Genomic DNA, 44,310 nt, shown 5'->3' on the forward strand with positions numbered 1-44,310 from the left:
TGGCGGAGTGGACGGGACTCGAACCCGCGACCCCCGGCGTGACAGGCCGGTATTCTAACCAACTGAACTACCACTCCGCTGTGCCATCTCGTCTGATGCGGCGCAGATAATACGGTTCTGCCTAAAGTGAGTCAACAAAGTTTTTCAGATTTCTGTAAAATTTGGTTCAAGCGCCTGACTTTTAGGCAATTGGCTGTTTATTCAAGCGATTTGACTCTACATTCAGGCTAATTTCGCTGTTGTGCTACCCACTTGCTTGCGCAAATAGCAGTGCCAACTTAGCAAGGTCTAGGCTCAGCAACCTACCTCCCAAAGCGCGTTTGCTGCTTTATCAACCACATAAGCCCTTTGAGCCAGCAAGCCCTGCTTAAGAAGTGCGCACCGCCATTAAACGTGCAGTCAACTTAACCACTGTCGCCGGAACCAATACCGCGAAAGTAGCCTTGGCGAGCATGCTCACCAACATCGGCTGCAGCCCCTCATTGCCCATAACCCGCTCGAACGGCACGCTGAACAGCAGCCACCATAACATGGGAGTAAACAGGCACATGCTTAGCCTGAGCAATACGGGGGAATAAAGGGGGGAGAGCTCACGTAACACTTGGCGCGTAATCAACACACACAAGCACACCGCCACCACCGCAGAGAGCGACAGTGACAGATACATTAAGTATTCCATCTGATTTACCGTTTATATCTTTATTATTTGAATATATCCAAACAACCCCAAGATGCAGGATTAAGAGGTTGCTTGGATATAAAGATATTGCTTGCAGGGAAGAAAAGCTACTACTGACTACTAATAGCGATGCACATGAAAGGAGAGCCACTCCTTTTGACTTCCTCTATCGCCCTGTGGCATTGAACTCTGCTTAATCGCGCGCATAAGGAAGTTCAGCTATAGCGGCGTGCTTAACGTTGGTAAATAGCCAATAAAAAAGCCCTAAGGGTATGCTTAGGGCTTTAAAGTCAGTCAGCGAAGTTAGGCACTGGCGTTAATCAACTTCTTCAACTCACGCATCGGCGTAGGCTCATCATCAAAGAAGTTCTGCATCCGCAGCAAGGTGAGTCCATCGTAGCCAGGTGATTGGTTAAGCGCCCGAGCCATTTGCGCCCAGCCCTGCGGGTTATAGAGCTCGCCCGCCAAGGCATTCTCACCCATCAGTGACACTTGGCACTCACTGGCCGCTTGCGCCATCCAATCTACTAAGTCGGCGGCCCGCGAATAGCCTTCGTAGTCTTTGTTGATCATCTCAAGACAGGTGAAGTGCACCGCCATGCGGCTACTCTCCGCCTCCGGCAGCAATCCATTGAGTAGGTTTAGGTACTCGTTCTGGTTGCTGCTGTTCAAGCATGGATGCACCGCAATCAGTCCAGCTGTCACCTCGGCGGCCCGTGGTTGCTCGGGAGAGCTGACCACCCAATGGATCCCCGGGATCTTGACCCCAATCGCCACCGCGCTCATCGCTTCGTCGTTGAACACATCCAACGCAAGCTTATAGATGCGGCGGCCGTGGCCCACCAGCGCATGGTGATACCAGTTAAGGAACTCCCTCGCCCAGGCATTATGAATGTAACGCTTATGGGAGAAGATCCATTCGGCATCGGGCATCACCGCCTGCTCAAAGCGCTCGTGGGTGAAGCCGAAGTGGCCGTTAAGCTCACCGATGGTGTGAAAGCTGCGCTTAAGGTGATTCACCCAATCGCGCTTGGCCAGCTCGCTGTAGCACTGCAGGGTGCCGCGGTTGGGATAGTTACCCCAATCGTGGGCGTTGTAGCTCGGGTAGCGCAGCTCCCCAGCAGGCCCCAGGCTGACGTTGATTTCATCCATCATGCCCGCGTGGTTAGCGTAGTGCTGCTTAAAGGCTTCCATAAAGCGCTGGTAGTAGGGCAACACATAGTCATCGGCCCATAGCGATACGTACTCCATCGAGGCATCGCCGGTCTCCGATACATACTGCAGATCCTGTACCCGACTTAGCTCGTCGTGGCTCTCTAGCAAGCGCCCCCATAGCCATAGTGGGATCGCCTGCATGTAGTCGTCATTGACGTTGCCACCGGCCTGATGGAAGGAAAGGATAGGCACCCAGTGCATGCCTTGACGCGCCAGCACCTCAACCACCCGGTCGTAATAGCTCCAATCGAAGCGGCCCGGCTTTTCGCCTTCCACCAGTCCCCACCAGATATCGGTAGAGATGGCCGTCACCCCGGTGCGGCGTAGCTCTTTCAGCTCGGCCTCAAATTCAATCCAGTTCTCTTCTTCCAGCAGCTGCTTTTGGTTGGCAACCTTTAAGTGCAATGGCCCCATCACCCTAAACTGCTTACCGCCTAAAGACTTGCTCTGGCTTTGCTGGTACTTGAACTTGTTGAGCTGCTGTAGGCGACTTTTTACCACCGCCTGCTGACCCAACTGGGCTAAGTCATTAAACACCCAGCCGCTGAACTCCTGATGCTGAATCACCGCATGATAGAGCTGATCCCAAGCCGGATGGTTGGCCAGCGATTGCGGGCGACTGTTTTGCGCCAAACAATCCAACTTGAGCTGGCTCACCGCCGCTAACAGCAAGGGCTTGGCACGAAGCACCTGAGATGACTCCAGGCCATTAATGATCACCTGCATACGCTGGCTACTGGCTTGCTGCCAGCTTTCAAGCTGCTGGGCCTGATAGGCCACTTGCAGCTCATGGCCCTCGGCATAGTGGGGATTCAAGCCGCTCATCACGTTTTGCAGTGCCTGCCCGCCATGCATCTTCTCGATAGACGGCAGCAGCAGCGCCAACTTGCTCTCTTGCCACGGGCCGTTGAACACCTTGTTGGCGGTGGTTAGCATCTCAGCGATATAGGCCTGCCACTGCACGCAGTACCAGCTTGCCACATCGCTCAGCCAACGCGGCTGTTCACCATTAGCATCGAGCGTCATCACTCGGCGCTGTAGGCTTGCTTGCCAGTTCTCCTCGGGCTCTAATTGCCAGGCCGCGTGCCAGTCTTGGCGCTGTTGGTATTTTTCCAACATGGCAGCCTCAAGACTTGCCAGGGCCGCAGGCGCAAAGCAGAACAGGCGGAACTGCTCGGATTTATAGGGCAGGCAAGCCTCCCCTCTCTCGCCTAATCCCAACAGCATGGTCTGGCTGGCCGGAGCAAACTCTGCCAGTTGCTCGACGAAGGCCTGCATCCAGCCGCCAAATAGCTCAACCATCTGGCTGCGGCACCATACGCCCGGCACGGTGGAGGTATCTACACCCCGCTGGTCGATAAGCTTGCTACTGCCAAGGCCTGCCTCCGGCGGCGTCTTTTGCTTGATGTGGCCCCAAAACCAATCCGGCAAGGCCTGCTCATCGAAGGCCGCGCCAAACTGCAGTTGGAACTGCAACTTAAATCCGTGTTTTTGCAAGCGTTGGCAAAGCGCTTTTACGCCTTGCCAAGAAGCCTCTTGTTTGATTTGCTCTGGAGCCAGCGGCGCAATGCGACGCCAATGAATAGGGATGAGTACAGCATCTACGCCACTTTGGCGTAGCTTTCTTAAACTGGGTGCCAATGCATCCAATTGTTCCGTCAATGTAACAGGACAAGGGGTAGCGACAAGCTCAGCCATTGTTTGGCAACCCGTAACCCAAGCGGTACGTGCTTTCATTACCGTTCCTCTAGATGAAGTTGCTGCTAGTTAGCCGAATTAACCTAGGACTCGACAAGTTTGCAAAGCATTTCAGCTGGTAAAAACGTGAGGTAAATCACACTGATATTTAGCAAAGGTTAGTTCCTGCCCAATGGTTTCGCCATATTGTGGGTACGCGACACGCCCTCAACTGACAAACTCTTCATTACGATTCACGGAGTTATGCACACCTCAAGGGTTTAGCAAATATTAGCGAAACAGAATATGCAAAGATGGGGATTTATGACAACAGTGTTACGAATAATTAACCCGCCCTATTCACATACTCACACCACTTGGCTAACAGGCGATGCTAACTGACGTGATCAGCCTCCATAAATGAAAGAAAGTTACCTAAGTAAATGATCCATCAATAACGAAGGAAAAATTTCTTTCCCTTTCATTAGCTTAGCACGTAGTTTAATGACCAAAGGATCGCGGGATCCGCGCCAGTTGGGGCTCGCCACAGATCATCGCAGTGGGGGGATTGATGGCGCGAAGGGAACTAAGTTAGCAAGGGTAGGTGTCAATACAATTACAGGTAAAACCGATAAAAAAGAATTTTTTACTAATTTTTGGTGACTATATTGACGGCAAAACCACCATTTTCCCAAGCCGCACAGTTGCTCGTCTTCAGAGTTTTATCCACAGGTTTGTGCACTGTTTTTGTGGGAAACTTCCCCTACGGTGGATAGCCAATTGGCAGAGGATCCTTCGGCGGCATAATGGTTATCGCCGGGAATGCACTAAATGAGAGATTTAACACAAAACTTCATTGAGTTAGCCCCCGCTAACTTTCGAAATTGTAAGAAAAAAAACAGGAGGTTAATAAACTCTCCTGTTCTCTTAAATCATTTTACAGCCGGCTTTTAGCAACACTATCCCAACATCTTCTGGATGGTATTGGCCAAGGCCTCAAACTTGTGTCGGCGGCTATCACCCAATAGCTTGATACTGGCCTCTCGGGCGGCATCCACATCGCCTTCCACAATGGCATCACACACCTCGCGGTGAAAGGCGATATTAGCGTTCCCTAAATTGGAAGAGTGCTTGGGGAAGGTGGTAAACATGGTACGCAGTACGTTGGCGAAGGGGATGAAAAAGTGGTTGCCGGTGGCCAGGAAGATCTGACGGTGGAACTCCATATCGGTTTCCAGCCAATCAACGCTAGGGTCGCCATTAACCAATGCTTCCATGCGCTCCATGGTTTCGCATAGCTGCTGCTTTTGCTCCGGGGTGCCATTCTGCGCAGCCAAGATGGCCGCTTCAGGCTCGATACTGCGACGCAACGCTAAGAAGTCGTGATACACCTGGGTGGCATTACTCAGGCCGTTCATCCATTCGAGCAGTTGAACATCCAGAAAATTCCAATGCTCGCGCGCACGTACCCGGGTGCCAATTTTGGGGCGTGACTCCAACAAGCCCTTGGCATTGAGTAGCTTAATCGCTTCTCGAAGGGCGGTTCGGCTGACTTTATACCGCTCGCACAACTCCATCTCACCGGGGATAATCCGCCCCACCGACCACTTGCCGGAGAGGATCTTGCGTGCCACATCTTTGGCGACAAATAGGTGAACACTGCGTTTGCGAGAGGTGTTAGTCTTTGTTTCTTCTGCCATTACCATCAAAAAGCCAGCTAATACTAGTTCCGGATTTTACCCCTGAGAGCGACACTCAGGAAGTCTTTTATTTTACCGCGCTGCGATGCACCATAGAGTGATAGCAGATACAAACCTAAGTCCAGTATAAAACAGATGCTCAGCCTCCCCAGTCCAGTCAGCTCGTTCGAGTGGCAACACCGGCGCTTCTATATCAAACGCGATGAGCTGATCCATCCGCATTTCTCTGGCAACAAAGCCCGTAAGTTTATGCAGCTGCTAGCAGAGCCAGCATCCCGATATCAAGGCTTAGTCGGCTTTGGCTCGGCCCTGGCAAACTCGCTGTATAGCCTGGCCGCGTTGTGCCACCTCAAGGGCTGGCGATTGGACTACTACGTTGACCATATCGCCAGTTACCTCAAACAGCAACCAAGCGGTAACTATGCAGCAGCGCTGGAGCTGGGCGCGAACATCATTGAGTGTGGCGCAGCGCGCCGAGCCAATGGCCTAACCATGCAAGATTACCTGCAACAAACGCTCTCACTTGTCGAAGGCCAACTGCTAATTCCCGAAGGGGGTCGCTGTAGCCTAGCCAAGCCCGGCGTAGTGCAACTAGCCGAAGAAATAGACAACTGGCGTAACGATGAAGGCTTTGAACAGCTGATTGTGATGCTCCCCAGCGGCACCGGTACCACGGCGGTCTACCTGGCTCAGCACTTTGCCCTGCATTGCCCGGGGATTCAGGTGTGGACCTGTGCCTGTGTCGGTGGCAGCGACTATCTAAAACAGCAGTTCACAGAGCTGGTGAGCAATCCACAGCAGCACCCAAGGATGTTGCCGTTGGCCAAGCCCCATCATTTCGGCAAGCTATATCCCGAGCAATACCGCTTGTGGCAGTTGTTGCTGGCAGAGACTGGCATCGAGTTTGATTTGCTCTACGATCCGCTGGGTTGGCAATGCCTGCTGGCTGCGCTTGAGCAACAACCGGTAAGCACTCCGATACTGTATCTTCATCAAGGAGGATTGGCGGGTAACCCAAGCATGCAGGCGCGCTACCAGCGCAAGCTTGCTCGAATTAAGCACTAGCTCATAGGGGCCGCACACTAGTGCCAGTCTTCCCCGTACGGGTAGTGATGGTACTGGCTGCTGCTAAGAGCCTGCCGATACTGCTTAGTTGGCTGCGCCAGACACTGGGTGCCGGTAAACTCGGGCTCACTCCAGTCATCGCCCCCCAGATACTCCCGCACGTAGCCCCAGCTACCACAGCCGACGATGCTGTCGATATCGCCGCGGCGCTGGCAGACCACACAGGTTTCAAACTGCACCCAGATATCTTCACCGCTTACGCCGTAGGCATCGGTAACATAAGGCGTATCGTAAATCCCCACAGTGGAGATCCGCTCTACCCTACCTTGCCAAGGCTTATCGCGATCATCTTGTGGAGTGAGGTGGGTGCCCCGGCCATGTTCCAGGTTGGCGCTGTCGTAGAAGGGTTCACGGGCATTCGCGGGTGCATCGATTTGGCTGGCGGTTTCGCCCTTGCTCAGGGTGCGGTTGGTATTGCGGACTTGTAGCATTCGGTACTGGTCGCACTGGGCGATGTTATCCAGATCCAACTCCCCCGCCCGATTAGCAAACAGGTGAATCTCCAAGCCCACCCCTGTGGCATTATCCCGCGCGGTGTAGGAGGCTTCATAGCGGCTGCTGTGATACCAGGGCTGCGAGAACACCAGCACACCGATGGCCGTACGCTCATAGCTGACCGGGCATACCTTATTGACCAGCAGCTCCTCGGCATTGGCCACGTAGGCCAGACTCAAGCCACACGCAATTGCTCCAAACCAGTACTGCATGGGCAGCCCTCCTGTCGCACACTGTTCACTAAAGTGTAGTCAGAAGTTCGCTCTCGCCCGCTACTGCTGCTTACCGGCTGTATGGCTTTAGCAACACACCTTAGTGTATCGCCTTGAAGTCTCGGGATAAAAAAACACCGGCGAGTGCCGGTGTGTTCGATGTTGTAAGATTTACTTGCTGAGTAGCTCGCGCATCCGCTGCTGCACCACATCCACCAGCAGATCCGGCTGGAACTTGGAGATAAAGCGATCACAGCCCACCTTTTTCACCATCGCTTCGTTAAAGCTGCCGCTTAGCGAGGTATTAAGGGTAATAAACATCTTGGACAAGCGAGGGTCGTCGCGGATCTCTGCGGTCAGGCGATAGCCATCCATCTCTGGCATCTCAGCATCGGTGATCATCAGCAGCAGCTCTTGGTCGATATCCTTGCCCTCGTCCGCCACCTGCTTGAGGAAATCCAGGGCCTGTCGGCCGTTTTCCGCCTCGATAAACTCCATCCCCAGTTGGCCAAGGGTTGCTTTGACCTGCTGGCGGGCGGTGGATGAGTCGTCCACCACCAACACCTTTTTGCCGTTAAGGTGCGTGGCAACATCGTGATCGAGCACTTCTTCTGAGATGGTGGCATCGTAGTCGACGATCTCGGCAAGCACCTTCTCCACGTCGATGATCTCAACCAACTGCTCGCCATCGCCATCTGTAATCTTGGTGATCGCAGTGAGGTAGTTACCACGGCCAGCGGTATTCGGGGGCGGCAGCACGTCTTTCCAGGAGGTGTTCACGATATGCGCCACCTCGCCCACCCAGAACCCCTGCACGGTGCGGTTGTACTCGGTAATGATCAGATTGGCAGAGTCGACGTCTTGCTTACCGGGCATGCCAATCGCTGCGCGCAGGTCGATAACCGGGATCGACATGCCACGCAAAGTGGCCACACCGGTGATGCTGCTGTGGGAACCTGGCAGCCGATTAAGCTTGGGAAGCTTCACTACTTCCTTCACTTTGAACACGTTGATAGCAAACAGCTGACGAGAATTCAGCTTAAAAATCAACAACTCTAAGCGGTTCTCACCAACCAGGTTGGTACGCTGGTCAACCGAGTCCAACATCCCTGACATAATCGTTTCTCAGTGGCTAAAGCTAAAGGCTAAGTCTAACACTCATAAAGGAAAACCCGCAAAGCGCCGGAGCAATTGGAAGGCTAGATTTAGACCGACTTCTCGGTATAATCCCCGCGTTTTAGATATTTCGCGGAGAGTAAAGGGTGAGCAACGACAAAGGCTATGCCTGTATTGGCCTGATTAACCCCAAAAATGCCGACAATGTAGGCTCGGTGATGCGCGCAGCCGGCTGCTACGGCGCTAACTCGGTGTTCTACACTGGCCGCCGTTACGGCTATGCCCGCGAATTTGCCACCGATACCAAGAACGCCAGCCACAACCTGCCGTTAATCGGTGTCGAGGACCTCAAGCAGGTCATCCCCCTCGACTGCACCCCCGTAGCTGTGGAGCTGGTCGATGATGCCCAGCCTCTCACCGACTACAAACACCCGGAGCGTGCCTTTTATATCTTCGGCCCCGAAGATGGCTCGGTGCCGAAAGAGGTGCTGAAGTGGTGCCAAGAAGTGGTCTACATCCCCACCAAGGGCTGCATGAACCTCGCGGCCACCGCCAATGTGGTGTTGTACGATCGCATGCTAAAGGGCACTGTGCACGGCAAGCCTTGGGGGCTGAAGCAAGACCAGCAAGAGCAGCCCGACGCGGACAGCAAGCAGGACTAGTGGCGTTTCACCACGTGGATCGCACCTTCAGCTTTTAACGCGGTTATAAATTCACTATCGAAGTAAATGGGCTCCTCACTGTAGTAGCTATCGCTGAGCGCCTTTTTACTGTCGATGTCTTCCACCACCCCTTCCGCTTTGTTGTACACCATCTCACTAATCTGCAACGCCAGCTGATCACCTTCGATGGCCGTCACCCGCATCGCGCCGTATTGGTAGTCTGGGTCGACGTCATAGAACACCTTATCGAAGTCAACGACATAGATATCGTTAACCGCAGGCGCTGCGATATAGCTGTCGGTATTTCGATCTTCAATGGCGACACCCACCGTCGACACACCAATCACCGCAGCAATCAACAGCAGCCCCGTGAACATCGGTAAGACATTGCGCTTGGTAAAACAACCCGCACGCACCTTTTGCGCCAACTCCATGGGCAGCTCTTTGGCGCTCATGGTCCGTTTACAGTGGCTGCATTCAAGGAGTACATCCCGGCCAATCAGGAACATTGGGATCCAATAGATGTGAAAGTAGCGCAGCACACCGAAAGAAATAAACTGGCTGGTGTTGCAGTGCGGGCAGACCGGGCCTTGCACCATTTGCTCGTTGCAGGTTTTCGAGCGGGTTCCCCAAACAATCATCTCATCTCCCTATGAGTTTTTATTGATGTTTGAGCACTAGGTTTACATAGGTATCTGGGTGAAGAATATGTTTAAGATCAAAGCGATAAACGATGTAATGACTGGATAGTGAGTTTTGCAATCTGGTGAGCAGTTTGACGGCGGGCAAACGCCCACCGTCTTTGACAAAAGGCCTAGTCGACGCTTACCCCGCTGTAAGGGATCCCGGCAAGCTTAGCTAAGTCGCGATGCCAAGTGGCGATATCGGCCAACTCAAACTGGCTGAGTGAGTCATGGCCACAAGCCCGCGCCATTACCTGCATCAACTGCACCGACGATTGCAGGTAGCGCTGTAGGTTGGCCGCTGCCACATCCACATCCAGCAACTTGCGTAATTCGGGGTCTTGGGTGGCAATGCCCGAGGGGCACTGGTTGCTGTTACACATCCGCGCCGCCACACAGCCAATCGCCTGCATCGCCGAGTTCGCCAACGCCACACCATCAGCTCCCAGCGCTAAGGCTTTAACAAAGTCCATGGGCATACGCAGCCCACCGGTCACTATCAGCGTCACCTTACCGCTGGCGCCCTGCTGGTCCAAATAGCGGCGGGCCCGCGCTAAGGCTGGTATGGTGGGCACGCTGATATGGTCGCGGAAGATCTCCGGCGCAGCGCCGGTACCGCCGCCGCGACCATCGAGGATGATGTAATCGGCCCCGGCATCAAGGGCAAACTGTACATCGGCTTCAATGCGGTTGGCACTGAGCTTAAAGCCCACCGGAATGCCGCCGGTAATCTCTCTGACCCGCCCGGCAAAGCGCTCGAAGTCCTTCACGCTGTGCAAATCGGTAAAGGTGGCGGGGGAGATGGCGGCCTCACCGACATTCAGGCCCCGCGTCTTAGCGATCTTCTCGGTCACCTTGTTGCCCGGTAGATGGCCGCCGGTACCGGTTTTCGCCGCTTGCCCACCTTTAAAGTGAAAGGCTTGAACCTGTTTAAGTAGCGTTTCTTGATAACCAAACTGGGCACTGGCTAGCTCATAGAAGTAACGCGAATTGGCCGCCTGCTCTTCTGCCAACATGCCGCCCTCACCCGAGCAGATACCGGTCCCCGCCAGCTCCGCACCTTTTGCCATGGCGACCTTGGCCTCTTGGGACAGCGCGCCAAAGCTCATATCGGAGACAAACAGCGGGATGGCCAACTCCAGCGGCTTTTTCGCCTCGGGGCCGATGACCAAACGGGTGCCCACCTCGCTGCCATCTTGCAGCGGTTTGGTAGCGAGCTGGGCCACCATCACCTGGATATCGTTCCAATCGGGCAGCTGGCTGCGTGGCACCCCCATCGACACCATCGCACCATGCTTGGAGTTCAGTCCCTGCTTCGCCAACTGGTGAATCGCCGCCACAGTGGGCTCTTCTGGAGTGGCCTGCACCGCCGGGCCGGTCACGCTGGCTTTGTCAGGCTCATGCACAGAAGCGGGCTCTGGCTCAGGGGCCTTGCCCACCATATCTGCACTAAACTGCTTGTGGCTGCCATCGCAGTAGGGCTGGTTGCCACTTTGCTTACAGGCGCATAGATAGGCTTCACCATCGGCTTTTGCGGTAAAGGCCTGCGGCGTGATGCCCGAGCCGGCATGGGAGCCATCGCAAAATGGCTGTTTCTTGGAGAGGCCACAGCGACAGAAGTAGTACTCCTTGCCCGCTTCCAGTTCTACCCCTACCGGTTTGTTATCTGCAATAATCGGTGTAGCCATAGATCCCCCAAGTGTGGTTGGAAAGTTGGGTCGAGAACGACTCTGTATAAAGATGGAAGGCAATCGTCAAAACTACAATCCGTGTGGTTGATTAGATCAGTCAAAGGGAAGGGAAACCATGAAACGAGTCATCGCACTGCTAAGCCTTAGCCTGCTGGCACCCGCCAGCATGGCCCAGCAACAAGCTGACCAGCACGCACCGGAGCTGGCCAGTGCACTGCAAGACAAAACCACCGCGACCGCCAAACAATTTATGGTGTCTGCCGCCAACCCCTTAGCGGTGGAGGCGGGCTATCAGATCCTCAAACAAGGCGGTAACGCGGTCGATGCCATGGTGGCGGTGCAGGCCATGCTGGGGCTGGTTGAGCCCCAATCTTCAGGCATTGGAGGCGGCGCCTTTGTGCTCTATTTCGACGCCGAAAACAATCAGCTACTAAGCTTTGATGCCCGTGAAACCGCCCCACTGAAGGCCAGTGAGTCACTGTTTCTCGATGAGCAACAGCAGCCGCTAGCGTTCTTCGATGCAGTGGTCGGCGGCCGCTCGGTCGGCACGCCCGGCGTGGTCAAGCTGATGGAGGTGATGCACCAGCAATATGGCAGCTTACCCTGGCGGGCGCTGTTTAGCAGTGCCATCGAGCGCGCCGAGCAAGGCTTTGTAGTGAGCCCACGTCTGGCTACCTTGGTGGCAGGCGATCAGGCGCGCCTCTCCAGTCAACCCAGCAGCGCTGCCTACTTCTACCCTTCAGGGAAAGCCATCGCCGAAGGGGACCTACTCAAAAACCCAGACTACGCGACCAGCCTGAGTATGATTGCCGAGCAAGGCGCCAAGGTCTTTTATCAAGGCGCGATTGCCGAGCAGATCGTGGCAGCGGTGCAAGGTGCCGCTAAACCCGGCCAGCTAAGTCAGCAAGACCTGGCTGATTATCAGGTGAAGCAGCGGGAACCGGTCTGTGCGCCCTATCGCCAGTATCAGGTGTGTGGCATGGGCCCACCGAGTTCAGGTGGTATCACCAGCCTGCAGATCCTCGGGATCTTAAGTCACTTCCCACTGAACGAGCTGGGACCCGATGCCCTCGATAGCTGGCGCTTGTTCGCCGACGCCTCTCGGCTAGCCTTTGCCGACCGTGGCCGCTACATCGCCGACGAAGACTTTATCGAGGTGCCCACCAGCGCGCTATTAGACCCAAACTATCTAGCCGAACGCGCCAAGCTATTGGAGCAGCGCCAAGCCTTAGACAAGGCAGAGCCCGGCCAACTGGCGTTTAACTATCTATCGGCGGCTAGCCCCGAGCGCCCTTCCACCACCCATATCAGCATCGTCGATGTGCAGGGTAATGTGCTGAGCATGACCAGCAGTGTGGAGAGCGCCTTTGGCTCGCGCATTATGGCGGGCGGCTTTATCTTGAACAATCAGCTGACCGACTTCTCTTTCGTGCCAAGCAAAGGCGGCGAAGCGGTGGCCAACCGGGTTCAGCCGGGCAAGCGCCCTCGCTCCTCCATGGCCCCCACCATCGTGCTGGAGCAGCAGCAACCGATAATCGCCCTCGGATCCCCGGGTGGCTCGAGCATTATCGGCTACGTGACCCAAGCGCTGATTGCCCATCTCGATTGGGGGCTAAGCCTGCAACAAGCGGTGGATCTGCCACACTTTAACAATCGCTTTGGCACCTTTGAGTTGGAACAAGACACCGTGGCCGCCGAGCGAGTCGCTGAGCTGGAAACCCTCGGCTATGAGGTGAAAGTCAAGGCCATGACCTCCGGCCTGCAGGGGATCCGAATCTACAGCGATTACTTGGAAGGTGCGGCGGACCCTCGCCGGGAGGGGATTGCGTTGGGCGACTGAGCCCCTAGCCCCGAATCACTAGCCAGAAAAACAGGAAAAGCTTGGCACTGCCAAGCTTTCCGAAAATACCCGCTTATTCTGATTTAGCGGCTAGCGCCCTAGAAACGGTAGTCCAGATACAGACCTACTTGTTGGGTGTCTTCTAGTTTCACGCCGCGCTCATTGTAGTCCTGATCAAGGTAGCGATAGGCTAGCTCCACTGACACTTGCTCGGTAAAGCGATAGCCAGCACCTACCTGTCCGCCCCACACGAAATCGGTTGAGCTGTTACCGTATAGCTTTGAGTCGGATAGGCCCATCGTTGCACCACCGAAGACATAGATGTCTTGGTTTACTGGGTAGAGATAATCGTAAGAGGCCAAGAACATATGCTGCTCAAGCTTGGTGCCGTCGAACTTGTTCTCGGCATAACCGTAAGTACCGGTGAAACGGTGATTATCGTTGACAATCGCACCGCCGCGCAGTTGGTAGGTGGCATCTTCGCTGTCTTTCTTATAGTGGTCGCCTTTGATGGAGTCATTTTGGTAACCCACACCACCACCGACGAACCAATCTACCGATGCTGCTGCCGGGCCACTGATAAGCGCTGCCAGAGAAACAGCGATGAGCGATTTCTTAGTCACAGAATGCGTCTTCAACATAATAATTACCTCACTAAACACCTGAAATGAAAAGGGCATCCTGTGCCAATAGATGTCGTCCTGAACTCTCGGAAGGTTGTTGTTTACTCTCGCCTCCCGACTTGCTGTGCAGTGTATATAAGCTTGTTCGACTTGATTAGAGGGACAAAACAGATATCAAAGTCACGTTTTTTATGACAAACGTGCTAATGCTTAAGCAAAACGAACGGCGACGCTGGCGGAGTGTGTGCTCGGAAAAGCGAGGATAGGAAGGAAGGCTGGGGAAACGATACAAAAAAGGCGGCTCCCGCCGCCCTGGTGACCTCGTTTAGGCGTTGGCCTCATCGGCCTGATTAAACTCAATCACTTGTTGCTCCTGTTCTTCCGGCAGGGTTTGACCGAACAACTTACCACCCCGTTCGATACTCAGATCGTTGGTGTGGATAGTGCCGCTCACCTGGCCTTCGGCAAGGATGTCGATACGTTTTGCGAAGCAGTTACCCTCTAACTCGCCATTGACGATGATACGCTCAGCGCGAATATCGCCACTGACTCGACCATCTTTACTCACCACCAGAGAGCGTTCGCAGTGCAAGCGTCCTTCGATGATGCCGTCAATCTGGATATCGCAGCTTAGCTGGAACTCTCCGGAGATGTTGCAGCCTTTTGCGATGACAGTTGTAGATGAGGATGGAGCCTTTGCTCCAGTCTGTTTACCAAGAATTCCCATCGGATACCTTTTTCTTTTTCGAATATTGTTTCAAAGTTGTCTAAATCCCAATCCACAAAGGGACGAGGATCCAAGGCACGGCCTACAAAGCGCACCTCGTAATGTAAATGGGGCCCTGAGCTTAACCCGGTGTTACCCGAGCGCGCAATCAACTGGCCTTTTTTTACAAACTCACCTTGTTTCACATCAAAGCGATGCAGGTGGGAATACGATGAAGAAAACCCGAAGGCATGCTGGATCTTAAGGAAGTTGCCCGAGCCTTCCCGGCTTGGTCGCACCACCTCAACCACCCCATCAGCTGGGGCATAGACCTTGGTGCCGGTGTTGACTGCAAAATCCAGACCGCGATGCATGGTGCTGCGCCCGGTTACCGGGTGGACCCGGCGGCCGAAGCCCGACGAGATCCGTGCCCCTGTCACTGGTGCGCCACTGGGCAGTTCCTGGAGCATGGTGCGCCGCACCGCCGAGGTTAGCGTAGCCACATCCAGACGAGACTCCAGCTCTTGTGGCTCCTCGCTATCTACGTTGAGGATGCCTTCGATATCACGCAAGCGATCCGAAACGTTAGATAGGCGATTCTCACGCTCATCCAGATCAGACTCCAGGTCGAGCTTGAGCTGCTGCAGGGTCTTGAGCTCCTCACTCAAGGTCAGCGATTCGGTTTCCAGCTCCTGCTGGCGATGCTTGGCAAAGTCCACCTGACTGAGCAGGTAGTAGACACAAACGCCGGTGCTGAGGGCGACAAAGAAGACGGTCCACAACGCGCCGCGAATACTGCGCTGGGTTTTGGTGCCCAAATGGAAGTGATGAGAACCATGAACGGTTGATACTGAGACGGTAATTCGTTCTTTCATAATACTGCTTGAAGAAACCTGGCCCACCACTGCATGGCAGTGTAAGGCAAAAACGATAAAGCCAAGAACGTCACTTACCAGCGACTGAAGAGAGGAAAACTGACGCGAAGAAGGCACCAAGGGAGACTCATTATTGCGCGTAACATATTGTTTTAGTTTTACCTTTCCCTAAAAGGCAACGGCTATCTTGCAACAACTCGATGACAAGAGGAAGTCAGCCGACAGCAGAACACGCAAATTTGTGAGCTAATGAGAGTGTGAAGACCTAAGGCGTTCGAAATTCACTCACTTTTCATAGCATCTGCTGCAGTTAAGGTGTCGGCCAGTTGTTCACATTCTTGAATAAACCAACGCAGTGCCGGCTCAAAACGGTAGATAGGGTGACAAGCCAGGCAGTAACCCACCCGCAGTTGTGCATCCAGCTCTGTTACTGCCAAATGGGGTTGCTGGGCATATAAACGGCCAATACCCTCGGGGATGACCGCCAGCAGGTCATGTTGCTCCAGCAGCTTAGGCAAAGCCATAAACGAAGGCACCCGCAGCGCGATCTGGCGCTGCATCCCCTGCTGCGCTAGCCAGTCATCGGTGAGGGATTGGCTGTGCCCCCAGCTTGAGGTATAAACATGTGGCCGCGACAGCAGCGACCGTGCCGGGTTCTCTTGCAAGGCATGATCGGCGCGGTGTAGACATACCAGTGACTCGCTCAACCACGGGGCGATATCCAGTTGTGCGGAGAGGTGTTCGCCTTTGCCAATGCCCACCACCAAATCCAGCTCCCGGCGATTCAGGCTCTGCCAATAGTCTCCCTCACGCAGCTCAAACACCTCCAAACGCAGCCCCGGTCCCGCCTTCTGGAGGATGTCATAAAGCATTGGCACAAAGGCGTACTCCACCGACGAGCTCACCGCAATCTTAAACTGTCGCTCGCTGCTACCGGGGTCAAAGTCGGTGACTTGGGTTAGCCCCAATTCCAGTGTTTGCCAAGCTTGCTCGATAGTCGGCTGCAGCAACAAGGCCTTACTGGTGGGCTGCATCTCGCGCCCAACCTGCACGAACAAGGGGTCTTGGAACACCTCGCGTAGGCGCTTTAAGGAGTGGCTTAAGGCGGGTTGGCTCAGGTGCAAGCGCTGGGCAGCGCGCGACACTTGGCGCTCTTCAAGTAACAGCTTGAAGATCTTAATCAGGTTTAAATCCAGGCGTTGCAGGTCCATTCAGGTATCTCTTTAACGTTCGGGTATTTCCGTAGCAATCGGGCATCTTCATAGCATGCTGGTGGTTTCATAAACAAAACGAATGCATCTATGCGAATAATTCATTTAAATCATAGCTTACTTTTACCTATTCTCCGTCTACCAAGTAACTTGCTACAAACGCCGCGTTAAGCATGTCGAGGCTGAGTAAGCAAGATTGACCAAAACCTGTTCACACAACGACAGTACCTCAATGAATATCATTTAGGTCAATAACTTAACGATTCCTAGCGCGAGTGAGCCTGGGGGGCTTAGGCCCCTTGGGCTTATTCTGCTTTCCTCGAGAATGCTAGTTGCCAGCCGACAACCTAGGATTAAAGGAACCTTTCGCTAGCGTGTGAAAGTTTTATTTATATTTTACTCACCGCTTTTTGCGCTGCAGGATAGCCGACCCACTGATAACAAGGATGCTAAGTGGACTTCGCCAAATTCGATCTTAATTTGCTTCGAACCCTGTTGGTATTGCTACAGGAAAAGAACACGCACAAAGCGGCAGAAAAACTGCAAACCAGCCAACCGGCCGTTAGCCGTTCGCTGGCAAAGTTGCGTGAAGAATTGGACGACCCACTGTTCTTGCGACACAGCCGCGGCCTCAAGCTAACCGAACGCGCGGAAGAGCTGGCGCGCACCCTGCCCAAAGCCATTCATGAGCTGCAGCGCAGCCTGGAAGGCGAAGTGTTCAATCCGATTGGCTTTAAGGGCCACTGCCGGATTGCGCTCAACGCCTATCTGGCGGAAACCCATGGCTATGCCATCTATGCCTTTCTGCACGAACATTGCCCTGAACTGCAAGTAGAGCTGCATGCCTATTCGAGTAACACTCGTGAGCGCCTGTTAAGCGGTGAGCTGGATTTTGCACTGAGCTATTCACCGAAAAAAATCAGCAAGGATCTGTGCTACGCAACGGTAGCCACCCAGCCCCATGGCGCCATCTGCCGGGCCGATTTTAACCCCCAGGTCAGCAGCTTTAACTTAGAGCAGATGACAGTGCTGAATCTAGCAGCGTTGATTATCCCAGAATTTAACGATGAGCAGTTGTTTGTGCAGGCGATCAGTGGCATTCATTACCAGCCGCTATTTCGTGCCCAGCACCTCAACTTAGTGCTGCGCGCAGTGCAACAACAAAACCTGGTACTGACAGCGCCTGCTTGTTTACTTGATAAGCTCGACTCACAGCACTACCGCTTTGTGCCCATTTATCACAAACAAGCCCAGCTCACTGCCGAGCTCAGCTTGATGTTCGACACCTCCCACTATCGCTCACCTAAGTACCTATGGCTGGAGCAAAGCCTGCGCCAGTTACTCGCCGAGCAAGAGTAAGTCGTGGGGTGCTTAGTAAAGCGCCTCGCTCAAGAGCCAGTTCACCATGACCGGTTGGCGTGGCTCACGGTATTTAGTGCGCTTGTAGATGAGGGTTCCCAGCATCAACACGTTCGCAGTCAATACTAGAGAGCTTGTCACCATCAGCATGGGGTCACCGACTACCAGCACCGTGTAGCTCCAGCCGAGGATGGCGTTACATTGGAACATGCTCCAGCTGACCAAAGAGATATCGTTGGCCGCGCTCTTGGTGCGCATCAGGCGGATGATCTGCGGGGTGAATGAGGCTAAGGCCACCAACCAGCTAAAGGGATAGAGAAATAAGATCAGATTTTCCACGGAGACCTCCAAAGTACAAAGTACGCGGCCGTCCGGGGCAAGCGAATTGATAGAGTGAACAAAAAACGAGCGATAGATTATGCCCGCTCTGACGATTTGTAAATTGATCTAGATCACACATCGCCAGTTCATTTTTTAAACACAGCCAATGCTGACAAACGGTGCCCTGCAGGCGCTAACAGTTAACAGCAACAGTGACCAACAGCAGTTACCAACAATAGTTTCCAACAACAGTTACCAACAACAGGCAACAAGCCGGCCAAGGCTCAAGACCGGCCATTGGTATGTCAAACCCGGCGCTTTCGCCAACTAAGCGCCGCTAACAGCACGCTAAATAAGCCGATTGACGCAGGTTCTGGGGCCTCACCACTCGGTGGCGACTCATAGATATCGCGAACTAACGCCAAGCCGCGGGTGTTGAAGCTATCGAACGGGGTCTCCGCATTCGCCTGATAGCCAGCCGAGTGCGGTCCACCCAACACCACATTACTGTTAGGGAAGGTACCCTGCCAATCAGACATCACCGACACAAAGTCACCGTTGGCAAACACCGCAGCTGCACCTGCAAACGGGTCAAGATACTCATAGGAGTACTGACTGCCATCATCGGTGATCCCAAATAGTTCGATAAAGCTGTCGTGCACGCTACTCTCGCCTGCAGCAAACGGGGCTGTAAGCAGGGTCTGGCCGCCAGCGATATCCAATACGCCAAAGTCCAGCAGCAGCCCGCTGACCTCACTGAGGTTGGCCAGCCGCCAACCATCAAACTCGCCACCCGCATTGAGGGTGAAATCAACTAGCGAACGCCCAGTCGTCTCAGTCCACTGTAGCCATTCCAATCCACCACCAACAACGATGTTACTGCTTTCATCCCGCTCGTAGCCGAAGTAACTAATCACTGCGGCACTTGCCGACGTACTAACCAGCCCCCCGGCTAACAGCGCCGCACTCACCCATTTAACGCCTTTCATATACACCTCCTTGTCTTTTGGTAAAAAACCAGCAAGCGCCACGCAAAGCTTGCGCCAACTGCTGCAAGCCTCTGTTTAGTCATTACTTAATAGAAGGGCCTTGAAAGATGCTGATAAAAATGTAAAACAAAGTGACACTGATTATTGTTAGTGCCGATTTAGACGACAACTGCAGCTTTGCCAAATAGCGACAGTTTGCTGGTCGCTTCGCTAGTATTAAAAAAGGAGCCATCAGGCTCCTTTTCTCGAACAGCAACACAATCTCTGCCTAGTTGTCTTCGTCGTCTTCGTAAGGCCAGTAGTGGTGGCCGATGCGGATGATCATGGTCGAGGCAGCTAGCACAAACGCCGCCAGTGACAGCCAGATGATGTACACCCCATCGAGCTCTTTCATGCCCAAGGTGATGTAACGGGCAATCGCCATAATCGCGATATACAGCGGGTAACGTACTGGAATTTTCCCGTAGGCGACAAAGTGATGCACCATCGCTAAGACTTCCAGATAGATGAACATCAACAAGATGTCTGACAACAGGATGTCACGGTAGATGATGATGTTGTAGACCTCGTTCACCATCGCCACCAAGGTAGCAATGGTAATCGCGACACAAATCGCGGCTTCCATAATGTTAAACAAGCCGATGAACGGCTTTTTCAGGGTTTTAGGAAACTCGGATGGCATGATAAAGCAGCGCCCCTTTCAAGATTAAGTTATGACGGAGTGTTACAAATGAGGCGCGATTTTAACAAATGATTACAGAACACTCTATCGATTTTGCATATCCCTGCGGAATATCTAACTACCAATTCGGCATTTACTGCCATTTCACATTAATCTTAGCCCCTTGTTAGAAGATGGCTTTTTTTCTAGCAACTGTCTCAAGCTATGGTAGAATCCCGCTCCCGCTGCCCAAAGCGCGGCTACACTGCAAAATAAAGCTCACTGATTACCAACAAGCGATCGCTGCAATGAGATTTCCAGGTCAACGTAAGTCGAAACACTACTTCCCAGTAGAAGCCCGTCAGCCCATCAACCCGCAAAGCGCCCCTGTAAAGGCACCGGTTCGCACCCATATCTGTGGTGTCGAGCAAACCCTGGTTGATATTGAAGCCAAAGTCGATGAGCAATTTATTGCCCGGCATAATCTGGTGAAGGGTAACTCCCTACTTATCGACGATGAGGCCGCACACCGCCTCTACAGCGAGCTCAAAGAGCACAACCTGATCAGCGCTGAGCATGCCGGTGGCACCATCGGCAATACCCTGCACAACTACTCCACCCTGGCCGATGGTCGCTCGGTGATGTTTGGGGTGATGAGTGAAAATATTCAGGTGGGCGGCTATGCCTATCGCTACCTGTGCAACACCTCATCGCGGGTCGACCTTAACCAGCTACAAGCGGTAGACGGCCCAATTGGTCGCTGTTTTACCCTGATTAGCGGCTGTGGTGAACGCACCTTTGCCATCTCTAAGGGTGCGATGGACAAGCTCAAGCCCGAGGCCATCGATAAAGCATTGGTCCAAGAGGGCTCTGCACTGGTGGTATCGGCCTACCTGATGCGCTCTGGCGGTGACCCGATCTCCGAGGCGGCCATGCAGGCCATCGAATACGCCAACGCAGCTAACGTGCCGGTAGTGCTAACCCTTGGTACCCGCTTCTTGATTGAATCTGACCCGCAGTTCTGGCGTGACTTTATCGCCCAGCACGTAAGCGTGCTGGCGATGAACGAAGAAGAAGCCGAAGCGCTGACCGGTGAGAAGCATCCACTGAAAGCCTGTGAGCAAACCCTACAATGGTGTGACCTGATCCTGTGTACCGCAGGCCCAGAAGGGCTGTATATGGCAGGCTACACCGATCAGCAAAACGCCCGCGAGACCACCCACGACCTGCAAAGCAATGGCGTTGCCGACTATAACCGCTTCGAGTTCTCACGCCCGATGCGCCAAGCCGACTGCGAGCAGCCGCTCAAGGTCTACTCACACATCTCACCGTACATGGGTGGCCCGGAGAAGATCCACAACACCAATGGCGCGGGCGATGGCGCCCTCTCAGCGCTGCTGCATGATATTGCTGCCAACACCTTCCATGCAGAGAACCTGCCCGCATCGGTGAAGCACAACTTCCCTTGTCTGTGCTACTCCTCGTTCTCACAAATTTGTAAATACGCGAACCGGGTTAGCTACGAGGTGTTGAACCAACACAGCCCCCGCTTATCACGTGGCCTGCCCGAGCGTGAAGACAGCCTCGAAGAGGCCTATTGGGAACGTTAATCGGCAAAACACAGAATGCGCGAAATATAATCCCAAGCTATTGATTGAAATTGGTCATTACCACTAATCAACAAGTTATCACCGCTAACAGGGCCAAGATCTCATGCTTGGCCCTCATCTCCAAAGAGATGGGCTTTCAGAACAGAAAATTGATCCAGATCAAGCCAAAAAAAGCTCAAATGGAGAGAATATCGGCAGCATCATATTCTGCTATCGCGTTACCAAGATGGAATTTTGTTTGAAAGAAGGCGCTTTCTGACCGATTCAGATAAAAACAACCACCATCGAGAGTAACAATATGAGTAACTCCACTGACCGTAAGGTCTCCATCGGCGCCTATATCGCTCTGGCGGCCGCGATTATCTTCTTCTCTGGCTTGCTTCAGGGTAAAGGCGCACTTAGCGTATTCGATTTCAACACCCTGAACGGTAGCTTCGGTACCATGGCTAACGCTGTCACCGAATCTGCAGATGGCATCAACGTCACCACCACCACCATGCGTGGCGCAGGCGGTTTCGGTGCTCGTGACGGCTTCATGTTCGCCCTGACTCTGGTTCCTACCGTTATGTTCGCAATGGGCATGATCGCGGTATTCGAACACTACGGTGCTCTGGAAGCGGCTCGTAAGCTGCTGACTCCTCTGCTACGCCCTCTGGCCTCTATCCCAGGCTCGACCGGTATGGCGCTTATCGCATCTCTGCAAAGCACCGATGCAGGCTCTGCAATGACTCGCCAGCTCGCTGACGACGGTGAGTTGACTAAACGCGAAACTGACATCTTTGCGATGTTCCAGTTCACTGCAGGTGCCACCATCGTAAACGCCTTCTCTTCAGGCGCGGTACTGTACACCCTGACCAACTCTGCGGGTGAGTCTGTAGTACCTACCTCTATCGCATTCGCTGTAGGCATCATGTTCATCTTCAAATTTGTAGGTGCCAACCTGTTCAAGCTGTACCTGAACCTGACCGAAGGTAAAGCCGGTAAGAAAGCTGTTGAAACTGCTATCGAAGGGGAGAAAGCCTAATGTCTACCGCTAAAAAACCAATGATTACCGATATCTTCGTTGCTGGCGCTAAGAAAGGCTGGATCATCGCAAGTACCTCTACCGTACCAAACGTACTGATGGCCTTCGTGATCATCGCAGCACTTCAGCTGACCGGTGCACTGGACCTGATGGGTACTGTATTCGCTCCAATCATGGCTGTATTTGGCCTGCCGGGTGAAGCTGCCGCGGTTCTGATCGGTGCGTGGATGTCTATGGGCGGCGCTGTAGGTGTTGCTATCTCACTGTTTGACGCTGGCATCATGACCGGTGAGCACATCGCAATTATGGTTCCTGCCATCTACCTGATGGGCTCACAGGTTCAGTACCTGGGCCGTATCCTTGGTCCTATCGGTACCGAAGGTCGCTACATTCCAGTGATGATCGTTATCTCTGTGATTAACGCCTTCGCCTCTATGCTGCTGATGAACATCATCATCTAAGCGAATACTTCGCTTACAGCAATGATTACAGGGGGTAGTACTACGGTGCTGCCCTTTTTCTTCCAGACCTCACTGGAGTGTTAAGAATGAACTTCTCTTTGAATGAATACTTGGACGAACTGCGTCCACTGATTAACGTAGACTGCGGTACCTTCACCGTTGAAGGCATCGAGGTTATCGCTAACCTGATGGCAGGCAAATACCAAGACCTGGGCTGGGATGTAAAACGCATCGACTGTGGCCCTGCCGGTACCGGCCTTGAAGTACGCAACAAGCCTGAAGCTGACCACGTTGACATCATGTTCATCGGTCACATGGACACCGTATTCCCAGTGGGCACCGCCGCTGAGCGTCCAATGAGCGTTGAAGGCGATCGCGCCTTTGGCCCAGGTGTTGCCGACATGAAATCTGGCCTGCTGAACGTGGTTTACGCCCTGCGCAACCTCGACGCTAGCGTGCTGGACAAGCTGTCTATCGCCGTGTGCATGAACCCAGATGAAGAAACCGGTTCTGCCCACTCTGCTGAGTGGTTGGCTGGCGTTGCGAAAACTGCCAAGCAAGTACTAGTCGCAGAAGCGGCTCGCGCTGACGGCTCACTGGTTAAAGCCCGTAAAGGTATGGCGCGCTACCGCATTAGCTTCCACGGTAAAGCAGCTCACGCAGGTAACGATCCAACCGCAGGTCGCAGCGCAATCACTGAGATGGCGAACTGGGTACTGGCGATCAACGATATGACCGATCTGAGCACCGGTACCACCTTCAACACCGGCGTAGTAAAAGGCGGTGAAGGTGCCAACATCGTGGCTGATTTCTGTGAGATCTTTGTTGATGCCCGCTACTGGGACAACGAAGAGTTCAACGGCCGTGACGCCCTGCTGCGCGCGATGACCGAGAAGCCATTCGTAGACGGTGTGCGCATCGAGCTAGACCGCGAAGCCTACAAGCCGTCAATGGTTCCTTCTGAGCAAACTGAAGCGCTGATGGAAACCGTAGTAGCTGCTGGTAGCGAAATGGGTCTGGACATCACCTTCCAAGAAGTAGGCGGTGGCTCTGACGCTAACCTGACCGCTTCTATGGGTATCCCTACCCTTGACGGCCTTGGCCCAGCAGGCGGCGCTATGCACAGCGCAGACGAGTTCCTGGAGCTGAACACCATCGAAGAGCGTATCAACCTACTAATGCGCGTTGTGACCAAGCTGGCCGGCTAAGCGCTGCTAGTTATCGTGTCCTAATGCAAAAAGCGGCCCGTGGCCGCTTTTTTTACACCTTACGTTCAGCTAGTCCACATCTCCTGCAACGCCTTCATGGGAGAGATCGCCAGAGAGCTCTGCTTGCACCTCCGCCAAACTCTCTTGTTCCGCCGCAACGATCTTCCCGCTGGCCGCATCTACCTCAACCTCATAGGCGTTGTCGCCGAGTTTGATAAACACATCCCACTGGGTATCCGGTTCGTCAAAGCGAACGCCCAGCACCTCCACGCCTAGCTCAGCCAATGCCGCTTCCACCGCTTGCTGCTCGGTGACCAGTGCGTGGTCGGCCGCATAGGCAGGGCTGTTGAACACTCCAAGGGTCAATGCCGCTGCGGTGAGTAGTAAGGGTTTTCTCATGGGGTTCTCCTCTCCTGGGTTTGGCCTCTGGTTTTAGCCTCTGGCTTTAGTTGGGGCAATCGCGTGAACCAGAAAGTCTAGTTGAGGCTGCCAAATACGCTTAGCGCTTGCGGCCTCAACCCGCCATTGAGTGCTTACCATTGAGCTTTCACCATCAAGTGCTCAATAGTTAAATACCAAACGCGCCATCAGCTCCGGTGCCGACTCTTTAGAGGCAAACCACAGATGGCTTTGATCTGACCAAGCACTGCTGACCGACACACACAGCGACAACAGCGATGTGTCTGCTGCGTTTTGTGCCAGCGCAGTGATATCGAACTCCACCCATTGCTCACTGTGATCGGGCCTCACCTCGCTTACGCTGCGCCCAGCGCTGCTAACCCCAGGGCGAGTCAGGCTCTGTTCATCCCAATCCGTCGATGCCAGAGAGACCGAGACATCGCGGCTGGCATCTCGGCCCACTTGCACCACATACAAACGCAGCAACAGTTGGCGCACCGAGGCAAGCTTCTCATTGCTTACATCGAACTTGAGGTAGGCCTCGCGGTTGTAATCGATGGCGCCACTTTTCACCATCAGGCTCTCCCCGTCGTAGTTCAGCTCACTGTATTGACCGTTGCGGACAAAGCAGTCTTCCGCCACCAGCACGGTGGACGAGGGTAAGCCCTCACCGAGGAAGCCGAGATAACGACTCGGGAAGGGGTTATCGTTGTCCGGGTGCAGCGACGGAAACAGCAGGTCGATACTGGTCTCAGAGAGCCCCAACCAGCGACAAAGCGTGGCTGCCATCTGCTCGCTAGAATGCGCTGGGATAAACTTGTTATCACGGGCATCCACCCCATCGCGGACAAACTCGGGGTAGCGGCCAAAGGCCTTGCCGGGTCGATTGAGCGGCCCGCCCCACACCAGCTGGTTACCACCCCAGCCATGGTCGGTGCCGAGGTTGCCGTTGTTTTGGATGGTGCGGCCAAACTCGGACAGGGTAAAACTGACCACCTGCTGCTCTAAACCGGCTTGCGCCAGGCTATCGTAGAAAGCGGCCAGCGCGTCATCGATGCGCGCCAGTCGCTCCTCATGACCGGGGCGCTGGTCGCTATGGGTATCGAAGCCGCCCATCTTGACGCAAAATACTTGCCGCTGATGGCCCAGCGCGGTGGCCGCATCCACCATCCGCTTGACCGTGCGCATCTGCCGTCCAATATCAGTATCGGGAATCGATTCATCCTCGGGGAAGGCGGCAAACAGCGCATCCAGCTCAGACTGAAAATCGACAATCTCTTGGACCACCGACAAATACTCATGGTAGAACGCCGAGCCCCACGGCTTATCCAGCATCTGTTGGATATTGTCTTTGATGGTGTTCGACTGGCTGCTCGCCTCTATCGCGCCAACCTCGCCATCGCTTAGCTCTAATGGCGCCACTCGCTGGCCCTGCAAGATCACATCGTTGCGCACCGCTAAGCTGTTCGATAGCACTGGCTGATCTATGCCATTGAGCAGGTCCAAAGCCATCCCCAGCCAGCCAAAATCATGATAGCCGCTGCCATTCCAGCTTCGTTGCCAGACATCTTGCTGGCTGTTATGCGCCCCCAGGCCGGGCGGCCGGAGTACTGAATCAAAGTTGTCTTTATCGGTGGGCTCAATCAGTGTGCCCACGTTAAGTAGCGCGGTGGCCCGCCCCTGGGCAATCATTTGCGCCAGCTTAGGCATGGCTGAGGTCAGACGGACGAGTTGGCCCAGCTCATCGGTAAATCCGGGGATGTCGAGGATCTCAGAGGCGGTGAGATGCACATTGGGCCGCTCCATCACGTAGTTATCGTAGTTCGGCCCCTCAGCGGGTAGCAGCATATTGAACGAATCACTGCCGCCGGGGAGAAACACACACACCAAGGCCTTGTAATCATCGCCCTCTGCAGCCAACGCACCGGCAGGCAAGGTGAGTGCAAACGGCGCCATGGAGTAACCAGACAGGGCAGCGGCCCCTTTTAGAAAGCTGCGACGAGAAATATCCATAGCCATCACTCCATCACCATAAATTCGGGCGAGAAAACGGTAAAAAAGATGATCTTCCAGACCGCGTCTTGTCGCCGATTCACCGAGTGAGCCTCGCAGATTGCCTGCAGCCGCTCGGTGAGCTGGCTACTCATCTCTCCATTTAAAAAGGTTGCCGCTAGCAGCCGGAAGGCATCCGCTAAGCGCCACTCTTCAATGGCGTTTTCCAGTTCCAACGGCGCAATGTATAGCTCGGTTTTGCTGTTGCTCTTGTTGCGGTCTTGGCCATAGGTTCGGGCCAGTTTGTAGAACACATTGGACAGCTTGATGCTCTGCGACCAGTTAACAATCTTAAACTCTGGGGCCGCCAGGCCGTTATCCGCCAACTCCCCTTGCGGGCTGTCGTCGGGTTGGTAGAAGTTAAACACCGAGTCGGCACCCAGCGGGTACTGCTGGCAGCTCTCGGCGTAATTCATGCTGTTATAGACGATATCGCCACCGCCTTTGGGAAAGGCCGCTAAGGCACGATATACGTAGCACAGCGCCAGAATTGGCTCGCGCAGCTTGGCCACATGCAGATCATGCTCAAGCAAGGTCTCGGGATCGGTCAAAATCGCTCTGACGACTGCTTCCAAGTCCCCACGAGTGTTGGTGAACACCTCGGCAACCCGCTGCACATAGGCCGGGCGCGGATTGGAGCTAACCAAACGCTGGATCAGTAAGCGGCTAATGTTCGGCGCGGTATTGGGGTGGTCGAGCAGGATCTCCAACACAACATCCAGCTCCTCATCGGCCCCCAAGTTCGCCGATACCGTCTTGCCAAGCACCAGCTTCTCCCCCATATCGTGCCAGGCATCATGGGCAACCATCGGTGCGGTCATGCTGTCGCCATCGGCGAACCAGCCGGTAAAGGTGCGCGACAGCGCTTCTATGTCGTTGTCATCGTAGCTGGGGATGGGGTTACCATTGCCGTCCAACTGTTGGCTGCCATCGGGGTTGAGGCGATACAAGCCGATACTGAACAGCTGCATCACTTCCCGGGCTTTGGTCCGGGTCGACGCCACTGGCCTGCTTCGACAGGTTGCCAACAAAGGTAAGGTAGTGGCCCATCACCGGTGAGCGGCTCACATGGTAGAGCAAGCTTTTGTAATCGCTAAAGGCGTGCTCTGAGAGCAAATCGTAATAATGCGCCAAAGCTAAAGGGTGGGCCGCCAGGTTGGCATCTTTATCACTCACCACCAGAATCTGACTGAGCGCAAAGGCCACCCGCTGACGCAGCTGCGCACTGCCCCACAGGGCGATATCGAACCAGGCGCACACCCGCATATCTTGACTTGCCTGGGCCTCGCCACGCTGCTGCTGTTGGTATTGAGTGCGTTCGACATGGCGCTGGTAGTCAATATTGACCTGCTCAGAAATCCACGCCTGTCGGTCGTCCAGGCTGAGCAAGTCTTCCAGTTCTTGCGGCTTCACCCCCATGGTGGCCATATCGAGAAATCGGGCTGCCTGCCGAGTGGTTAGTCCTTCCATAAGATCCTCTCTAGTTATGACGGTTACATCCTTGAACGTCAGAGACCTTTAATACGCGGTTGTCGAACAAAATTCGACCCCGAAAGATAATCGACGCCTTGCTAACTATAGAAAGGGCATACCTGATAAAGATGATTTATCGGTTAAGAATTCGCTGGTATTGACAATATTATTGATACATTTCTCATTTCAGACCCCGTAACCGCATCAAACACTGCCGCTCAGTTGCTGTTTTAGCCACTCACTTAGACGGGCCAACGTCGAGTTACTGCGCCGATATTTAGGTACCAACAGGTAGTAGCCATAGCCACTGGCAAAGGACAGCTCCAGCGGATTGATCAGCTCGCCACTCTCCAAACACTCCTTCACCAAAAAGCGCGGTAGCAACCCCAAACCCTGCTGTTTGCGGATCGCTTCTAAGGAGAGAAAGAAATGCTCAAAGCCATTGCCATAGCGCGGCGGGTGCGGCAGGCTCTCGCCGCTAAAATAGGTGGCCCAGAACTGCATCCACAACTGCGGCCGGGTGATATGCCGCAGCAGCGGAAACTCGAAGATATCGCTGACCTGCTGCAAACGGTTGTGGCTGACTAACGCCGGGTGGGCCACCAGCACTAGCTCTTCCTCGCACAACAGCTCGGCGTTTTGGTAGTGCTTGGCCATGGGTAGGCAGCGGATCGCCGCATCGGCCTCGCTGTCTTCAAAGGAGAACGGGCCATCGCCCATCTTCAGGTTGATGTCCAAGGCAGGAAAGCTGGCCTTGAGCGCGTTCAAGCGCGGGATCAGCCACAGCGAACTTAACGAGGGGATGGCATCGATGTTCAGCAGTTGTCGGCTCCCCGCCTCTTGGATCAGCCCGGCGCTGGCATCCTCAATCAGCCGCATCGCCTGTGAGATATTGGGCAGGTAGCTGTGGCCGGCTTCGGTTAGCGCCAAGCCCTTACTCTTGCGCTCAAACAAGCGCTGCTCAAGAAAGCTCTCCAGTACGGCGATCTGCTTACTCACCGCGCCCTGAGTAACATGCAGCTCTTGCGCAGCCTTGGAAAAACTCTGGTGACGCGCCGCTGCTTCAAATACCCGGAGTGCATTTAGAGGAGGAACCTTGGACTTCATCGACTCTATCCATGAGCAAAAGGAATACCACTGAGAATAAATCACTTGTTCCCAGCGCTCAAGCAACGGTAAAACAAAGCCTTAACGCGTAACGGAGCTAATAGCGATGAGTCATGTATTCCAACGACACTGCCACCACGCCCTGCCGATTGCCAGCCAAGGCGATGGCATCTATCTGATTGACTCACAAGGTAAGCGCTACTTAGACGCCTGCGGCGGCGCAGCGGTATCCAGCCTCGGCCATAGCCATCCGGCGATCCGCGAAGCACTGCATAAGCAGATAGACCAACTGGCCTTTGCCCATACCGGCTTTTTCAGCAACCACCCCGCCGAAGCGCTGGCGGAGTTTCTGGCCGACAAAGCGCCTGGCCAACTTGAGTATTGCTACTTTGTCAGCGGCGGCTCTGAGGCGATGGAAAGCGCGCTAAAGCTGGCCCGACAATACTTTGTGGAACGTGGCGAGACCCAACGCAAACGCTTTATCGCCCGTCGCCAGAGCTACCACGGCAACACCTTGGGCGCTTTGGCCGTTGGTGGCAACCAGTGGCGACGCGCCCCGTTCTCACCGCTGCTGATGGAAGCTGAACATATCGCCCCCTGTTATGCCTATCGCGACAAGCTCCCCGATGAGAGCGATAGCCAGTACGGTAAACGGGTGGCCAATGAGCTAGAGCAACGCCTACTGGAAGTCGGCCCGGAGAGCGTGATTGCCTTTGTAGCCGAGCCCGTGGTGGGTGCGACCGCCGGTGCCCTGCCGGCGGTTGAGGGCTATTTTAAGCGGGTGCGCGAGATCTGCGATCACTACGGCATCTTGCTGATCCTCGATGAGGTGATGTGTGGCATGGGCCGCTGCGGTGAGTGGTTTACCCACGCCGCAGAGGGCATCGAAGCCGATATTGTCGCGGTAGCCAAAGGCTTAGGGGCGGGCTATCAGCCGGTGGGTGCAACCATTGTTAGCCGCGATATCTACCACACCGTAGCCAGTGGCACGGGCTACTTCCAGCACGGCCATACTTATCTGGCCCATGCCTGTGCCATGCAAGCCTCGCTGTCGGTGATGCAAACCATTGAGCAGCAGAACCTGCTGGGGGCGGTGAAACAGCAAGGTGAGTATCTGCAGCAGCAACTGCGCAAGACCTTTAGCGGCCACCCCCACGTGGGCGATATTCGCGGGCGCGGGCTGTTTTGGGGCCTAGAGCTGGTAGCTGATCGGGCCAGTAAAACCCCCTTCCCTGCAAGCAACGGATTGGACAAAAAGATCAAGGCAAGCGCCTTTGCCAAAGGGCTGATGTGTTACCCCAACGCTGGCACCATCGATGGTCAAAACGGCCACCATATCCTGCTGGCACCACCGTTTATTATCGAGCAGGCACAAATCGACACGGTAGTGGCCACCTTAAGCGAGTGCATTGACCAGCAAACCCGTATGGCAGCCGCCGAGAAGGTGGCCTGATGAACCAGCCAATTGCGATTATCGTCGCCCCCAATGGCGCGCGGCTCGACAAACAGACTCAACCCGCGGTACCCATCAGCCCACAGGAAATCGCCAATGAGGTGCAAGCTTGTACAGCAGCAGGCGCTGCAATGGTGCATCTACATGCCCGCGACAGCGTCGGACTACACAGTCTGGAGGTTGTCGACAATCAGCACGTGATTGAGGCGGTCAGGCAGCAAGATGGTGAGGTTATCATCCAACTGACCACTGAAGCGGTCGGCCGTTATCAGCCTGAGCAGCAGCGCCATCTTATTGAGACCCTCAAACCCGAGGCCGCCTCAGTGGCGCTGCGCGAGCTGATGCCCGATGCTAGCTATCAAGATAGCTTCGGCCAGTTCTGCACGTGGGCCTTGCAGCAGCGGATCTTCTTGCAGTTCATCCTCTACAGCGAGCAGGATATCCAGCACTATCTGGCCTTGCGTAGCGATGGCACCATTCCTGCAAACGGTCATCACCTTTTATTGGTACTGGGCCGCAGCAAAGAGGGCCTACAGCCTCAACCGCAGCAGCTAGAGCAGATTCAGCCTTGGATTAAGCAGTTTGGCGACATCCGCTGGGCGGTATGTGCCTTTGGCCTACAAGAACTGCCATGCTTGCTGGCCGCCGCCAAACTGGGCGGCGATGTGCGCATCGGCTTTGAAAACAACATCTATCAGCAAGACGGTGAGTTAGCGCTTTCTAACGCCAGCCAGATAGTAACGCTGCAGGATCAGCTGGCAAAGGCAGATATCGCAGTCCTTACCAACTGTCAAATGCGAGAGCTAATTGCTTGTTCTTGGTCATAAAAATAGGATTGATCACAGACTTGACCATGAAAATATGCAGCAAATATCGTACAAAGTAGGCTGGCAAACTATTCTTGAATACTATGGCGGTCAATTAGCCTTTAATTGACATATCCATTAGTAGTAAATGGCATTGCCGGGTCACTATTTTCTGTGACTTACTAGGAGTAAAATAAGGGATTAATTATGCGAACATTAAAGAGTTACGTCACTGCAGCAAGTCTTGGCGCCCTATTCAGTTTGGGTGTTGCAGCTCCATCGCAAGCTAATGATTTCATTACCATCGGTACCGGCGGTGTTACCGGTGTCTATTACCCGACTGGCGGCGCAATCTGTCGCTTGGTGAACAAAGACCGCAAAGAGCACGGCATCCGCTGTTCAGTAGAAAGTACTGGTGGCTCGGTTTACAACATTAATACCATTCGCGCTGGCGAGCTGGACATGGCGGTAGCCCAATCTGACTGGCAGTACCATGCCTACAACGGCACCAGCAAGTTTGCTGATGCGGGCGCTTTTAAAGAGCTGCGTTCAGTTTTCTCTATCCACCCAGAACCCTTCACCGTGGTTGCCCGTGCCGACTCTGGCATCAAAACCTTCGACGACCTGAAAGGTAAGCGCGTTAACATCGGTAACCCTGGCTCTGGTCAGCGCGGTACCATCGAAGTATTGATGGCAGCCAAAGGCTGGACCAACGACGACTTCGCCCTGGCCTCTGAGCTGAAAGCGGCCGAGCAAGCCAAAGCGCTGTGTGATAACAAGATCGACGCGATGGTATACGTAGTAGGTCACCCAAGTGGCGCCATCAAAGAAGCCACCACCTCGTGTGATAGCGTGATCGTAGAAGTATCAGGCCCAGAAGTAGACAAGCTGGTTGGCGAGAATGACTTCTACCGTAAAGTAGCAGTACCTGGCGGTATGTACCGTGGCAGTGATGAAGATGTGATGACCTACGGTGTGGGTGCGACCTTCGTTTCCTCGACTGCTGTTGATGACGAGCTGATCTACCAAGTTGTTAAAGCAGTATTCGAAAACTTCGATTCATTCAAAAAGCTACACCCAGCCTTTGCCCATCTGAAAAAAGAAGAGATGGTTAAAGACTCGCTAAGTGCTCCTCTGCACCCCGGCGCACTGAAATACTACAAAGAAGCAGGATTGCTTTAATCCTCTTGCACCACACGGCGGCTAGCCCGCCGTGCCTCTTAGGGCCTGATCTTCAGGCCCTTCCACTTATTTAAGCTAGCGGGATCGACTGATGAGTAATTCCGAACCCTCCCAAACGCCTGCCAACAACGACAACGAGGTTGAAGAGCTACTTAGCTCGGAAACCGGTAGTCGTCAGTTGGCTGGTCCAATGGGCAAGCTGATTGTCGGCTTGTTGATCGCGTGGTCAGCCTTTCAGCTTTGGTACGCTTCGCCCCTGCCATTTATGTTGGACTTTGCCAAGTTCAATGAGGATCAGGCGAAGTTTATCCATTTGGCCTTTGCCACCTTCTTAACCTTTTCTCTGTTTCCAGCCAGCAAACGGGCCAACCATAACAGCATCAGTATTCTCGATATGCTGCTAGCCATTGGCGCGTCTGGCTCGTGTTTGTATCTGTTGATCTTCCGCAACGAGCTGGCCCTGCGTATCGGTATCCCCAGCACTGGCGATTTAGTCTGTGCCGTAGTGGGTATGGTCTGCCTGCTGGAAGCAGCGCGCCGGGCGCTAGGTCCACCACTTGTTGTGGTTGCCGTGGTGTTCCTTACCTACACCTTCGCTGGCCAGCACATGCCGGATGTGATTGCCCACAAGGGCGCTAGCCTCAACAAGGTGGCCTCCCACCAATGGCTGACCACCGAAGGGGTATTTGGTGTTGCTTTGGGGGTATCCACCGCCTTTGTATTCCTGTTTGTACTGCTAGGGTCACTACTTGACCGAGCAGGCGCAGGTAACTACCTGATTAAACTGTCGTTCTCGCTGCTCGGCCACATGCGTGGCGGCCCGGCGAAAGCAGCGGTGGTCTCCTCGGGCCTGAGCGGGATTATCTCTGGCTCATCGATTGCCAACGTGGTGACCACCGGTACCTTCACCATCCCACTGATGAAGCGAGTCGGCTTTCCGGCCTCCAAAGCCGGTGCGGTAGAGGTTGCGGCCTCCACCAACGGCCAGCTCACCCCTCCGATTATGGGTGCAGCCGCGTTCTTGATGGTGGAGTATGTGGGCATCCCCTATATCGAGGTGATCCGCCATGCCATCTTGCCATCGCTGATCTCCTACGTGGCGCTGTTCTACATCGTGCACCTAGAGGCCTGCAAGCTGAATATGAAGGGCATTCAGCGCCTCAATCGCCCCACCATCGCCCAGCGTATGCTCTCGTGGTGTAGCTCCACTATTATCATGTTCGCCTTAGGTGCGGTGGTGTACTACGGCTCGACCTTCCTGGAAGATACCCTTGGCGGCACTGGCTACCTGATTATGATGGTGGTGATGCTAGTGGGCTATGTGCTGCTGGTGCGCCTGTCGGCTCAGTATCCAGATCTGGCCGAAGACGATGACAGCATCGAGTTAGACCACCTGCCAGAGCCCAAACCAACCATCTGTTCGGGCCTGTATTTTGGCCTGCCGATTGTGGTGCTGCTATGGGCGCTGGCGGTAAAACAATACTCGCCGCAAACCTCGGCCTTCTATGCCGTGGTCTCACTGATTGCAGTGGTGCTAACCCACAAGCCGCTTAAGTCTTGGTTCCGTAACGAGGCCGAGTGGCTGGCACAGTTTAAGGTGTGCTGGGACGATTTTGTCGACGGTATGATTCAAGCCGCGCGCAACATGGTAGGTATCGGTATTGCCACCGCCACCGCTGGCATCGTGGTTGGTACCGTGACCCTCACCGGTCTGGGCCAGATGATGACCGAGTTCGTGGAGCTTATCTCCGGCGGTAACCTGCTGCTGATCCTGATCTTCACCGCGATGATCTGTATCGTGCTGGGGATGGGTCTGCCGACTACCGCCAACTACATCGTGGTCTCGACCCTGATGGCGCCGGTGATTGTGTCCTTGGGCGCACAGAACGGACTGATCGTGCCTCTGATTGCGGTGCACCTGTTTGTGTTCTACTTCGGGATCCTCGCCGATGACACGCCCCCGGTGGGACTGGCGGCGTTTGCCGCCGCAGCCATTGGTCGAACCGACCCGATTAAGACCGGTATCCAGGGCTTTACCTACGATATCCGTACCGCCATCCTGCCGTTTATGTTTATCTTCAACACCCAGCTGTTGTTGATTGATATCGTCTCATTCTGGCACCTGATCATCACCATCTTTAGCGCCACAGCGGCGATTCTCTGCTTCTCGGCCGCCACCCAAGGCTACTGGTTTGTGAAGAGCCGTTGGTGGGAGTCACTGGCACTGCTACTGATTGCCTTTAGCCTGTTCCGCCCCGATTTTTGGTGGGATCAGATCTATCCGCCGTCGCAACAACTGCCGCCGAGCGCCATTACCACCGAGGTGGAGAAACTCAACAAGGGCCAGTTTATTCAACTTAAGTTCGAGGGTGAAACCTTGGAGGGTGCCGAGGTTAAACGCACGGTATCGCTGCAGCTGGAAGAGGAAGTCGGCGACGCCGAGCAACGCCTCGAACAGATGGGGCTGATTTTACGTCAGGAAGAAGAGAGCTGGCTGGTCGACTTAGTGGTGTTTGGCAGCGCCGCCGAGAAATCCGGTGTCGATTTCGACTGGGTTTTGACCGGCATCGAAAAGAAAGCGGATCGGCCAGACAAGGAATGGGTGTTTATTCCTACCCTGCTCATCTTGTTCTTGCTGGCGTTTAACCAACGCCGCCGCATGCAGTCCACACCCGCATAAGGAGCTAACCATGTACCGTACAATTCTGGTTCCGGTAGATCTATCGGAGGATGGCTTCTCCGACAAGGTAATTAAGCAAGCCGCACAACTGCTCGATAACGACGGGCAACTGTGGCTGCTTAATGTAGTACCCGGTTATCAAATGCCAATGGTCGGTTCGTTCTTCCCCAAAGGCAGCTTTGAGCACTTTGGTAAAGTGGCCAAGCAGCAACTCAAGGAGTTTGCCGATAAGCACCTAGGCGACAGCGGGCTCAACTACAGCCTGCTTGTCAAAGAAGGTAAGCCTGCTGATGTGATCCTCAAGTACGCGGCCAAACACAAGGTAGAACTTATCGCCTTGGCCAGCCACAAGCATTCTCGCGTCAGCGAGGGGATGCTGGGCTCGGTCGCCAATAAAGTGGTATCGCGCGCACCGATACCGGTGTTGGTGGTCAAGTAACTTATTAGGGATAGCCAGCTGGTTATCCCTTTGTTTTTCTTGCCAATAGCTAACAGACGCCTTATTTTCTAAGCCATTCGAACAAGCGTTCTTAGCGCTGGTGGATTGTTGTAGGGAATACTCAATGCGTACTGAAAATCTGGCGCTGTTTATCAGCGTGGTGCAACACGGTAGCTTCTCGTCGGTGGCGAAGCTCAACGATCTGCCTCGGGCCAATGTAAGCCGCCGTATCGCCGAGCTAGAAGAAGAGCTGGGCGTGACCTTGTTTAACCGCACCACCCGTCATCTAAGCCTGACCCCAATCGGCCAGCTCTACTACAATGACATCACTGTGGCGATGGATGCCCTCGACCAGGCCCATAACAACTTAAAGGCGGCCAATGAAGTGCCCTCTGGCAAGGTCAAGTTCGGCCTGCCCCCCAGCTCTGATATGCGCACCACCAAGTTGATTGGGGACTTTCAGGCGCTCTACCCAGAAATTGAGATCGAGCTGTTTATGACATCTGGCAGCTACAGTAACTTCCACCAACTAGGCTTAGATGTGGCACTACATGCTGGCGAGCTCACCCCATCCGATCTGGTGGTGCAAAAGTTTGCTGAGTTCTCCAGTCGCATTGTTGCTAGCCCGCAGTTTATCGAACAGCACGGGGTGCCAATGGAACTGGCCGCTCTCGCGCACCTACCTTGCGTGTGCCTGCGTTGGCCCGATGGTGAGTTAGAAGACGAGTGGGAGACCTTAAAAGGCAAGGTCAAGGTGCAACGCAAGCTCACCACTAACAGTCTGGGCTTACTACTGAAAATTGTACTTGATGGGCAGGCTGCCGGCTTTATCCCCGACCTGATCTCGCACTTTCATATTGATAGCGGAGAACTTATCAATATCCTTCCGCAATACCAGTCGGCCCCCACCAATGCCTACATCGTGTTCCCCAAGCGCGACGGCTTGCCGCTCGCCAACCAGCTGTTCATTGACTATCTGAAAGCGGAATTGCCCAGCAGCGTTAGATTGACACGTTCAATGTGACGCTGAGTATTGCCTCTAAACACTATTAGATACAAAGTGACTGCTTTACACTACTTCACTATCCAGTATTGGAGAGCGTAAGTATGTCTATCAGTTCTTCTCAGCTAAGCATCATCGGCTTTTCATTGCTGGCATTGAGCGCATGCGAGAGCAAGGTAGAAACCGCCGATAAGCACCCACACTCGGTGCAAGTTATCACGGTCAACACTTCCATGATCCAGTCAAATCAGCGGCTTTGTCTGCCCAGATCGGCACTAACCGAAATGCATGGCTTGCCGCTGGTTTATCTGGCTGAGCACAACCAAGCCGTCCCAGTGGTGGTAGATGAGCTGGAGGTGCGCGCCAAACAAGCGTGTATACGCACCACCATCCAACTCGGCCAAAAAGTGATCCTAGCCGGCAACAACGACCTTAAGCCCTATAGCGAGTTAGGTATACTGATAGAGGCGGAACGATGATAATTACCGGGAAGCGACATCCTCATCATGCGGATAACGTCCAACAACTGGACAGCCTCCCTGCGTTACCGCTCCTTGATTTAGACCACTAGATCGGCGGCACAGTGCCTTTCACGAGGGACCGGCAAATCTCGCTGAACAAGCTTCTTGAGGTTGCTAGGGGATATCGGTTTAGCGAGATAAACTGTTAGTTGCTGTAACAAGACTCACTCCACGCGACCGCCTAGCGGTGGCGGGTTACTTTTTGATTTTGGGGACGCCACATGGATATCGATGGAAACCTGATCCACATCAGCTCCTTTTTTGCGTTTAACTTAGGCATTATCGTGCTGTTTATTGGTCGCCGTTTGACCAAGCAGATCAACGTTCTCGGCCAGTTCAATATTCCCGAGCCGGTCAGCGGCGGTCTGCTGGTATCGGTGTTGATCGCACTGTTCTATGCCACCAGCGGCTATGAGATCAGCTTCGATCTCAGAAGTCGCGATATCTTGCTGGTGTACTTCTTTACCACCATTGGTATCAACGCCAGTCTCGGCGATCTGCTCAAGGGCGGCAAGCCGCTGGTTATCTTGCTGGTGATTACCATCAGCTATATGTTCCTGCAAAACTTCACCGGCATCGGCGTAGCCAGCCTGTTTGGCCTGCCACATTCAGTGGGGCTGCTAGGCGGTAGCGTGTCGCTGATCGGCGGCCACGGTACCGCCATTGCCTGGGCACCGCGGATCAGCGAGAACTTTGGCGTAACCAACGCCATGGAGATCGGCATCGCCTGCGCCACCTTCGGTCTGATTCTGGCAAGCCTGATGGGCGGCCCTATCGCCCAGTTCCTGATCAAGCGCCACAACCTCAGCCCTAGCGAAGACGAGCCCTTGGACGTGGGCGTGGATGAAGGTGATGACGCGCAGAAGATCACTGCACTGGGCTTTCTCGACGCCCTGTTCGCACTCCACGTGTGTATGGTGGTTGGCTTTATTCTCAATGAATCGCTCGATGCTGCTGGCCTACAACTGCCGCTGTTTGTTACCTGCCTGTTCGCCGGTATCTTGATAACCAATTTTATCCCTAAGTCATTCCCCCGCTTCTCTGGTACTCAATGGCCTGCGCGTCAGCCGGCGATAGCCCTTATCTCCGAGATTGCCCTCGGTACCTTCCTGGCGATGTCGTTGATGAGCATGCAGCTGTGGACTCTGATTGACTTGGCCGGTCCCATCTTTGCCATTCTTACCGCCCAGTTTGTGATAGCAGTGGCAGTAAACCTGCTGATCGTGTTCCCAGCAATGGGCAAGAACTATGATGCCGCGGTGGTATGTGCCGGCTTTGGCGGTATCTCGCTGGGCTCTACCCCCACAGCGATGGCCAATATGTCAGCGGTGGCTCAGCGTTACGGCAACTCGCATCAGGCCTTTATCGTGGTGCCCTTGGTATGCGCCTTCTTTATCGATATCGCCAATGCCTTTATCATTCCTTGGTTACTTGGTTAGGTAAGCTGGAGCGTTATATTGAAACCACACAATTCACCCAAACCGCATGCGCGAATATTGCTGTGCGCCTTCTTGGTACTACTCTCGGGCTGCTCCAGCCCACCGCCCAGGCAAGCTTCGTTGGAATCGGAGCGGCTCAACCCACTGGGGGTAGAGGGCTTGCGATACTGGGATGGCGACAACGAGAATGTCAGCAACTACGACATTCTCGCTGAAGTCCTTGAGTTTATCGATGACAAAGGCGCCAACTCCCATATCCATCATCTGGCCTTATCAGGTGGTGGGGTTAACGGAGCCTTCTCTGCGGGTATATTGAATGGCTGGAGCGCCACAGAAACACGACCTGAGTTTGATGTGGTCAGTGGCATATCAACCGGTGCAATTGTGTCACTGTTCGCCTATCTGGGAAGCGATTATGACCAACAGCTGCGTCGTTATTACACCGATACCGCTCCCAGCGAAATGTTCAAGCTTAACTCCTTGTTTCGGGTGTTCTCGGGTAACTCACTAATCAATACCGAAGGGTTTGAGCACAAGGTGCGTGCGGCCATTGATATGCCGATGCTGGAACAGTTAGCGGTAGAACGCGCAAAAGGCCGCTTACTGCTGATCGGCACCACCAGCCTGGACAACGAGAAACTGGCCATTTGGGATATCGGGCGGATTGCGCAAGTGGGTTCGGCCCAAGCACAAACCTTGATACAGGATATTGTGATTGCCAGCAGCTCCATCCCCGGCGCCTTCCCAGCCAAGCTGATCAGCATTGACGATGGCCAGCAGCATTTTGATGAGCTGCATGTCGATGGAGGGGTATCGCGGCAAGTTTTTTTGATCCCTCAATGGCTCCGCTACGACCAGCATAGCGGTCATCTAAACCAGACTATCTATGTCATCCGCAATGGCTCGCTCAGCCCACGATACCAAGTGGTCAGCAACGATTTGAAGACCATTTCTTCGCGCTCGCTATCAACCCTTATCCGCAATCAAGGGATTGGTGATGTGGAATATATCTACTTCTATAGCCAACACCACGGACTCGACTTCCAGCTGGCACATATCGAACTGGACTTCGACGCTGAGGAGCTCGATCCCCACCACTTGGATTATATGCGCAGTCTCTATGACTACGGCTATCACAAAGCGCTGAATCAGCAACTGTGGCTGACGCAGCCGCCCAGTATCGGCCAGCAGTAAGCGGTATACCCAAACAACCTCAAGATGCAGGATTCAGAAGAGCTCATTGGCAATTGGCGAGCAGGCAGGACATAGCAGATAACTAAATCGCAGATACAAAAAAGGCCCGCGTTAGCGAGCCTTTGATGTTTGGTGGAGCTACGCGGGATCGAACCGCGGACCTCTTGCATGCCATGCAAGCGCTCTCCCAGCTGAGCTATAGCCCCGAAATCTCGGAAGTGTATTTGGTGGAGCTACGCGGGATCGAACCGCGGACCTCTTGCATGCCATGCAAGCGCTCTCCCAGCTGAGCTATAGCCCCAAACACACTGGCTGCTTTAGGGCTGTGCCCTGAAAGCGATGCGAATAATACGAATGCCGGTTTAGTGAGTCAACTCTTTTTGTAAAAAGGCTGATTGTTTGCACACTTTCTACTCATTGCGGTGGTAATTGCAGGTTTTCTGTTTGCGCGGCAGTGAAATTAAACACTTAGGTCACTGGTGCTGCCTAGCTATGATCGTCCAATCGGAACTGCGCCACCACCCGCTTGCCTTCATCGAAATACGCCACCGACGAACACAGGGCCTGCACGAGCTGGATCCCGCGCCCACTCAGATCGCCAGAGCCAGGCTCATCTATGGACTCGGGTTCGAAGCCCTTGCCGTTATGGCTCAGCTCCACGCTAAAGCCCGGCTCCGGTAGCTTGGTAAACTCCAGCTTGATATGGATCTTGGCCTTGGTCAGCTCATTCAGTGCCTGCTCGCGCAGCTGGTAGTAGTGGGCAAACCCCAGCTCGTCTTGCTTCACCGAGGAGTCCAGCTCCAACAGACCATGCTCCAGGGCGTTGCTAAACAGGTCACTAACCACCGCCGCCAACAGCCCTGAGTTAGTCTCGCCAATCCCCAGCTCTTCGAGTACCGGCATCATCAGTGACACTGGCGATGCTTTAGCCAGGCTACGCCCCTGCAAGGTCATCTGCCATTGCCAGTCATCGAGGTCGAGTACCTCCGGCTCACTGTGTTTAGGCGGTGGCGAATTGTTGCTCAGGGTAATTGGTACGTGCACCAAAGACTGGTCATCGGCCTGGGGGACATCTTCGCAGAACTGCGCCAAGGATTGCTCGATGGCCGGGATCAGGTTGGCGAGATCCTCGCCGCCATTTAAGCACGCAAGCAAGCGCTCTTCGCCAAAGGCATGCTCTTGCTCATTAACCGCTTCTACCACCCCATCGCTAAACAGCAACAGGTGCTGCTGCTTGTTCACCGACACTTGATTGAACTCAATGCTGATCTCGCGGCTGATCCCCAGCGCTATCGACTCTGCCGCAAAGCGCTGGCTGACTTGGCCATTTTCGAACAGCCACGCATCGGGCATACCAGCATTAAACACCCGCAGCATATTGGTGTTGCGCGAGATCACCACCATGGTACAGGCCATAAACATATGAATAGGCAGTACCTGATGTAGCCGTTTGTTGATTCGCCGAATAATCTGTTTGGCGCTAAAGCCGCGCCGAGTCAGACCGTGGAACAGCTCAGCCACCGGGGTACTGGCAATCGCCGCTTGCAAGCCGTGGCCGGTGAAATCGCCCAACAAGATATGCTGGTCGCCATTGGGGCTGTACTCGGTAAAGACCACGTCGCCGGAGAAGATGGCGGCGCTTTTTATCGAGAAGTTGATATCGGCAAGGGCATGGGGCGAGCTGGCAATCATGCCGCTGAATACCCGCTGCGCCATCCGCTCGTCCTGTTGCATCTGCTTGTGTAGCTCAGCCAGTTCGTTGTGCAGGCGGCGGGTGCGCTCAAAGCCCAGCGCCTTGGCTTTGAGGACTGACTGGTTAACCGGCTTAAACAGGATGTCGTCGCCACCACAGGCGATACAGCTTACCAGCGCTTCGACTTCGTTTAGGGAGGTCACAAACAGTACCGGTACAAAGCGTTCACCGGCGAGGGTTTTGATCTGACGGGTTGCCGCAAAGCCATCCAGCTCGGGCATCATCACGTCCATAAAGACGATATCGACGGTTTGCGCGGCAAACATCTCCACCGCCACCAAGCCGTTCTCCGCCTCCAGCACGTCGTAGCCCATCTGCACCAGCACACGGCACAGCAAGGTACGGTTGATCTTGGTGTCGTCGACCACCAATGCCACTCCCTTGGCTGGACGCTCTAAGAAGGAGAGGACATTGGGTTCCAAAGTTAGCTCTCGATTTTGATTAACTTATCGAAATTGGCAACTTCTAATACCTTGAGGATGGCTGGCGAGGGCCGGCGGATCACCAGATCGCGGGCTTGGGATTTTTCGGCATGTTCTTTAAGCAGCAGCATCATGCCCAGCGCAGAGCTGTCCATGTATTCAGCAGCGCTAAGATCGAGCACCAACAGCATGCCGTCAATGGCTTGGTCCTTGTAGCTGCAACGAAAATCTTGATGCTTAGAGTAGTCAAAACGGCCTTCGACGGTTATCACCAATTCACCGTCTTCGCTGTTAAGCCGGCTTTGAATCGACATTGTCACTCCTTGTACTCCGTCCATTAGCTAACAGTATGACTTTCTTAGTAATCGGTCAATATGCTCTAGAAGCATACAAGTAAAATTACTGAGTTGCCAAAGGCTAATGATAGTTTTCATTAATTCACGTAAGACAGCGCATAAAATACAAAAAAGGCGACCATCGGGCCGCCTCTTCATCAACTAACGCATCTTAGATGCTGGCCTTGTAGGCCTTATACGCTTTATCGAGCGACTTAGCCTGCTTCTTGCTCACACCAATGTGACCCAGTGCCACGCGCAAACGCGCGCGTGTCAGATCTGAGCCCAGCACTACCATTGCGTCCACCACCGAAGTCGAGCTGGTTTTACCGGTAATTGCTACAAAGATTGGCTCCAGGAAGTCGCGGATCTTAAGCTCCAGATGGCCCGACAACTGCTTAGCCACGCCAAACACGGTGTCTTTGTCCCAGCTGCGCTGCTCTTCCAGCTGCCAGATAAACATTTGTAGCAATGGGCGCACTTGCTCCACATCCAGCTTGCCGGTAGTTAACAGCTCAGGGTCGTACTCCGGCAGACCTGATACAAAGTGACCAGCCAGCGGCGCAAGATCGCTAAAGGTTTCCATACGCGGCTTGGCTTGCTCAAGGATGCTCAGCAGGGTCTCTTTGTTGTAAGCCCACTCCACCAAGCGCTCAACCAACTGCTCGTCGCTCAGCTCTTCGCGGATCCACAGGCCGTTGAGCCATTTCAGCTTCTCAACGTCGAATACCGGGCCGCCCAGTGACACACGCTTCATATCGAAGTTAGCGATCATCTCATCAAGGGAGAACTTTTCACGCTCATCGGGCATTGACCAGCCCATACGGCCCAAGTAGTTGAGCAGCGCTTCTGGCATAAAACCCATCTTGCGGTAGTAGTTCACGCTGGTTGGGTTCTTACGCTTACTTAGCTTGCTCTTATCCGGGTTACGCAGCAATGGCATATGGCCCAGCTCTGGCGCTTCCCAACCGAGGTCTTCGTATAGCTTAAGCAGCTTAGGCGCAGAGTTTAGCCACTCTTCACCACGGAATACGTGGGTGATGCCCATCAGATGGTCGTCTACCACGTTCGCCAGGAAGTAAGTTGGCAGACCATCGGCCTTCATCAGCACCTGCATGTCCACCTGCTCCCATGGAATTTCCACTTCGCCACGCAGATAATCGGTGAACTTAAAGCTGCCCGACTCTGGCACCTTCATACGGATCACATAAGGCTTGCCTTCTGCCAGGTTGGCTGCAATCTCTTCAGCAGTCAGCTTCAGGCCACGACCGTCGTATTTAGGCTGCAGGCCTTCGGCCATTTGCGCCTTGCGCATCTCCTCCAGCTCTTCGGCGGTAGCGAAGCAGTAGAAGGCCTTGCCTTCATCAATGAGCTGCTTAGCATACTGCTGGTAGATCTCGCTGCGCTCACTTTGACGGTAAGGACCACGATCGCCGCCGCAATCCGGCCCCTCGTCCCAGTTCAGACCCAACCACTTCAGGCTGTCGTAGATGGCCTGCTCGGATTCACGCGAGCTACGCGCCTGATCGGTATCTTCGATACGCAGGATAAACTCGCCGCCGTGCTGTTTGGCAAAGCAGTAGTTAAACAGGGCGATATAGGCGGTACCGACATGGGGATCACCGGTAGGTGACGGTGCGACACGAGTACGTACAGTCATGATTCTTCTCTATATAAAGCGGACTTATCAATTGCGGCGGATTTTAACACAGATTTTTCGCCGCCACAGGCCATGCATCGCTGCTTTTCGTGACTTTTATCTGAGTCTTAGGGCCTGTTTTTAGGCTATTATGCTCGACTATTCGCCGCTAATGGATGTTTTTTGCGCGAACGCGATTATCTACCAAAAATCCGCTTGACCCAATCATAGGGGATAGGTAGTATTCGCCTCCGTTGAGAGGGCACAGCC

Annotated in this window: 39 protein-coding genes and 3 tRNA genes; 17 read left to right on the forward strand and 25 right to left on the reverse strand. The window is 54.2% G+C overall.

Annotated elements, in window-relative coordinates; translation table 11 throughout:
• From G462_RS0120950 to G462_RS0120965, 4 genes are all read right to left on the reverse strand, one after another.
• Positions 1–77, reverse strand: a tRNA-Asp gene (locus G462_RS0120950).
• A 290-nt stretch (positions 78–367) separates the two neighbouring features.
• The gene (locus tag G462_RS0120955) at positions 368–679 is read right to left on the reverse strand and encodes a hypothetical protein (RefSeq protein ID WP_157378708.1); all 312 of its coding nucleotides are present in this window, start codon (positions 677–679) and stop codon (positions 368–370) included.
• Between the two features lie 303 nt (positions 680–982).
• Positions 983–3,631: a family 14 glycosylhydrolase gene (locus G462_RS24120; protein ID WP_084405178.1), complete on the reverse strand. Its 2,649-nt coding sequence runs from the start codon at positions 3,629–3,631 to the stop codon at positions 983–985.
• An 899-nt stretch (positions 3,632–4,530) separates the two neighbouring features.
• On the reverse strand, positions 4,531–5,271 hold the full coding sequence (locus tag G462_RS0120965) for a FadR/GntR family transcriptional regulator (protein ID WP_026960705.1): 741 nt from the start codon (positions 5,269–5,271) through the stop codon (positions 4,531–4,533).
• A gap of 135 nt (positions 5,272–5,406) precedes the next feature.
• Here G462_RS0120965 and G462_RS0120970 point away from each other — a divergent pair, with 135 nt between their 5' ends.
• Positions 5,407–6,336 carry a pyridoxal-phosphate dependent enzyme gene (locus G462_RS0120970; protein ID WP_026960706.1) on the forward strand — a complete coding sequence of 310 codons (930 nt, stop codon included), beginning with the start codon at positions 5,407–5,409 and terminating at the stop codon, positions 6,334–6,336.
• A gap of 17 nt (positions 6,337–6,353) precedes the next feature.
• On the opposite strand, the gene G462_RS0120975 is transcribed toward G462_RS0120970, so the two are convergent.
• Together G462_RS0120975 and G462_RS0120980 are read right to left on the reverse strand one after the other, a co-directional pair.
• Entirely contained in the window at positions 6,354–7,103 is a 750-nt protein-coding gene (locus tag G462_RS0120975) for a hypothetical protein (RefSeq protein WP_035478635.1), read from the reverse strand.
• Between the two features lie 171 nt (positions 7,104–7,274).
• On the reverse strand, positions 7,275–8,219 hold the full coding sequence (locus G462_RS0120980) for a chemotaxis protein CheV (protein ID WP_026960708.1): 945 nt from the start codon (positions 8,217–8,219) through the stop codon (positions 7,275–7,277).
• 146 nt (positions 8,220–8,365) lie between these two features.
• Between G462_RS0120980 and G462_RS23660 the strand changes: the two genes are divergently transcribed.
• The gene (locus tag G462_RS23660; protein WP_245579595.1) at positions 8,366–8,881 is read left to right on the forward strand and encodes an RNA methyltransferase; all 516 of its coding nucleotides are present in this window, start codon (positions 8,366–8,368) and stop codon (positions 8,879–8,881) included.
• Here the strand turns inward: G462_RS23660 and G462_RS0120990 are convergent.
• Both G462_RS0120990 and G462_RS0120995 read right to left on the reverse strand, forming a co-directional pair.
• On the reverse strand, positions 8,878–9,522 hold the full coding sequence (locus tag G462_RS0120990) for a hypothetical protein (RefSeq protein WP_026960709.1): 645 nt from the start codon (positions 9,520–9,522) through the stop codon (positions 8,878–8,880). The genes G462_RS23660 and G462_RS0120990 overlap by 4 nt on opposite strands.
• A gap of 173 nt (positions 9,523–9,695) precedes the next feature.
• Positions 9,696–11,252, reverse strand: a complete 1,557-nt coding sequence (locus tag G462_RS0120995; protein WP_026960710.1) for a glutamate synthase-related protein — start codon at positions 11,250–11,252, stop codon at positions 9,696–9,698.
• Between the two features lie 118 nt (positions 11,253–11,370).
• Between G462_RS0120995 and ggt the strand changes: the two genes are divergently transcribed.
• Positions 11,371–13,095: a gamma-glutamyltransferase gene (gene ggt / locus G462_RS0121000; RefSeq protein ID WP_026960711.1), complete on the forward strand. Its 1,725-nt coding sequence runs from the start codon at positions 11,371–11,373 to the stop codon at positions 13,093–13,095.
• Positions 13,096–13,193: 98 nt separating this feature from the next.
• Here the strand turns inward: ggt and G462_RS0121005 are convergent, their stop codons facing one another.
• The 4 genes from G462_RS0121005 to G462_RS0121020 all read right to left on the reverse strand — a co-directional run bounded on the left by G462_RS0121005 (position 13,194) and on the right by G462_RS0121020 (position 16,510).
• A complete protein-coding gene (locus tag G462_RS0121005; protein WP_245579596.1) occupies positions 13,194–13,736 on the reverse strand; it encodes a porin family protein in 543 nt (180 codons plus the stop codon).
• 307 nt (positions 13,737–14,043) lie between these two features.
• A complete protein-coding gene (locus G462_RS0121010) occupies positions 14,044–14,445 on the reverse strand; it encodes a bactofilin family protein (RefSeq protein ID WP_084405179.1) in 402 nt (133 codons plus the stop codon).
• Positions 14,349–15,299: a M23 family metallopeptidase gene (locus tag G462_RS0121015; protein WP_026960714.1), complete on the reverse strand. Its 951-nt coding sequence runs from the start codon at positions 15,297–15,299 to the stop codon at positions 14,349–14,351. Before G462_RS0121015 ends, G462_RS0121010 begins: the two co-directional genes overlap by 97 nt.
• 281 nt (positions 15,300–15,580) lie before the next feature.
• Positions 15,581–16,510, reverse strand: coding sequence for a LysR family transcriptional regulator (locus G462_RS0121020; protein ID WP_026960715.1), 930 nt, complete (start codon positions 16,508–16,510; stop codon positions 15,581–15,583).
• A 453-nt stretch (positions 16,511–16,963) separates the two neighbouring features.
• On the opposite strand from G462_RS0121020, the gene G462_RS24125 reads away from it, so the two are divergent.
• Entirely contained in the window at positions 16,964–17,869 is a 906-nt protein-coding gene (locus G462_RS24125) for a LysR family transcriptional regulator (RefSeq protein ID WP_051326911.1), read from the forward strand.
• 12 nt (positions 17,870–17,881) lie between these two features.
• On the opposite strand, the gene G462_RS0121030 is transcribed toward G462_RS24125, so the two are convergent.
• The 3 genes from G462_RS0121030 to G462_RS0121040 form a co-directional block, all read right to left on the reverse strand.
• Entirely contained in the window at positions 17,882–18,208 is a 327-nt protein-coding gene (locus G462_RS0121030) for a hypothetical protein (RefSeq protein ID WP_026960716.1), read from the reverse strand.
• A 287-nt stretch (positions 18,209–18,495) separates the two neighbouring features.
• Positions 18,496–19,179, reverse strand: a complete 684-nt coding sequence (locus G462_RS0121035) for a PEP-CTERM sorting domain-containing protein (protein WP_026960717.1) — start codon at positions 19,177–19,179, stop codon at positions 18,496–18,498.
• A gap of 268 nt (positions 19,180–19,447) precedes the next feature.
• A complete protein-coding gene (locus G462_RS0121040) occupies positions 19,448–19,861 on the reverse strand; it encodes a phosphate-starvation-inducible protein PsiE (RefSeq protein ID WP_026960718.1) in 414 nt (137 codons plus the stop codon).
• A 287-nt stretch (positions 19,862–20,148) separates the two neighbouring features.
• Here G462_RS0121040 and G462_RS0121045 point away from each other — a divergent pair, with 287 nt between their 5' ends.
• From G462_RS0121045 to G462_RS0121065, 4 genes are all read left to right on the forward strand, one after another.
• On the forward strand, positions 20,149–21,450 hold the full coding sequence (locus tag G462_RS0121045; RefSeq protein ID WP_026960719.1) for an inosine/guanosine kinase: 1,302 nt from the start codon (positions 20,149–20,151) through the stop codon (positions 21,448–21,450).
• Between the two features lie 298 nt (positions 21,451–21,748).
• The gene (locus G462_RS0121055) at positions 21,749–22,474 is read left to right on the forward strand and encodes a nucleoside recognition domain-containing protein (RefSeq protein ID WP_026960721.1); all 726 of its coding nucleotides are present in this window, start codon (positions 21,749–21,751) and stop codon (positions 22,472–22,474) included.
• Positions 22,474–22,935: a YjiG family protein gene (locus tag G462_RS0121060; RefSeq protein WP_026960722.1), complete on the forward strand. Its 462-nt coding sequence runs from the start codon at positions 22,474–22,476 to the stop codon at positions 22,933–22,935. The genes G462_RS0121055 and G462_RS0121060 overlap by 1 nt, the downstream gene beginning before the upstream one ends.
• Positions 22,936–23,021: 86 nt before the next feature.
• On the forward strand, positions 23,022–24,143 hold the full coding sequence (locus G462_RS0121065) for a M20 family metallopeptidase (protein ID WP_026960723.1): 1,122 nt from the start codon (positions 23,022–23,024) through the stop codon (positions 24,141–24,143).
• A gap of 69 nt (positions 24,144–24,212) precedes the next feature.
• Here the strand turns inward: G462_RS0121065 and G462_RS0121070 are convergent, their stop codons facing one another.
• The 5 genes from G462_RS0121070 to G462_RS0121085 form a co-directional block, all read right to left on the reverse strand.
• Positions 24,213–24,542, reverse strand: coding sequence for a PepSY domain-containing protein (locus tag G462_RS0121070; protein ID WP_035478638.1), 330 nt, complete (start codon positions 24,540–24,542; stop codon positions 24,213–24,215).
• Positions 24,543–24,704: 162 nt separating this feature from the next.
• Complete coding sequence (locus tag G462_RS23670; RefSeq protein WP_051326912.1) at positions 24,705–26,555, reverse strand: DUF1501 domain-containing protein; 1,851 nt, start codon at positions 26,553–26,555, stop codon at positions 24,705–24,707.
• Positions 26,556–26,560: 5 nt separating this feature from the next.
• Positions 26,561–27,565 (reverse strand): DUF1800 family protein, encoded by a 1,005-nt coding sequence (locus G462_RS23675; protein WP_211234254.1) that lies wholly within the window; start codon positions 27,563–27,565, stop codon positions 26,561–26,563.
• On the reverse strand, positions 27,495–28,064 hold the full coding sequence (locus G462_RS25090; RefSeq protein WP_211234255.1) for a DUF1800 family protein: 570 nt from the start codon (positions 28,062–28,064) through the stop codon (positions 27,495–27,497). The genes G462_RS23675 and G462_RS25090 overlap by 71 nt, the downstream gene beginning before the upstream one ends.
• 207 nt (positions 28,065–28,271) lie before the next feature.
• On the reverse strand, positions 28,272–29,174 hold the full coding sequence (locus G462_RS0121085; RefSeq protein ID WP_026960725.1) for a LysR substrate-binding domain-containing protein: 903 nt from the start codon (positions 29,172–29,174) through the stop codon (positions 28,272–28,274).
• Positions 29,175–29,280: 106 nt separating this feature from the next.
• On the opposite strand from G462_RS0121085, the gene G462_RS0121090 reads away from it, so the two are divergent.
• The 9 genes from G462_RS0121090 to G462_RS0121130 all read left to right on the forward strand — a co-directional run bounded on the left by G462_RS0121090 (position 29,281) and on the right by G462_RS0121130 (position 39,891).
• Positions 29,281–30,627, forward strand: coding sequence for an aspartate aminotransferase family protein (locus tag G462_RS0121090; protein ID WP_026960726.1), 1,347 nt, complete (start codon positions 29,281–29,283; stop codon positions 30,625–30,627).
• Positions 30,627–31,454 (forward strand): beta-keto acid cleavage family enzyme, encoded by an 828-nt coding sequence (locus G462_RS23680; RefSeq protein WP_035478640.1) that lies wholly within the window; start codon positions 30,627–30,629, stop codon positions 31,452–31,454. Before G462_RS0121090 ends, G462_RS23680 begins: the two co-directional genes overlap by 1 nt.
• A gap of 186 nt (positions 31,455–31,640) precedes the next feature.
• Complete coding sequence (locus G462_RS0121100) at positions 31,641–32,615, forward strand: TAXI family TRAP transporter solute-binding subunit (protein ID WP_026960727.1); 975 nt, start codon at positions 31,641–31,643, stop codon at positions 32,613–32,615.
• A 91-nt stretch (positions 32,616–32,706) separates the two neighbouring features.
• Positions 32,707–35,295 carry a TRAP transporter permease gene (locus tag G462_RS0121105; protein WP_026960728.1) on the forward strand — a complete coding sequence of 863 codons (2,589 nt, stop codon included), beginning with the start codon at positions 32,707–32,709 and terminating at the stop codon, positions 35,293–35,295.
• 10 nt (positions 35,296–35,305) lie between these two features.
• Entirely contained in the window at positions 35,306–35,734 is a 429-nt protein-coding gene (locus G462_RS0121110; RefSeq protein ID WP_026960729.1) for a universal stress protein, read from the forward strand.
• A 124-nt stretch (positions 35,735–35,858) separates the two neighbouring features.
• Entirely contained in the window at positions 35,859–36,758 is a 900-nt protein-coding gene (locus tag G462_RS0121115; RefSeq protein ID WP_026960730.1) for a LysR family transcriptional regulator, read from the forward strand.
• Positions 36,759–36,841: 83 nt separating this feature from the next.
• The gene (locus tag G462_RS0121120; protein ID WP_026960731.1) at positions 36,842–37,216 is read left to right on the forward strand and encodes a hypothetical protein; all 375 of its coding nucleotides are present in this window, start codon (positions 36,842–36,844) and stop codon (positions 37,214–37,216) included.
• 263 nt (positions 37,217–37,479) lie between these two features.
• Entirely contained in the window at positions 37,480–38,697 is a 1,218-nt protein-coding gene (gltS, locus tag G462_RS0121125; RefSeq protein WP_026960732.1) for a sodium/glutamate symporter, read from the forward strand.
• Positions 38,698–38,715: 18 nt separating this feature from the next.
• Complete coding sequence (locus G462_RS0121130) at positions 38,716–39,891, forward strand: patatin-like phospholipase family protein (RefSeq protein ID WP_051326913.1); 1,176 nt, start codon at positions 38,716–38,718, stop codon at positions 39,889–39,891.
• 130 nt (positions 39,892–40,021) lie between these two features.
• Here G462_RS0121130 and G462_RS0121135 read toward each other — a convergent pair.
• The 5 genes from G462_RS0121135 to gltX form a co-directional block, all read right to left on the reverse strand.
• A tRNA-Ala gene (locus G462_RS0121135) sits at positions 40,022–40,097 on the reverse strand.
• A gap of 19 nt (positions 40,098–40,116) precedes the next feature.
• Positions 40,117–40,192 (reverse strand) — tRNA-Ala (locus G462_RS0121140).
• A gap of 185 nt (positions 40,193–40,377) precedes the next feature.
• Positions 40,378–42,066, reverse strand: coding sequence for a fused response regulator/phosphatase (locus tag G462_RS0121145; RefSeq protein ID WP_084405182.1), 1,689 nt, complete (start codon positions 42,064–42,066; stop codon positions 40,378–40,380).
• A 2-nt stretch (positions 42,067–42,068) separates the two neighbouring features.
• Complete coding sequence (locus G462_RS0121150; RefSeq protein ID WP_026960735.1) at positions 42,069–42,380, reverse strand: STAS domain-containing protein; 312 nt, start codon at positions 42,378–42,380, stop codon at positions 42,069–42,071.
• 193 nt (positions 42,381–42,573) lie between these two features.
• On the reverse strand, positions 42,574–44,061 hold the full coding sequence (gene gltX, locus G462_RS0121155) for a glutamate--tRNA ligase (protein ID WP_026960736.1): 1,488 nt from the start codon (positions 44,059–44,061) through the stop codon (positions 42,574–42,576).
• Positions 44,062–44,310: the final 249 nt, after the last annotated feature.

It is taken from the genome of Aliagarivorans taiwanensis DSM 22990 (genome assembly GCF_000429505.1).
GTDB classification, from domain to species: Bacteria; Pseudomonadota; Gammaproteobacteria; order Enterobacterales; family Celerinatantimonadaceae; genus Aliagarivorans; species Aliagarivorans taiwanensis.

Coding starts and splice junctions, on each gene's coding strand:
- G462_RS0120955 (WP_157378708.1), bottom strand. CDS start 679: ATGGAATACTTAATGTATCTGTCACTGTCGCTCTCTGCGGTGGTGGCG.
- G462_RS24120 (WP_084405178.1), bottom strand. CDS start 3,631: ATGAAAGCACGTACCGCTTGGGTTACGGGTTGCCAAACAATGGCTGAG.
- G462_RS0120965 (WP_026960705.1), bottom strand. CDS start 5,271: ATGGCAGAAGAAACAAAGACTAACACCTCTCGCAAACGCAGTGTTCAC.
- G462_RS0120970 (WP_026960706.1), top strand. CDS start 5,407: ATGCTCAGCCTCCCCAGTCCAGTCAGCTCGTTCGAGTGGCAACACCGG.
- G462_RS0120975 (WP_035478635.1), bottom strand. CDS start 7,103: ATGCAGTACTGGTTTGGAGCAATTGCGTGTGGCTTGAGTCTGGCCTAC.
- G462_RS0120980 (WP_026960708.1), bottom strand. CDS start 8,219: ATGTCAGGGATGTTGGACTCGGTTGACCAGCGTACCAACCTGGTTGGT.
- G462_RS0120990 (WP_026960709.1), bottom strand. CDS start 9,522: ATGATTGTTTGGGGAACCCGCTCGAAAACCTGCAACGAGCAAATGGTG.
- G462_RS0120995 (WP_026960710.1), bottom strand. CDS start 11,252: ATGGCTACACCGATTATTGCAGATAACAAACCGGTAGGGGTAGAACTG.
- ggt (WP_026960711.1), top strand. CDS start 11,371: ATGAAACGAGTCATCGCACTGCTAAGCCTTAGCCTGCTGGCACCCGCC.
- G462_RS0121005 (WP_245579596.1), bottom strand. CDS start 13,736: ATGTTGAAGACGCATTCTGTGACTAAGAAATCGCTCATCGCTGTTTCT.
- G462_RS0121010 (WP_084405179.1), bottom strand. CDS start 14,445: ATGGGAATTCTTGGTAAACAGACTGGAGCAAAGGCTCCATCCTCATCT.
- G462_RS0121015 (WP_026960714.1), bottom strand. CDS start 15,299: ATGAAAGAACGAATTACCGTCTCAGTATCAACCGTTCATGGTTCTCAT.
- G462_RS0121020 (WP_026960715.1), bottom strand. CDS start 16,510: ATGGACCTGCAACGCCTGGATTTAAACCTGATTAAGATCTTCAAGCTG.
- G462_RS0121035 (WP_026960717.1), bottom strand. CDS start 19,179: ATGAAAGGCGTTAAATGGGTGAGTGCGGCGCTGTTAGCCGGGGGGCTG.
- G462_RS0121040 (WP_026960718.1), bottom strand. CDS start 19,861: ATGCCATCCGAGTTTCCTAAAACCCTGAAAAAGCCGTTCATCGGCTTG.
- G462_RS0121045 (WP_026960719.1), top strand. CDS start 20,149: ATGAGATTTCCAGGTCAACGTAAGTCGAAACACTACTTCCCAGTAGAA.
- G462_RS0121055 (WP_026960721.1), top strand. CDS start 21,749: ATGAGTAACTCCACTGACCGTAAGGTCTCCATCGGCGCCTATATCGCT.
- G462_RS0121060 (WP_026960722.1), top strand. CDS start 22,474: ATGTCTACCGCTAAAAAACCAATGATTACCGATATCTTCGTTGCTGGC.
- G462_RS0121065 (WP_026960723.1), top strand. CDS start 23,022: ATGAACTTCTCTTTGAATGAATACTTGGACGAACTGCGTCCACTGATT.
- G462_RS0121070 (WP_035478638.1), bottom strand. CDS start 24,542: ATGAGAAAACCCTTACTACTCACCGCAGCGGCATTGACCCTTGGAGTG.
- G462_RS23670 (WP_051326912.1), bottom strand. CDS start 26,555: ATGGATATTTCTCGTCGCAGCTTTCTAAAAGGGGCCGCTGCCCTGTCT.
- G462_RS23675 (WP_211234254.1), bottom strand. CDS start 27,565: ATGCAGCTGTTCAGTATCGGCTTGTATCGCCTCAACCCCGATGGCAGC.
- G462_RS25090 (WP_211234255.1), bottom strand. CDS start 28,064: ATGGAAGGACTAACCACTCGGCAGGCAGCCCGATTTCTCGATATGGCC.
- G462_RS0121085 (WP_026960725.1), bottom strand. CDS start 29,174: ATGAAGTCCAAGGTTCCTCCTCTAAATGCACTCCGGGTATTTGAAGCA.
- G462_RS0121090 (WP_026960726.1), top strand. CDS start 29,281: ATGAGTCATGTATTCCAACGACACTGCCACCACGCCCTGCCGATTGCC.
- G462_RS23680 (WP_035478640.1), top strand. CDS start 30,627: ATGAACCAGCCAATTGCGATTATCGTCGCCCCCAATGGCGCGCGGCTC.
- G462_RS0121100 (WP_026960727.1), top strand. CDS start 31,641: ATGCGAACATTAAAGAGTTACGTCACTGCAGCAAGTCTTGGCGCCCTA.
- G462_RS0121105 (WP_026960728.1), top strand. CDS start 32,707: ATGAGTAATTCCGAACCCTCCCAAACGCCTGCCAACAACGACAACGAG.
- G462_RS0121110 (WP_026960729.1), top strand. CDS start 35,306: ATGTACCGTACAATTCTGGTTCCGGTAGATCTATCGGAGGATGGCTTC.
- G462_RS0121115 (WP_026960730.1), top strand. CDS start 35,859: ATGCGTACTGAAAATCTGGCGCTGTTTATCAGCGTGGTGCAACACGGT.
- G462_RS0121120 (WP_026960731.1), top strand. CDS start 36,842: ATGTCTATCAGTTCTTCTCAGCTAAGCATCATCGGCTTTTCATTGCTG.
- gltS (WP_026960732.1), top strand. CDS start 37,480: ATGGATATCGATGGAAACCTGATCCACATCAGCTCCTTTTTTGCGTTT.
- G462_RS0121150 (WP_026960735.1), bottom strand. CDS start 42,380: ATGTCGATTCAAAGCCGGCTTAACAGCGAAGACGGTGAATTGGTGATA.
- gltX (WP_026960736.1), bottom strand. CDS start 44,061: ATGACTGTACGTACTCGTGTCGCACCGTCACCTACCGGTGATCCCCAT.